Below are 57671 nucleotides of genomic sequence, written 5' to 3'. Positions count from 1 at the left end.
GCTAAAAGCCTGTCGGCTTCGCTAAAAACAAAGAACTCACCCGTTTGCAACGGGCTCAGACAGCTTTGTTTTCTTGACGCCTCACCGTCTGGCTTTCTTAACGCCAGGGTACTGAGGCGGTGTCCCCAAGTAACTCTTACATAGCCTTTTTTGTCGTTATTGCGTTTGATGAGGGCTAACGGTTGGCCGCATGGCGCTGTAGCAGATTTGCGTTGAGATTGTCCGTCCGAGAGGACGAGACTATCGAGGCGGGAATCTGCCCACCCAAAGAGAGCCGAGCCCTGCTATGCGCTATGGCGGCGTGTTGTGGCTAGTAGTTTATTTCATTTTAACTCACTATCAATGTTCACATTAAAGTTTGCATTCTATGGTCTTACCTGCTTTGACTTGGAACACTTTATATTTTCTTTCAATCGGAAATACAACATAGTATATTCCTGTATTTAAGTCATTTATTTCAGTTTGTGTATCAGTTAGTGTTCCTGTATATAAAGCATCATTGTCAGAACGAAACCAGTAAGGATCATCTGTTGTCAGGTAATATACCTCAGATACTATATAATACTTTTGATTGTCGAATTCATTGTGCTCATCGATAAGTAGAACATTTCCTGTTGTTGGCACTATTGTCTCTTCTGTACAAGAAATAAGTGCTAATGTGAAAATAATTAATGTACTTGCTATTGTTTTCATAGTCTAGGTGATTGGTTAATACTAATGTGAAAAATGAAAATATTTATTTGAATCTTGTAATTCTCTATTAGCCACAACGGCCTGCCGCATGGCGCGAAAGGCGAAATTGACCTCACCAACCTAGAAAGAGGAGGGAAGCCAAAGCGTTGCATTTGGTTTTTTCTTTCTCTATTCACAAAGCCAAATCAACGATTTGGCGCTGGTGGGCGAAGCGACAAGCCTCCGGAACCGCAGTGATCGCCTTATGCGCTATGGCGGTTTGTTGGGCGCTGCGATTTAATTTACTTTTCCGTTCTCTGAATCAAAAATGGGTTGAAAATCTTTACGTTATTCATCTTTTTTCCGTCTAAACAGCTTTGCATTTTAGGTTTTGGCGCGCCTTAGTCCGTATGCGTTATTCCGAAGTCCGGCTACACTTAAATCACGCGGGAACCATAGTCCGTGAACAGCTGTCCGAGAGTCCCGCTGCGAATCCGAAATCCGGCTGCTTGGCTGAAAAAGTGCCGGCCGGGATAAGTCCGCCGTGTCCGTTTGGTTTGCAAGTCCTGCTACGTTTTGTTTACGAGTCCGGGAATGCGCGCCTTGGTTTTAAATTGCTTTGACCTTAAACCACTTTTTCCGATTTTACGCATTTGCGTCCCGTTTTTGTTTTTCATAATCGAAGCGCTCCGTTCAAGTTCGTTGCGCCCAACGGCCTGCCGCATGGCGGCGTAAGGCGAATGTTGACCTCACCAACCTTCCAAAAAGGAGGGAAGCCAAAGCGTTGTATTTGGTTTTATCTTTTTCCTTATATCTAGCCAAATCAACGATTTGGCGGAGCTGACCGAAGCGGCAAGCCTCCGGAACCGCAGTGATCGCCTTATGCGCTATGGCGGTTTGTTGGGCGCTGCGATTTAATTTACTTTTCGGTTATGTGCATCAAAAACGGGCTGAAAATCTTTACGTAATTCAGCTTTTTTCCGTCTAATAAGCATTGATTTATAAGTTTTGGCGCGCCTTAGTCCGTATGCGTTATCTTGAAGTCCGGCTACACTTAAACAACGCGGGAACCTGAGTCCGTATACAGATGCTCCAAAGTTTCGCTGCAAATCGGAAATCCGGTTGCCTGGCTGAAAAAATGCCGGCCGGGATTAGTCCGCCGTGTCCGTTTGGTTTGCAAGTCCCGCTACGTTTTGATTTAGAGTCCAGAAAAGCGCGCCTTGGTTTTAAATTGCCTTTACTTTAAACCACTTTGTCAGGTTTTACGGATTTGCGTCCCGTTTTTGTTTTTCATAATCGAAGCGTTCCGTTCAAGCTCGTTGCGCCCAACGGCCTGCCGCATGGCGACGTAAGGCGAATATTGACCTCACCAACCTTCCAAAAAGGAGGGAAGCCAAAGCGTTGTATTTGGTTTTATCTTTTTCCTTGTGTTTAGCCAAATCAACGATTTGGCGGAGCTGACCGAAGCGGTGAACCTTCGGAACCGCAGTGATCGCCTTATGCGCTATGGCGGTTTGTTGGGCGCTGCGATTTATAATTTCCTCCGTGCTGCACTTCAAAAACGGGCTGAAAATCTTTGTGTTATCAATTTTTTTCTTGTCTAATCAGCTTTGTATTCTAGGTTTTGGCGCGCCTTAGTCCGTACGCGTTATTTTGAAGTCCGGTTACACTTAAACCACGCGGGAACCTAAGTCCGAATAGAGTTGCCCGAAAGTCCCGCTGCAAATCGGAAGTCCGGCTGCCTGGCTGAAAAGATGCCGGCCGGGATAAGTCCGCCGTGTCCGTTTGGTTTGCAAGTCCTGCTACGTTTTGTTTGGGAGTCCGGAAATGCGCGCCTTGGTTTTATAAATCACTTGTCTTAAACCACTTTTCTCGATTTTACGATTTTGCGTCCCGTTTTTGTTTTTCATAATCGAAGCGCCCTGTTCGAGCTCGTTGCGCCCAACGGCCTGCCGCATGGCGGCGTAAGGCGAATATTGACCTCACCAACCTCCCAAAAAGGAGGGAAGCCAAAGCGTTGTATTTGGTTTTAACTTTTTCCTTATGTCTAGCCAAATCAACGATTTGGCGGAGCTGACCGAAGAGACAAGCCTCCGGAGCCGCAGTAATCGCCTTATGCGCTATGGCGGTTTGTTGGGCGCTGCGATTTAATTTATTTTTTCCGTTCTGTGCATCAAAAACGGACTGAAAATCTTTGTGTCATCAATTTTTTCCGTGTCTAAACAGTTTTGCATTCTATGTTTTGGCGCGCCTTAGTCCGTATGTGTTATTTTGAAGTCCGGCTACACTTAAACCGCCCCGGGAACCAGAGTCCGAATAGAGCTGCTTGAAAGTCCCGCTGCAAATCGGAAGTCCGGCTGTGACTGAAAAAGTGCCGGCCGGGATAAGTCCACCGTGTCCGTTTGGTTTGCAAGTCCCACTACGTTTTGTTTGCGAGTCCAGAAATGCGCGCCTTGGTTTTAAATTGCTTTGACATTAAACCACTTTTCCCCATTTTACGGTTTTGCGTCCCGTTTTTGTTTTTCATAATCGAAGCGCTCCATTCGAGTTCGTTGCGCCCAACGGTAAATTGTATGGTTAGCTGTGGTTTTCCGGGCGGTTTCTTTTCCGCATACACACCCCTTTGAGGCGTGTGTAGGACGCTGAAACTACCACTGCGCCCACAGTTAACTATACAAAATGTTGTGTGTAGTTGTTTATTTCTACCCTTTACAATCCCATACTATCAATTTTCTTCAAAATCGGTGATGAATATTTGTGTACTTAATCCGCCAACATACCCATTGGGATAATAACCAGTACAGATAATCTTAGCAGGAAAATAATAACTCGCATCGTACTCAACTTCTATTTTAGCTCCATTCATTTGGTTGTCAGAGGAATTTATTTGCTCATTACAACTCTCAACAGTACTATTTATATAATCATATACGTCATCTATCGTTTCATAGTGTACAAGATATTTAACTGAATCCCCAGATTCATTGGTCTGAATATAAATTGTATCTAACTCGCCATTTTTCACAACAGTAATTAATTTGGGTTGTCCACCATTGTAAGTTGCCGATTGTTCTTGTGTGAAGGAATAATCTAATTTCCCACTATTTTCCCACAATTCGCGATTGGAGTTATATGAATCCTGATTGAAAAGCAGTCCAATAGAATCATCTGTATCACCGCATGAAACGATTACGAACGACAGTAAAAATAAAAAGATATTTTTCATAATAACTCATTTTATTGGTTGCTTTATTCTTTTTTCAATTTAATCATTAGTTTCTTTAATCTTGCTATTTTTAGTAATAAATGCGAATAGAATGGTTACTGCAGTTACTCTATTTGATTCATTCTATTCATTTTATTTATCGCAATTCAGTTACGTGTATAATAACCATTAGTTTTCATTTAAATAGCTTGTTGTCAAACCGGCTCTCTCTTGTCTTCAATTGTATATAACGAATTGCGCCCAAAAGCCCCATTTTTGTTGAATTGGCACAATAAATTTTTAACCCGACTCTTTGATAAAAGTTGGGATTTTTAAATGACTGGAACGGGGACATTCTTTTGGAATTATGATAATATTGTATCCGGGGTAGCTTTTGCTCCGCCAATTAGTCTTTCACAATGTCCCTATCTCTAGAATTCTGATGGGGTTGATGTCTAGCACCTTTAACGCCATTTTAAAAATCGAGCTTTGATCCAGCTTATGAAGCTTAACGTATTAAGCCAATTAAAATTACAACAATTTTTAGGCTCCCCGTTATCAGCCTAGTCTATTTTGTCATCAAAAATGGGGAATTCTGACTAACGTAAAAATAAACGTCAGTAATTCAGTGATTTACAATTCTGTGCTTTTCTTCACTTTTCATCTGCTTTGATGTCCCCATTTTACGTTAGCATAAGAAATCCATAAACCTTAAAAAGTATTGATTACCTTGATTTTAAATCAATACTACAGGTTTATAGGGGGAATTACACACAACGGCCTGCCGCATAAACCATCGCTGTATTTTTATTTATTACCTTTTGCTTTCATTTATTTAGTTATCAACAATTTGAGAGGATTGTGATTTTTATATGCTACCTCATTTTTCTACATTTGGAATACAAAAGTATGGCAAACTTTATGGTACATGTTTTGGCGAACTTACCACAAAAATCTGCCATACGAAATTAGAGTATAACCAAAAACAAATTTCAGTTATGTCAGCTAAAGTTAGTACAGCGATTGTGCTTTTCAAAAAAAGGTTGAAGAAAAATGGTAAGTATCCGGCTAAGCTCCGTTTAACTCACAATCGAAAACAGATGTATTACACCATTGATACCAAGAACCGGGTGTATGACTTTACCGAGGATGAGTTTGAAAAGATTATTGCCCCAAAGCCCCGTGGCGAATACAAAGAAATCCAACTTGAGTTCTCACTGATTGAGGAGAAGGCCAATAAGATTATAAAGGAGTTAAGCAACTTTTCATTTGACCAGTTTAAAACCCACTTTGGTATTACGGGCGGTAATATGAGAAGCATATTTCACTACCTGGATATTAAAATCAACGCTTATAAAAAGAACGGGTATGGCGATAAAACAGCAAAGCCTGCCAAGCTGGCCTTGCAGAAGTTCTTTAATCGTGAAGTCAATTTAGAATTCAAGGAGATAACCATAGCAAAGCTTCGGGACTTTGAGCACTATATGAAAGCCCGGGGCATCAAACCCACAACCTACAGCAGGTATGTGAACTCCATAAAAAGTGCCTTCATCATGGCATTGAAGGATAAAACAATTCCACAGGATTTATATCCCTTTGGCAGAGATAAATATTATGTGCCCCGGTGTGTTACCATTAAACGGGCGTTAAAGATTAACGAAATAGAGAAGATTTATAAGTATCAGCCTGAGCCATTCAGCCACGAGGATGAAGCCCGGGATTTATGGCTATTTTCCTATTTGTGTAATGGCATTAATATGACGGATCTGTTCCACCTAAAATACAAGGACATCAGCTCTGAGTTCATCACTTTTATTCGCAAAAAAACGGAACACTCGTCAGGTACACAAAGACCGATACTAATACCGATAAGCAAGGATATCCAAAAGATAATTGACAAAAGAGGTAATCCCGATCGGTCGCCTAATAATTATGTGTTTCCACTGATTTCAGATGGTCTAAGTCCCCACCAGAAGATTCATAAGATAGCCTGGCGAGTACGAAAGACGAACATTCACATGCAGCGAATCGGTAAGAAACTGGGTATTGAAAAGCACATTACCACCTATACAGCCCGACATAGCTTTGCAACAATACTAAAACGCTCCGGGGTATCAACGGAATTTATTAGCGAAAGCCTGGGGCATAGTGACGTGAAAATGACGGAAACCTACCTCGATAGCTTTGAAAGCGATCACAAAAAAGAAGTGGCCAAATACCTGACAGCTTTTTGAAAAAAATAAGAGGCTTCCAAAATGAAGAATTGGGAGCCTTTTTATTTACAGTATGATGCTGTTTTGAGCTTTTTTAGAATAGTTATCTACCTTGAAAATAGTTATTAACAAAGGTTGTTTTTGAGATCTTTATCATTTAAAAAATGTGGATTTAGGCCTATACTCATAAGCTGAAATACTTAACTATAAAATGAATATATAAGCTTATGAATGAGAATCAACTTACATCAGATAACCTTGAAAAGGATAGCCTTGCCGCTTTTGAAAAGCTGCTGCAAGGCTATAAAAAGGCCAAACAATCGTACGCCTGGGAATCGGACATGGAGGGCTTGATCGACAAGCTTACCCATCTGCCTACCGATCCCTTCTCTGTTCAATTAATGAAATTGTTCGACTACCATTATCTTGTATTATCCGAGGATATTAATGCTCTTATTGATAAGGCCTTGCAGATGCGGGCTTTTATGGAGGATAATCAGCGCTTTGTAAGAATTGAAGAGCAGTACTTTTCTTTGCCGTTTATGCGCAAAAATCGTTATTTAAAACGACTGAAAGTGTTTAATCATGAAGGGGAGTTGTGTTATCACGTTGAAGGTAAGCTCTATCTTCAGTTTGGCAGGCTATTGCACTACTTTATGCCGGTAAAGACTGACCAATCCTTTCGTGATGTCATTACCATTAAGCAAACAACACTGCTTAGCAAGCGTTTGGAAATTTACTACTATTCGCCCTTTCTTGATTTGACCACTACCAACCGGCAGTGTTATTACGATTTCTTTTGTGATTACTATGGCAAGACTCAATTTATCAAATACTTCAGCTCCAAAGAAGTGGCCAGTCTATCGCCTGAAAACATGCTGCTTAATGCTCCAAAGGCGTTAGAGGCTATTCTTAAGCTTACCAGCTCACAGCAGGTGTTGTGGGCCTATTTTCTGTTCCGGCTGATGGGTATGAAGCTGCGCGATAATATTGATGCGGCCATGATGACCCGTTTTTTGCTGATCGTTAACCGGAATGACCTCGAAGATTACCGTAAAACCTATTTCTACAAACTCGTATCCAGGGCTCCATTTGTTAAGGAGGATAAGAACTTGCTGGTTGATCTGGAAATGGTTCGTTTGCATTTCCAAAACAGTAATTTGCCCACTGGCGATATTGAAAAAGAGATATTGAATCTGATAACCAATTAGACCATACGCAAGGCAATTACCATTTAGTGCTATTTTATGTCGTTTTCATTGTCTGACAGATTTCGTGAAAAACGGATTTGCGGTCAATTTGCGCCTTTGCATCTAATAGGCAGTTAGTGGGTTATGATTTTTATTTAAAATATCAGACAGTCTGACGGCGGTTTTTGGTGCTTTGCTGACTTAACATTGTCCAGCAAATTGATTTTCAAAAACAGCATCAAATATGGACGAAAAACAGAGCATCAATGCAGCGACTTTAAAAAGCCTTGAGCAGCTGAATAAGCAGGTAGCTGAAATTCTGCAAGTGCAGCGTAAAGCTATTTCGGGTTACGATTACCTGAATGCGAATGAACTGGCTGGGTTGCTAGGTGAGAGTATCAAAACAATCTATGCCAGGGTGCATAACAGGCAAATCCCATTCTATAAGCCAGGTGGAAAGGTATTGCTTTTCAAGCTGGATGAGATTCAGGAATGGATAAAGGCCGGCCGTTATGCCACCATGGACGAGCTGCGTCAAAATGTGTAATTGCGCATGGTAATAACATATAATCGAAGTTTATGAAAGACGTGCAGCGTACTTCTGGGGAGAAAAAAGGTAAGCAAATAGTGCGATTTTCTCAGCTAAAGGTTTTTATGAAAAAGCGAACCCACATTCAGATAATTCCGGAAACCAAGTTTTGCCGGTTTCTTAATCTTACAAAATAACAATCTATGGCAACAATCTATATCTGTGGGGTTGATACCTTGGAACAGGCAGAGCAGGATGCGGTGGATGCCTAACGAATAACGGATCGTCTCAAGTCCTTGAAATGTGCCGTTATCAATCCTGCCGAAACGGTTTTTCCCAGGATGAGTTGGTCGGATAAACTGGACAGCCGACTCGAATTACTTAAAAGGAGTCAGGCCGTTTATGTACTGCCCAATTGGAAAGAAAGCATCATGTCACGCATTGAGTTGACATTGGCTATGGACATGAAGCTTCATACACTCTTTCATCCAATCAGCCATGCAGAACTCCGAAAATTGATAACCACCCTTGACAGCTAGATGGTTCAGGAGGAGTTGAACAAGGGCAGCTCCTCCTTTAACAGGATAAAACCAGCATTATGAAAACAGTAGAATATCTATACAATAACCAGCGCATTGAGTTCCTTCAGGGTGATAGCAATATTATGGTGAATGCCACTCAAATGGCAAAAGTGTTCAATAAGAGGATCGACTTCTTTTTGAAATCTGATAATACAAAAGCATTTATTCAGGAACTTAAATTTCCTCCATTTGGAGGAAATTTAGAACCCCTGGATGATGATAAGATTATAAAAACCAGAGGCAGGTCAGGCACATTTATGCACCGGATTCTTGCTTTGAAATTTGCAGCATGGCTAAGTCCTAAGTTTGAATTGTGGGTCTTCTTTACCATCGACAGGATGATCTATGCACAATACAAAAACATAACCGAGGCCACAAAGGAGAAACTGCTAATTGAAAAAGAACGGGATACAATGCGTGAAGAGTTGTTGCGCAAGCATCCCGATGATTTTTACAAGTTCATGGAGTTGGAGGGCAAGCTGACCAGGGCCGACCGAAAAAGGCTAAAGGCCATCCGGGATTCCACCAAGGAGCTAAAGCTGAATCTATTCCCGGAAGACATCGCAAAATATAGAAAGACAGACTGGTAAAACATGGATGTAAACAAGATAATCGAGCACATTAACGGTGATATTCTTACTGTTGTCTCTAACTTCATCGAACTCACAAAGTCAGGGAGTAGCTTTACCGCTTGTTGTCCCTTCCACACGGAAAAAACGCCTTCCTTTCGGGTGAACCCGGCCAAGGGTATCTACAAGTGCTTTGGTTGTGGTAAGGGCGGCAATGCCATTGAGTTTATTAAGGAGCACGAAGGCGTTGGTTTTAAAGAAGCCGTTGAGATTGGAGCGAAAAAGCTAAGCCTGGACTTTGAATGGAAGAAGAGTGCCAATTTCGATCAGGTTAAATACAGGCATACAGAAAGTCTGCATATTGCCTGCAATGTGGTGGAGCGATTCTTCGTAGAGAATCTCCATCACCGGGAAGCACAAAACTTCATCAGGGAGCGTAACTTCATCGTACCTGAAACCGATAGTTTTAGTATCGGCTATGCACCGGGAGGCAATGCGCTCCTGGCCTATGCCCGGAAGAATGGTCTTAAAACCGAAATACTGGAAGAAATTGGTCTGCTAAAAAGCAATGAAAATGGTTTGTACGACTTCTTTCGGCATCGCTTCATCTTTCCCTTGTGCAATGCCAGGGGGCAAACCATCGCCTTTGCCGGACGTGATTTAAACCCGAACCCCAAAGTAAAATACCTGAACACACCGGAGAGTGCTATTTATGTTAAGGGCAATGAGCTTTACGGTCTTAATGCTGCCAGGTTTGCCATTAAGAGCGAAGAACGAGCCTACTTGGTGGAAGGCTATTCCGATGTACTTCGTATGCACGCCATCGGTATCACCAACACGGTGGCATCCGGTGGAACGGCTTTGACCATGGCGCAAGCACAACTACTAAAACGTTACACCAACAAGGCCACTTTGATTTACGACGGTGATGCTGCCGGGCTAAGGGCGACCGATAGAAATGCGGAGATACTCATTAAAAACCAGTTTCATGTGTCGGTGATTATCCTGCCCGAAAAGCAAGACCCGGATAGCCAATTTACCACCAAAGAGGTGTTTCTGAAATTCAATGAGCGGCAAACGGATTACATCGTTTTTAAAACGGCTCAATATGCCGAGAAATCAAGTGCTGATCCGGTTTATAAATCGGAAGCCATAAAACGGATGGCTAAGTTTATAGCCAGCTACGACAAAACCAAGCAAGAGGTTTATATCGAGTTTGTTGCCGAACACATAAAGCCTAAGAAAGCCTGGCAGGATGCCCTTAAGGAACTGACCAAAGACGAACCTAAAAACACCCATCGCTACACCGTTCCAAAGGATGTTAGTCTCAATGAATTTAACCGATGGGGTTTCTATGTGGAGAATAATTGTTACGTGTTCCGAAATAAGAAGGGGGATGACTTTGTGAAGCATTCTAATTTTGTAATGTCACCGCTTTTTCACATCGAAAGTACCATGAACGCCAAACGTTTGTACGAAATCAAGAATTGTCACAACCTGGTTAAAATCATAGAGCTGCCACAAAGAGATTTGGTGAGTATTACGGCCTTTAAATTACAGATCGAATCGCTGGGTAACTTTCTGTGGACGGGTGGCGAAAGTGAACTCAATAAACTCAAAGCCTGGTTGTATGAAAAGACCAAGAGCTGTAAGGAAGTAAGCCAACTGGGATGGCAGCGTGAAGGTTTCTTTTGCTGGGGAAACGGCATCTTTAATGGTGATGAATTTATCAAAGCCGACCGCTATGGCATCGTTAAACACCGGGAGCGCTATTTTTATATTCCGGCCTGTTCCGAAATCTACGCCAGCGATGAAACCCTCTTTGAATTTGAGCGCCATTTTATTCATAACGAAGGGAATATTACCCTTTACGAGTATTCAATCAAATACTATGGTGTATTTGGCCTAAATGGCATTATCACCTTGTCGTTTTACTTTGCCTGCTTGTTTATGGACATCATCGCCAGGCGCTTCGATAAATTCCCCATCCTCAATATGTATGGTCAGAAAGGTTCCGGCAAAAATACCTGTGCCGAAAGTATTCTGTACATGTTTGGGCGCAAAGGGAAAGTGCCCAACCTGCACAACTCCAGTAAGCCATCCATTGCCGACCATGTGGCAACCAGTGCCAATGCGGTTTGTGTATTGGATGAGTACCGGAACGACCTGGAGATGGAGAAACGTGAGCTGTTGAAAGGTTTTTGGGATAAGACTGGGCGGACACGCATGAACATGGATAAGGACAAGAAAAAGGAAACTTCCAAGGTTAACCAGGGCATCATTGTCTGTGGCCAGCAAATTGCAACGGCTGATATTGCTTTGTTTAGCCGTTTTATCGCCTTGGGCTTTTCAAAAACCACCTTTTCTTTTGAAGAGAAAAGACTGTTTGAGGAACTGGAGTACATCAATAAAAATGGGCTGACGCAGATAACCCATCAATTGCTTAAACACCGGGAAACCTTTGCCAGAAATTACAGCAAAACCGTTGATGCCGTTAGCGAAGCGTTTCGCCAGCAACTGGGCACAACCACCATTGAAACCCGTATCTTCAATAACTGGCTCACCATCGCATCGGCTTATGCGACAGTGGCCAATATGGTGGACTTACCTTTTGTACAGGATGAAGTGCTTGAGCTGTTTACTCAGATGATGGTGACACAAAACCAGGAAACAGCCCGTAACGATGATTTGGGTATCTTCTGGAAAACCGTTCAATACCTAATCAGCTCCAACATGCTGTTTGATGGTGGCGATTACAAGGTGGTGTATGCCGATAAGGTAACCAGGACTTACAAGGAGAACCGGGACTGGAAGAAAAGTGAAATCACCTTTCCGGAACCCAGGGATTTACTCTACCTTTCCGTTAGCCGTGTGTTTGGCTTATACAAGTCGCAGGCCTTACGTGAGGGCGACAAGCCCCTGCCTGATGCCACGGTGGAATACTACCTTAGAAACTGTCCGGCTTTTATCTGCGATACCAAGAAAGTGAGTTTTAAGAAGATGGATGCCAAAAGCGGTATGCAGGAATATGACGATAATGGGAGCCGAAAATTTACCAGCACCACCGCCTTTGTGTTTTACCTCGACCAGCTGAACCTATGTATAGACAATGCCCGGCGAGAAGCGTGAAGATCCAAACACCCAGCATCCACCTAACGAGAGTTTCAATAAAAGAGGCTCTCGTTTTTTTGGCAGAAAATAGAAGGAAAACAAAAGGAGTTAGATATTTCCACTCAAAACCTAAAAAAACTCTGGTGATTTTGGTTACTTAGGGTACTTAGCTTACTTAGAGTAATATAAATAATAGTATATCAACTTATTAAGCCTGTTTTACTTTAAGATAATGGGTACTTGGGGTTACTTAGTCTTACTTAGTTTTTAGCAGTTTTTACCTTAGGGTACTTAGGATGAGGGTGGGTACTTAGTTGCTTACTTAGCTAAGTGATGTATTATTACTCACACTATCAACTCCTTAAGTCTGACTAAGTACCCTAAGTACCCTTGGTACCCCAATAGTAGCTTGTAACAATCAATAAAATCCAAAAAAGAGGTTTATGAATTAATTGGATATATCTATCTTAGCAACTCTAGCTGTCAAGGGTATAATTGATTTATTATGCCCAAAAGATGTGAATATACGTTACCAATAGGCCTTACTCCGGGGCTTATCCTTGCTTGTACCCATGCAGTAGCTCAAATAAGCTTTCGTTATGGTCTTCAAAAATGGGGTTTCATTAAAAAGCCCTTCGATTATGCACATGAAGTACCCATAAGCACTTGCGATGCGCTAAAAAGTATTCAAAAGACCTCAAAAGCTATTGAGATATACTCTACATGGCTACTATTCTCAATACTTCAGGTGCGTTATGGCTCACTTTTTAACCCAAATCCTACGCTATGATAGTACGCAGAACAATATTAAAGCAGGATTTGGTTAAAAAGCTTTACCCGGATAGTATTTCAATAAAATCGGCAATGCAGCAGCTAAGAAACGAAATTGATGTTTGCCCGGCACTCAAGCAGCAAATTGAACTGGCAGGAAATACCAAACGCCACTATTACAACAAACAACAACTCCTTTTAATCCTGGAACACTTTTGTATAACACTTGAAGAATTTGAACAGCTATGAAACGTCCATTCAATTTTTATTCAGAAGTTCTTCAATCAGAATAAATAATTGAATGGTAAGTTCCATAAGACCAATAAAAATAAACATTTATTTATGAAGTATTTCTTAGGCATAACCGATATTGACCAAGCCAAACTACGTTACCGAAAATTAGCAAAGCAACTACACCCCGATGCCGGAGGAACTGCCGTTGAATTTCAAAATATGCGGAAGGAATACCAGTCCTTGCTTTTAAAGCTCCAACAAAGTGGCAATACACCGAATGCACCAAAACAAGTATCTCTTGAAAAAGAGTTAATAAGCGAATTAGGTCAGCTTGCCAAAGTCCTGATAAAAAAGCAAGTACCTCAGAATTATTTGAAGCAAAAAATTCAATCAACACAGTCTCCGCTAAAGAAAAGTTTGTTCGGCAATTTGGTCGATTTATTGGATAGCCTTAAATAAAACTCATATTATTTATTATTGCCTTTTATTACCATTTAGTGCTATATTTTTTTAATTTTGACACTACTTGACAAATGAATATTGCATTTTTGTTTGTCAATTAAAGGAATATGAAAAAAACAGTAAACCCGTTAGGAACCTTTTTAGTTGAAAGAAAGGAAAAACCTGTTGAATTTGTCTGCGATAGATGTTTAGAGAATAAAAAATCTAAGAATGTTGTGGAGTGGCAAACCATTGAGCAGGAAACGAAAAGGATATGCAATGGTTGCTATGGTTACTTGATATCAACATTAAAAAAGAATAAATAACCTATGAGCCAAAACGTGTTCTCAATACTACCGGACGGATACACTAAAGAGTGTAATTACCTGTATAATTTCCTTAGTTCGGTAGAAGATTTGCCTTACGTGGGCAAAGACGAAGATGATAATTTAGAAGCCTTGCTATATGAAACGGCTTTTGCCTTATTATGCGAGGAATACCTGAATCAAGTTGCAGAAATGCCTAAGCATGACGATTTCGAGTATTTAATAGAAGAAATTGGCTTTGCAGAAGAAGAGGAAGAAATGGATTGGTTCTTTGAAAAACATTTGGAAGAAAAAAGTAGCGAAGGTTTTGAGGAAAAAATGTTCTTGCTACTTGAAGAATACAAAAAGAAAATTGCCACAAGCATTTTCAACTTTTTTGGTTCGGAAGATAAAGTGAAATTATTCTTCGCTTCAATCTTTACTATGGATAGACAAGGACACGTTCCTCACGGATTTGATGCTGCAGTAAGCAGTAATGGTTTTGTTAGTGATTTAAAATTGATGGTCAAATAATATGGCAAAGAAGAAGAACAGTAACGGAGCTGAAGAAACGCTCGAAAAGAAGTTGTGGACTACCGCAGACAAATTGCGTAAAAATATTGATGCAGCCGAGTACAAACATGTTGTGCTTGGCTTAATCTTTTTAAAGTATATATCTGATGCGTTTGAAGAGCATTACGCTAAGCTCGTAGCCGGAGAAGGCGAATATGCAGGAGCTGACCCCGAAGATAAAGATGAGTACGGAGCGGAAAATGTGTTTTTTGTACCTGAGAATGCACGTTGGGCATATATTCAGTCACAAGCTAAGATGCCTAACATTGGTAAGCTGATTGATGATGCAATGGACTTGATTGAAGCGGATAATGCTACGCTTAAAGGCATACTTCCTAAAACCTTCGGACGTTCAAACCTAGACCCTCAAACTTTGGGTGGCTTAATTGATACCATTGGAACAATTGCTTTGGGCGATGAGAAAGCAAAATCTCAGGATGTATTAGGTCGGGTTTATGAATATTTCTTAGGTCAGTTTGCTTTGGCAGAAGGTCAGAAAGGTGGACAGTTCTATACACCGGAGAGTATTGTAAAGCTTTTGGTTGAAATGTTAGAGCCATACAAAGGAAGAGTGTATGACCCATGTTGTGGTTCCGGTGGAATGTTTGTGCAATCAGAGAAGTTTATTGAAAGCCACCAGGGGCGATTGGATGATATTTCGGTTTACGGACAGGAAAGTAATCAAACTACTTACCGTTTATGCCGAATGAACTTGGCTATACGAGGTATTGATGGCTCTAATATTAAATGGAATACCGAAGGTTCATTCCTGAATAATGCACATAAAGATTTAAAAGCCGATTATATTATAGCCAATCCACCATTTAATGTGAGCGATTGGAGTGGTGAATTATTACGTGATGATGCTCGCTGGCAATATGGTGTTCCACCAACAGGCAATGCCAACTTTGGTTGGGTGCAACACTTCTTGTATCACCTAAAACCCGATGGCGGACATGCCGGGTTTGTATTAGCAAATGGCTCGTTAAGCTCTAATACAGGTGGTGAAGGTGCTATACGTCAAAAGTTAGTAGAAAACGATTTGGTAGAGTGTATTGTAATGCTACCTAAAGCCCTATTCTTTAATACAGGTATTCCGGCATGTTTGTGGTTTTTACGCAGAGGCAAAAAGCAACGCAATGGCGAAACACTCTTTATTGATGCTTCTGAGTTAGGCGTTATGATTAACCGTAAAAACCGGGTGCTGGAAGCTGATGATATTAGTAAAGTTGCAAATACATATCATTCATGGCTCAATCAAGAGGTAACAGGTAATGAAGAAGAGGTAAAAAGTGAAAGGGAAAAGGTAAAAGACGAAACCCTTTCACCTTCTACCTCTAACCTTTTACCTTATGAGGATGTAAAAGGTTTCTGTAAATCAGCTACCATTCAAGATATTCAGAAACATAAGTTTGTATTAACTCCCGGACGTTATGTGGGTATTCCTGATGAAGAAGACGATGGTATTCCATTTCAGGAAAAAGTAGATACACTTACAGCTCGATTACGTGAACAAATGAACCAGACTCAGGAATTAGACAAGGAAATAACTGTGCAGCTTGCAAAAATTGGGATTAAGTTATGAGTGAAAGAATAGAATCTGAATTTGGTCTGATTCCAATAGACTGGGAAATTGCAAAATTTGAAGATGTGGCTGAATTAAGACATGGCTATCAATTTCGTAATTACGACTTTACAGAAGATGGAATTAAAATTGTAAAAATAACCCAAATTAAAGGAGATGGACATATTGATATTTCAAATTGTTCTTTTATCGATAAAAATAGAATTGAAAGCTTTAAAAAGTTTATAATTGAAAAGGGAGATATTTTATTAGCACTTACTGGTGCTACCATTGGGAAATTTGCTAGATATAAGGAAGATGAAATAGTCTTACAAAACTATCGTGTTGGTAATTTCTTTCCGCTCGATTATAATGTTTTGAGTAAAGATTACTTGTATTATTATTTGAGTTCAGATTTTTTTTATTTTCAAATCATAGCAAGGCAAACTCAATCAGCCCAACAAAATATAGGTAAAGATGAGATTAATAATATGTCCATCATTTTACCAAAATTTGAAGAACAAAAAGAAATAGCCAAAACCCTTTCAAACCTCGACAAAAAAATCACTCTCCTTCGCCAACAAAACCAAGACTTAGAAGAGTTAGCACAAATCCTTTTTAAACGTTGGTTTGTGGAGTTTGAGTTTCCCAATGAAAATGGAGAGCCATATAAAAGTTCTGGTGGTAATATGATTGAGAGTGAGTTGGGTGAGATTCCTGAGGGGTGGCGAGTTACTCAGCTAAAGAAACTTGCAGATAAAATTTCTAAAGGTACAACACCTAGAAAAAATGAAGTTGATGGTTTAGAATTAGACGTTCCCTTTATTAAGGTAAAAGATATTACTGATGATGGTCAGATTAAGTTTGGTGATATTGAAAGTATTCCTAACTCAGTTCATAATGGTAGTCTAAAAAGGTCTATACTTAATCGTAACGACATTCTTTTTTCAATTGCCGGAACAATAGGAAGAGTAACAATCGTTCCCGAGGATTTAAACAATTCAAATTGTAATCAAGCAGTTGCATTTATTAGGTTAAAAGAGATTCAACACCTTGAGTTAATTCATCAATGGTTTAAATCTCAAAGTGTACAGAATGAGATAAATGCAAGTATAGTTCAAGGAGTTCAGGCAAATGTAAGTTTAGGCGTGCTTGGAAACTTATTGTTTAACATACCGAATGACGAATTTATTGAAAAATGGAATGCAGTTATAAAACCGATTTATGAAAAATGCAATAATTGCAGTAATGAAATTCAAACTCTTACCCAATTACGAGACACTTTGTTGCCAAAGTTAATGAGTGGGGAATTAAAAGTAAAAGCATAAAAAAGAACTATGGATATGAACCAACAATTTAAAACGATAAAATTAGAGCGCACCATGTGTTATGGTACGTGTCTGGTTTATTTGGTTAGTATCCATTACTCAGGTCGGGTAACATACACAGGCAAAGATTGGGTTAAAAAAACAGGAAGGCATATTTGGAAGCTCGATAGCAAGTCAATTGATAAACTATCAAAAGCTCTGTTAAAGAGTGACTACTTCAACCTCAAAAAAGAAGAAGGGATGGTTTGGTGTACCGATATGCCTTTCTGCATTACCACCATTGAAATGATGGATGGTACAAAGCGTAAAATAGAGCATTATTTGCAAGAACCGGATGAGTGGCCTAAAGCATTGCTGAGGTTTGAAAAGCAAATAGATAAAATTATAGGAGTTAAAAATTACGTGGGTGATGAAAATGTATTAGAATAAATACTCTCTCACAACCAGACAGATAATATCGAACATGAACGAAATAGATAATAACTTATCGGCAGACGAAGAAGTTGAAACTTTTGAGCATGTACCCAACGAGGTGTTCAACTTACTAAGTGACTTCTTTTACCAGTTAAAAGAAAAAGCAGATAGCTATGTTAGTTTAAAGAATAAAGCTTCTAAACTTTTACAAAAGCAGAAAGGTGAAGAGGTAACAAGTGATTCATCGGATAGTGTTTCTTATAACAAAATTGACGAAGCAATTACTTGCTTAAACAGTCACCCTAACCCACCGGAGAAAGATACCTGTATTAGTTTTCAGGTGGATGACACAAGCTTTTCGGTAATTTACACAAGCTATAAAATTGAGTTGTCCGACTATATCTCAGAGCATGGCGATTGGGGTTCAGACCACTACCAACGCTTTAATTTCCGATACGAGATTGAAGGCTATTCAGAACAAGAAGGCGATTTAGATGAGTTCAGGTCGTTGTTGTTTAGCTGCCTTAGTGAAGTTAAATTAAGCGACATATGCATTAGTGAGGAAGAGTAAAGTAAAATCTGAGGTGATTATATCCTACCCTGGACAGCTTATTTAATCAAAGGCGAGTGGAGTATGCAGAAAAAGCTAAGAGAATATGAGAGCTATAAAAAAGCAGAAGCCGCTAAGTAAACTCAACGGCTTCGTTTCTCTTTCAACGCTAATACCTTACGGATGGTTGGTGAGATATTTTAAATACTATTATCGATCATATTTGATACAAATATAAGGCAAAAAGTTGCATAAAATTAAATTAATATGACCAAAATAACTGAAAACAATATAGAGTTTAATCAATCTGATTCAAAATGATAATAGCAATAAATAATGGAAAAGCCAGCCAGAATTTTAAAGGTGCTGATATAGACTGGAAAGACTTGTTTAGGAAGTCTGAAGATTCATTAACAGCCTCTATCTTTGGAAGGCTGTTTTATCTCCCTGTTGATTTGTTGATGCAGATTTTATCAGAATCATGCTATGACAAAATTTTAGATAGTGATTGTGGTGGGATAGTAAAAACGGAATTCTGGCCAAAGTGGAATGCAGAAGAAACAACAAATACAAAGTACATCGAGCCTGATATTCATATCCAGTTGAAAAAATTCGATTTACTTATTGAAGCCAAAAGAGGCAATGACAATAAGCAAACAGAAGAACAATGGCAAAATCAAATTACAGCATATCGTAATGAATATGGTGATAAAAAGCTATATTTAATTGCATTGGATGGATTAAAATCGGATAAATCGGAAAAGCTGGGAAATGTTCATATCATAAAATGTACTTGGGCTAGACTTTTAAAAGCAATCCAAACTGAGCTAAAAGAACTAGAAACAAAAGAACTGTTAGCGCAGGATGTTGCTATTAAAAATATATTAAATGATTTGATAATTGCATTTGATGTGCATGGCTATTTTACAGGTCAATGGTTTGAATCTATACCATATGAAGACCTAAAAATAGAATGCCCCAATAATATTCTTATTTACGGATTGCCTAATTTTAACTAAATACTTATTAAAATGACTACTGTACAAAAAGATGTAGATGAGGTATTTTTAAATGTACGCAAGGCATACAGATTGCTATACCATTATCAGAGAAGAGTATTGGATATTGTTCAGTTAATATGTTCTGAGTTACATTTCGAATATGAAAATGGAGATCCTCATGAGACGAAATCCATAAATCATGACAAAAAAAATCTTAATAGATCTGCTTGGGATTTCTTGCCTTTATATATTTATAAGATTCAAATGAAACCACGTAAGGTGGGACGAAAAACTGTTAGTCTTTTGATCTTCTTACAAAGTGATTCTGGCCCATATAAAACAGATAAGTCACTAGATGAGTTATCTGCTTTTGAATCAGTTGAGAAGTCGAAATCTCGAATACATTTCTTACTCTGCAATAAGCATCTTGACTCTGCAGATTATGATGAATTTTTCGACGATAAAGATATTCCAAGTAAATCGAACAATTATAACTCCCTGGAATATAAAGGTGGCATTGCTTTAATAAAGGCATTTGATCTATGTGACTTCATTAATGAAGAAAGCGCAAAAGAAAGTTTAAAAAAATTAGCTATTAGGTTTCAAAAGGAATCAGGAGTAAAGCTTCCTAACATATAAATAAACCATGACCAAAATAACTGAAAACGATATAGAACTTTGGGCCATTGAGGAATTGGAGAACCTTGGTTGGAACTATATGCATGGTGCTGTTATTGCACCTGATGGTGAAGAACCGGAACGAAACTCTTTTAGCGATGTCATATTAAAAGGTCGTTTACAGGAAGCCATTGCCCGAAATAACCCGAACATCCCTTACGAGGCACAACAGGAAGCCGTAAAAGCTATTGAGCGGATAGCTTCTCCGGAACTCATGGTTAATAATCAGAGCTTCCATGAGCTATTAACAGAAGGAGTTCCTGTGGAATATCGTAAAGATGGTATTCAGCGTGGCGACCGGGTTCAGTTGGTCAATTTTAGGTTTCCAAAGCAAAACGATTTCTTGGTGGTTAATCAGTTTACCATCATTGAGAATAACAATAACAAACGTCCTGACCTGATTCTGTTTGTGAATGGTTTGCCCCTGGTCATATTTGAATTAAAAAATGCTGTTGATGAAAATGCAACTTTGCATTCAGCATTTAAGCAGATTCAAACCTATAAAGACACTATACCAAGCCTGTTTACATTCAATACTTTTTGTGTACTATCAGACGGTGCAGATGCAAAAGCAGGTTCATTATCGGCTGGTTATTCCCGTTATTTAGCATGGAAAACAAGTGATGGTATTCAGGAAGCATCTACCCTAACAAGCCAGTTAGAAGTACTAATAAAAGGTTTAACCAATCCTGATACATTATTAGATTACATACGCCACTTTATTGTTTTTGAAGAAGACAAACATATTGATGCAAAAGGAATTGCTACTATTAAGACAATAAAAAAGGTAGCTGCCTATCATCAATACTATGCAGTTAACAAAGCTATTGAATCCGTAAAGAAAGCGTCAGCTGACAATGGTGACAGAAAAGGTGGTGTAGTTTGGCATACCCAAGGCAGTGGTAAGTCGCTCTCAATGGTGTTTTTTAGTGGTAAGTTGGTTTTACAGCTTAATAATCCAACCATTCTAGTAATTACCGACCGTAATGATTTAGACGACCAATTGTTTGATACTTTTGGTTCATCGAAGCAATTGTTGCGTCAAGTTCCAATCCAGGCAGAAAGCAGGGAGCATTTAAAAGAGTTGCTAAAAGTAGCCTCCGGAGGAATTGTATTTGCTACCATACAAAAATTCCAACCCGAAGATGGATCTAATGTGTACGAGCAACTTTCTGACCGTACTAATATTGTAGTGGTGGCTGACGAAGCCCACCGTACACAATATGGTTTTAAACCAAAAACTATTGATGTAAAAGACGATAATGGTAATGTAATTGGTCAGCGTTTGGTTTATGGTTTTGCCAAGTATATGCGTGATGCTTTGCCCAATGCAACCTATTTAGGATTTACAGGAACGCCTGTTGAATCTACCGATGCAAATACCCCTGCCGTTTTTGGTAACTATGTTGATATTTACGATATAGCACAAGCCGTTGAAGATGGTGCTACCGTTCCTATTTATTACGAAAGCCGTTTGGTGAAAATCAATCTTTCAGAAGAGGGAAAACAGCTTATCGAGGAGCTTGATGAAGAATTGGCGCAGGATGAATTAACGGAAACCCAAAAGGCAAAAGCCAAGTGGACTAAGGTTGAAGCAATTATTGGTAGTGAGACAAGATTAAAGAAGGTAGCAGAAGATATTGTTTTTCACTATGAGGAACGCACCAATAGCGGTATCGAAGGTAAAGCAATGATTGTTACCATGAGCCGACAAATAGCTGCTGACTTGTGTAAGGAAATCATTAAAATACGTCCCCATTGGCATGATGATGAATTGGATAAAGGAGTGCTAAAAGTAGTGATGACTGCTTCTTCATCCGATGGTCCAGAGCTAATGAAACATCATACATCAAAAGACCAACGAAGAGCATTAGCCGACCGAATGAAAGATACCACCGACCCGATGAAATTGGTAATTGTTCGGGATATGTGGTTGACTGGATTTGATGCACCTAGTATGCACACTTTGTATATAGACAAACCAATGAAAGGTCATAACCTGATGCAAGCAATAGCAAGGGTTAACCGGGTATATAAAGATAAGCCGGGCGGCTTGGTGGTTGATTATTTTGGTATTGCCTCTGATTTAAAAAAGGCATTATCCTTTTATTCTGATAGCGGTGGAAAAGGCGACCCGGCAGAAGCACAGGAAAAGGCAGTTCAGTTAATGTTGGAAAAGCTGGAAGTTGTTTCTCAAATGTTTTCAGAAAATCCTAGCGTACAACATGCTGATTACGCAATGGCAGCAGAACCTAAAGTACCTTATGGTGATGGTTTTGCTTATGAGAATTATTTCGATGCTCCAATAAAAGAGAAGTTGGAGATTATAATTTCTGCGGTTGAGCATGTGCTTAGTTTGGATGATGGTAAAAACAGATATGTAAGAGAAGTAACTGCTCTCTCAAAAGCCTTTGCTATTGCTTTGCCTCACGATGAAGCTATGGATGCCAAAGACGAAATTGCATTCTTTCAAGCAGTCAAAGCCAGAATCCAAAAGCTAGATATGGGTGAAGTTTCAGGTGGTAAAACCGATTACGAAATTGAAACCGCAATTAAACAAGTCATTGATGAAGCCATAGTTTCGGAACAAGTAGTAGATATTTTTGATGCAGCAGGAATTAAAAAACCGGAATTATCTGTATTGGATGATGATTTTCTTGAGGAAATGAAAGACATGAAGCATAAAAACCTTGCTTTGGAAGTCCTCAAAAAACTACTCAACGATGAGATTAAAGTAAGAGCCAAACACAATATTGTACAGAGCCGTACCCTAATGGAGATGTTAGAATCATCCATTAAGCGCTATCAGAATAACTTAATCACCGCTGCCGAAATCATTCAGGAAATGATTGACCTGGCCAAGGAAATAAAAGAAGCCGATAAGCGTGGTGAAAAAATGGGTTTATCAAAAGATGAGCTTGCTTTCTACGATGCTGTATCTTCAAATGAAAGTGCCAAAGATATGCTTGGTGATGAAGTGCTGCTTAAACTTGCAAGGGTACTTGTTGAACGTGTTAAAGCCAATGCCACCATCGACTGGACGGTGAAGGAATCGGTTAAAAAGAAGCTGAAAGTAATCGTTAAGCGAACACTTCGCCAATATGGTTACCCACCGGATTTACAAAAATTGGCAACAGAAACAGTATTAAGCCAGGCTGAGATGCTGGCTGAGTTTTGGAATTAGTGAACGATAATATGGAAGTAAAAAAGGTGTTAACAAAGCGAGACTTGCGTATTATTCGGGGGGCTATTAATTCTACCATAGAACAATTAAAGAGTACTATTTTAAAAAATGAACGTATTCCAGCATCAGGAGAATTATACGGAAAATTTGTAGCAAAACTTCCTTTTTTATTAGAAAATGACAGGCCAAGCAAGCATTATATCAATTCAACCAACAGAACTACCTTCTTAAATGAAGTAGAAAGGTCTGGAATCTATCAGGTTATATTTTATTTCAACGGTAAAATAATGTATGTATCTGTCCTATATAAGGACTATAGCTACCGGAGTAATAAAGACCTTGGGTTTTCTTACGATATAACGTTTTTAGACGAGCTAGATTCGGATATAGATGGCGAAGATTATCTTTTAGAATCAATTATTGAAGGATGCCAAATTGAAGATGTTGGCATTCAGAATAAAAGACTTGATTAATAATGGCAGACCAGGCAAAGTTTCAAAAGATGTTAGAGATTCTGCTTATACTTGATTGTAAGTATGGCAGAACCATTCAGGAAATTTCAGACCGTTTTGATGTTTCCTCAAGGACTGTCTATCGCTACTTTGACACATTCAAACAAGTAGGGTTTGTAATTGAGAACAATAACGGCTACTTCAAAATTGATAAGGAAGAATCCACTTCACAGGATATTAGTCAATTACTACACTTCACCGAAGAAGAGGCTTTTATTTTGGGAAAAGCTATACATTCTATTGAAGATGGTTCAGAATTAAAAGACAAATTAGCAAGAAAGCTATACAGCCTCTATGATTTTGACCGTGTAATTTATGCCATTTCTAAAAAAGAGGAAACCGATAATATTTTTAACCTGATACAAGCCATTAAGCAACAAAAGCAAGTTGTTTTAAAGGAGTATAAATCCGGGCATGGTAAAGATATTCGTGATAGGTTGGTTGAACCCATTGATTTTACCGTAAACTACTTGGGGATTTGGTGTTATGATACAGACGACCAAAGTAACAAGATATTTAAAACGGCCAGGATTAAAGAAGTTGTTGTCACAAATGAATGTTGGCACTACAAACCGCAACATCATAAAGGCATTACCGATATTTTCAGAATGCAAAGCTATGAGCCAACTGCGATACAATTAAGGCTTTCAATGTTGGCTTATAACCTTCTTATTGAAGAATTTCCATTGAGTGAAAAGTATATCAAAAAGGAAGGGGATGATAATTACTTGCTTACTACCGAGGTTGGTAATTATTTAGGTGTAGGTAGATTTGTTTTAGGACTACCAGATGAAATTGAGGTGGTATATCCGCAATCCTTTAAGGACTATTTGAATGAAAAAATGGAAAAAAACAGCTTTAAATAGAATATTGACGCTAGTTGACAAACTCTTATGGTTTCTTTGTTTTAAAACTTTTAAAAAATAGACAAAATGAAGAAACTTTTTTACCTATTGGCAATCGTTATTTTGGCATCATGTTCTTCTCCAATGAATAATACATATAGTGATGCAACTTTAGAAAGCGACCTCAAAGCAATCCGTGAAGCAAACGCTCTTGATAGCACCGAAATGAACCTATTAGCAATGTATTTTGTAAGAGCTAAGTTACTCAACGAAAGTATTGATGGTAAAAGTTATAATGAGATATTGGCAGAAGCCAAAGTAGCAAAGCAAAAACAAGAAGAGGAAGAACGTATTCAGAGAGAATTAGCGGAAAAGGCTAAAAAGGAAGAAGAAGCCAGGATAGCACGATTGAAAAATGCTTTAACCGTAACTATCTTTGATAAAGGATATGCTGAATATGACTATCAGGAATATATTACTTACAAGTTCGCATTTGAGAATAAAACAGATAAAGAAATAACTGCATTTACAGGTCAGATAATGTTTACCGACTTGTTTGATAAAGAAATCAAATCTTTAAATCTAACTTATGATGATGGGGTGGCTGCAAGTTCAATCAAAAATTATAGTGCTACTACCGATTACAATCAGTTTATGAATGAAGACCAATTGTTAAAATCAAAAAACTTGAAGCAAATTAAGTTGGTTTGGAAGCCTGAAAAAATTCTATTTGCCGATGGCTCAACCCTTGAATAATCTGTTTTGTTTATGGGACATGATGTTAGTACAATAGGAAATCATAAGTTGGATATACGAAATGTAAAATCATTGGCTATAGACCTTTCAAAAAGGTTTAAAGCCAATGTTGATTATGGGTATTATCAACAATTTTGGGTTGATATTGATGGCAATGAATTCGAACCTTCTTACGAGAATGTAATCTTAGGAACTATCCCTTATCCCAACTCAAAAAAAACTATTTGGCTTAGTGATGAGTTCTATCAGGTGCATGAAATACTCAAAAAGCATGGCGATAATTACATAAAGCTTCCCTGTTTTTCAAATGGTAGTTCGATAGCTTCTGAATTTGAATTTGCAAAAAAAGGCGTTGGCTATGAATTTCGCGATATTCAGAACGAAATTGATTATGGAACTATTGATAACGATACATTTCATAATTGGCATAGTAACTATAATAGTCGTTGGTGGTATTTTTGCAGGAACTTTATGGAACCGGATGGATATTTAGAAGGCAACTTAGATTCTCTCCATGAATATCGCAAAGAGGTTTTTGACCTTCATACTTTAATCGGAGGAACAGCAGTCGTACATCTCGATGACCAGGGCGAAACTCAGCATCTAACATACGGAGAGCAAACATGGCAGGAGATTATTAATGAACTTAATACAAATTTCAAAGATACCACTATTAATATCTCCGAATTTATGAAGCATAAAATACTGTTACCTAAAGACAAGTATCCATTAGCATTTAATGACGATTTTGAAGATTTAAAATCATAGGATTCCTAACATTATAGAAACTAGTCAAATAGGAAAGTCGGCACACTACCGACTTTTTGTACCCTCCGCAAAAAAATAACCAAAACCAACCTATTCGGGCTGTGCAAAACATAGCCAAATACAACTAACTCCACACTGGCTTTATATTAACTCCATAAGCGGAATTCTGTAATTAAGGCCAAATTTACACTATGTTGGTATTTATCCAAACGAACTATTAGGACTACTTCTTCGGGATTAACCTGAAAAAAGCTGATAATAGTTCCAAGGCTATAATGGCCAGGCCTTCTAAAAGCTTGATGTTTCTCGCAGCTTTTTCAACCAAGGTTTGGACGAGGTGAGATTTGAACTCATCCATATATGCTATTGAGTTCTATATAGATGTGCCTTAGAGATGTTGGAAAATGAAATGTTATTAAATTAAGCTTGGAAATTACCAATCTGATTGTTGAATTTATTACTTTTGACAAAAAGATACAATAATTCTATTTTAACAATAAAAGTAAAAATAATCAAGGCCTTCATCCAAGCTATGGTTATTACTTATATTACTCAGAGTGGAGTCCAGGAACCACTTAAAAAACGGGGTGAATCTGAAAAACCTTAAGAGTAGGAAAAATTAAAAAATAAAAGAATGAGTACTAATAAGAAAGTATTATTAGGTGTATTTAGTCAATTAGCATCACGACGTAATGTCAATCCTTTGACTTTGAGAATAGTATTTGTAATTGTAGGGATAGTGATTCCGTTTGTCATTCCGGTATACTTTATTATGGCTGCTATAAATACTGATGTAACGAAAAAGGTAATTTATGCAATTTATGGGGCTATTCTAGGAATTCCCTTAAGCTACTATTTTCAACCAGAAATAGTCAGAGCTAAAGTCGGTGGAATTGGAGGTTATTTGCAAAATTTTGATAAGATTTTCCAGAACGGCGATTTAATTGTTAATGTTTTTATAAGTGTTGTAGTTTTTGCAATTGTTGGGGGATTTATTGGTTACTCCATTGAAAAGAATGAAGCAAAGAAGGCAAGTTAAACTATTCGGGTTTTGTTTTTTACTCAGTATTCTATTTTATTTTACAGGCAGAAGTGAGAAAATAAATGTTAATGAAATAGATATAAACAAAATTGAGGATTTCGACCTAATTATCTCAAAAGGACAGTCTGCGCAAAGTAAGCTAATTAGATTACTTAATTTCTCAATAGATGACTATTCACATGTTGGCATTTTAATGAAAGACAATGAGCAATTGTATGTTTTACATGCAACGCCGGATGGATCAAAGATCAACGGGATTAGATACGATGACTTACAAACATTTATTGATTTAAGTAATGTAAGTGAATGTACTGTTATTAGATGTAATGCACTATCTGATGAATCTTATATTAAACTTAAATCGGAATTCGAGACGTACAAAAATAGTCAAGTACCATTTGATTATGACTTTGATAATTTCGATGATAAGAATATTTATTGTTCGGAGCTGATCAGTATTATTTTTAATAATTCAGGCTTGTCCATTTTTTCAGAAATTGATATGACAAAACCAATATATCCAAAATATTTTCTGAAAACTAAATGTTTTTTTGTGGTTGAATAGGTTGTTGGGATTAATAAAGTAAAACCAGCAAATTTCCTTATCGAGCTCGAGTAGTGTTGGGGCTTGGCGTAGATTGTATCTATGTCTTATGAAAAGTAAGTTTGCAAATAGTAATTTTTAAAGGGGCGACATCTAAAATTCATAAAAAGGAAACAGAAAGAATTTTGGTTGAGATGATGAGTAAGATTTTTGGTATTGGAAGGAGTCGTTATTACGATTCTGACAAACAATAAGAAAAACGCCTCTCATTTTGGCTCGATCCTAAAACAAAAGCAGATTATGCTTTTTCCTTTTTTGAATATACCAGGTTAAAACCAATTGGATTATTACTATCGTGTGTCATCTCAAAGAAGAAGACAGTTTATCGTTAAAAAATCTTTTAAAAGTATATTTGAAGTACGCTGTATTTTTATAAAAACCAAATACCCTTGTTAAATAAAATTTGTGGAAGTTTATAGACAGCAAATTCTGGCTTAGAAATAACTTCTGGAACATATATTTTTAACCAAAACATATAGATATGAAATGTTATTTTAATTTTTTTGCAAATGCAGTATTAGTTTTATTTTTCATTAGTTGCAGTAATCATGGTAATATAATCTACGTAAAACAGGATGGTGGAGGCACTAAGGATGGTAGTAGTTGGTCAAATGCTTATGATGACATTCAAAATGCAATTAATGTTGCTCAAGATGGTGATTCTATTTTTATTGCCAATGGAACCTATAGTCCAAGTAGTATTAACGGGTATAAGTTGACAAAAAATATATTTATCATCGGGGGCTTTAAAGGTTTTGAACAATCTAGTGATGAACGAGAGTTTTATATACATGAAAGTGGACTCAAAAAGATTAAAAATGTCACAATAATATCTGGTGATATCAACCAAGATGATGATTTTTCAAAGTTTGATCGTAAGTTTTGGGAAGATGTAAATTCTTCAAGTCACCCATGGAGTTTGTGCAATACAGAGGATAATGCTAATAATCTTTTTAGTAGCGAAGAAAAAATAAGTGTAGATATATATTTGGATGGTTTAGTACTCGAAAATAGCGTTGCAGATGGGGATAATCAAAATGGAGGTGCTATTTGTGGAAATAATAACTTACAATTATATTATTGCACAATAAGTAGATGCTTTGCTGTTAATCAGGGAGGTGCAATATTTTTGGGAAATAACTCTAATAAAAATATTATTATAAAGCACAATTATTTTCATGATTGCATGGCTAAGGATGGAGGAGCTTTTTCATCATTGCAAAAATGTTATAGTAATTTAACTATTGAAGATAACTTTTTTGATTTTTGTAGTTCTTTGTCTTCAGGAGGTGGCTTAAATATATTTTGTAAGCATGAATTTGACAATGATGCAGGTTCCTATAAGGTGCATATCATGAATAATCGCTTCTGGAAATGCCAAGCTTGGAAATCAAATAAACCTTCAGTAGGGGGTGGGATATGTTTTAATTTAGATAACGGGACTAATAAGTTAGATGGTAGTGTTCTGATACAAAATAATAAATTCGCATACTGCTCAGTCAGCACAGTAAAGAGTAATCGATGTGTTAATAATGGAGGTGGTTTATATGCACAAGGTGGCTTATATAGTAATTGTCCTATTATTGTTAAAGATAATGTCTTTGAAGGTTGTTCGGCATATGGATATAATTCACAAGGAGGAGGTGTATGGTCTGGAAATAGTGTAATACTAGATCATAATTTCTTTAATTTATGTTTCGCAAAGGATATAAATGAAAATAACCAAGCTTATGGTGGATCCGTTTATTTATGCGGTGAGATGAAGAATTCCTACATACTTTCAAGTCATGCAGATCAAGGAGGAGGTGTTTATATTCAGAATGGGAAAATAGTTGGTAGTAAGATAGTAAACTGCTATTCGAGAAGTAATGGAGCAGGAGTGAATATGTCAGCTAACTCCACGTTACATGATTGTATCGTTGCAAATTGCACTTCTGCTATTAGCGGAGGAGGTGTATTTATTAATTCAGCCAAAGATGTTAAGATTAGTAATTTAACATGTGTGAATAATTTTGCTGATCATAAAGCAGGAGGAGTATTTTGTGATGGGAAAATGAAGATTAGCAATAGTATACTTTTAGGTAATAGGATTACACAGAAGCCATTTCCTGTTATTGCACGTCAGTTAAGCAAGGAAGCTGGACAAGAGATCGATTATGGTTTGAATAATCACTATGTAAAAGTCGAAAATTGTGCTATCCCGGGTATTTTTAGTGATGGAGGTAATATTGCGATTTCGCAAAAAAATAAGCCCTATGAAAATAGTAAAGAGTTGCATGCTAATTTTAAAAAATTACATGAATATTGCGGATTTATTGATGTGTTTGGAGGAGATAAAAATCAAAAAGAACAAAATCAAAGTATCCTAAATAGAATAACTGACATGGATGTTTCTTTATCTAGTGAAAGTAGCATTTATAATTTTAAATGTAGTAAGGAAGTTATTGCAATGAATCAAAATGAATGGGCTACGAAATAAACGTTTAATGGATTAATTTGTAATGTCAAAATCCTTTCGGTTTTATTTATAATAAAGAAAGTCGGCACACTGCCGACTTTTTTTGTACCCTTCGCAAAAAATAACCAAATCCAACCAATCGCGACAAACCCTAACCAAATACAACCAACTCCCCACCATAAGCCTCCTCTATGTTTGCTACTGTTATGGAAGCAGGCACAAAGAAAATATTAGGCACATTAGCAGCAGTTGCAGCCGTTGGTGGTGGTTTCTACCTGATTAAAAAAGGCAAAAAGCTTCTTGCCGGGGCAAAAATGAATTTTGCTCTTTTAGGTTTCCGCATCCACAAGCTGAATTTACAGGAAGTTCAGTTTGCGGTCAAACTTCGTTGCTACAACCCCACCAACGCACCCATCACCTTAGCGGTCAACCAGGTTATTGCCAACTACAAAGGTTCGGCAATCGCTTATTCCACGCCCCACATCAAAGGTCTAACCATTGGCGCTGGCTCAACATACGAGCCTGAAATCACCTTTCAGGTGCCTTACCTGAATCTACTGGGAAAAGGCTTGTCATTGGCCATGCTCCAAAACACCGCACAATTAAAAGCCGATTTGAGCTTTACGCTTTCGCTCAGCCTCAATGGCGAAAGCATCACCACCACACAAAATTTAACAAGCGGCACAGCCGGTTTTGAAACAGGCAGCAGTGTGTCTAGGCAGGCGTTCAGCCTGCCGGTTCAGTCTCCTTTATCAATTAAAAGCACTACTAATATGAACGGATTAGCATTGAGCGCTTTGGGCATTGTATCCGGCCCACGAAACACACAGGATGGCCGTCAATACAACCACCTGATAAAAAGAGCATCCGGCAAAGATGTATTTGTAAAGAACGGCAACGTGCTGGAAACCGTTGAAAGCTGCATCGACCTGATTGCAGAACACTACCGGGAAGTGGAAGACCTGGCGCAGATGTTAAAAGTTGGTGAGGCTACTGAACCTGCCGAAGTAAAAGATACCTGTCGTAATATTTTCAACTTCGCCTATCATTACCTGCAATATCATAAGGACGAAGACGGTACCGAACAGCTTCGTACCCCAGCACGTTCCTGGCTCGATGGGCAAATCAAGTTCAAACAACTAGGCATGGCCTCAGCAGGCATTGACTGTGATGATTACAGCATTTTTGTGGGTTCCATCCTTAAATGCCTGGGCATTCCCTTTAAGCTGCGCATCACCAAGTACGATGGCCGCCCCAACTTTCAGCACATCTATGTGTTTGTGCCGGCCATGGGCGATAGCGAGGACGAGATCATCATCGACCCGGTACTTTCTAAGTTTGATTACCAGAAGCCTTACAGCTTTGAACGGTCAGATTTTAATATGTCACCCCTGCAAATGGTCAGTGCTATCCAAGGCATTGATGGCGTATTGGGTACCACCTCATTGGGCTTACCCATTTATGCCTTGTCCGGTTTAGACCTGGCAGGTGGAACCACCGCCCATAAGGAAGACATGGAGTTAATGGCCATTGTTTCAGGCCTTGATTTTGAGGATGCCGTCAATGGCTTGGGCAGTGCCGAAGAGGCCACTTACCGCTATCTGGTTCGCACCCGTGATTTCCTGCTTCGGAATAAGGCGAATAAAAATAAGATGGCACACATCCAGAACCCGGATCAGTTCATCAGCATGATTGACCAGGCTATAAAGTTCTGGCACACGCCCCAAAGGGAAAAGGTACTAGCGAAACTGGCTGAAATTGAGGATAAACTTTCAGCCAACGGTCTGATTAAGTATGATGCCGATGCCATGGAAGGCCTTGCGGAGCTGGATGATTTGGATGCAGAAATTGATGGACTGGAAGGACAAAGAGGTCTGGGGGGTTTCTTTAAATCCCTAAAGCGAATCGGTAAAAAGATAGGCAAAGGCATCAAAAAAGGCGCTAAGGCCGTGGGCAAGGCGGCCAAGAAAGTGGCCAAGGCCATCGTGCGTTTTAATCCGCTTTCCATCGCCGTTCGTAACGGCCTGTTGGCCGCCCTGCGATTAAATATGTTTGGCATAGCCAAGAAGTTGCAATATGCTTATCTGCCCGATGCCTTAGCAGCTAAATACAGTATTGATGCCGGAAAGCTAAAAGACTTAAAGAAACGCCACAACCGGGTTCGTAAGCTCTTTAAAGGCTTGCAGGGCAAAGAAAAGAACCTGAGAAAAGCCATTCTAAAGGGCGCCAGACAAAAGAGTAAGGACTTCTCCTTAAAAGGCATGGATGGCTTGCTGGCCGATTTAAAAGGCTTGGCATCCATGGGCGGACTGGCAGAACTAGGGCAGTTGGGAGCAGCGGCCACAGCAGCATCAGTGGGTGCCGCATCGGGTGTGCTGGCCAAAATCAAAAACTGGCTGAAACCTGTTACGAATATCTTCAAAAAAGTCAAGGGAAAAGCAGTCGTCAGGAAAGTGGCTAAACTGACCGCCCAGGGCAAAGCAGTCAGCCAGGCCTTGCAGGAAAGAGCGCGGCAGTATGAGCAGCAATTCACGCCCCATCCGGAAAGCTACGTTCCAGATGAACAGGAGCTTCCGTCATCTACCAGCGTTCAGCCGGTCATCCAAAAGTCGGGTACTGATGCAGCTACCAATCTCCCTGTGAGCGTTTCTCAAACTCTTTCGCCAACTAAAAAAGGCATGAGTAAAGGCGCCAAGGTGGGCATTGGCCTTGGTGTGGCCGCCTTGATTGGTACCGGAGCCTATTTTCTGTTTCGCCAGGATGATAAGCCCAAAGCCTCCACAGGCAAAAAGACTAAAAAGCAATCACTGGGAAGCATCGTGCTTCAATAAGAATAAGCATTTCAATAATTAAATTTTAAACAGATGGCAGTAAGAAAAACATCTTCACAGCCCCGTTCCAGATCAACGGGCACCAAGATTGACTTTATGAAAGCTACCAATAACATTGGCAAACCCATAGCTGCCGTAGCGGGGTTTGCGATTGGTAAGTATGCATTGAACAAACTTCAAAAAAGCCCCACCGTCAGCGGTCTTTTGGGTACCGACCTGAAAGGCTACATCGTTCCGGCGGCCATCACCATGGGTGGCCTGGTAGGCCAGCAGTTCACCCGGAATGAATACATCAAAATGGGCTTGTATGGGATGGCCGGCGCAGGTGTTGAAGCCACCATTAAGAAAGCCACCGGCAAAACCATCTTACAGGGCCTATCGGGCTTGTTAGGCGATGGCGATATTGAAGACGTTGATTACGAGGAAGTAAACGGACTCCAGGCCTTGAATCCAATTACCCAGGTGCTTCCGGCAGCCGACATCGACATCGAACGGGAAATCCAGGCTTCTGTATCGGGCGCAGCCGAAGATTACAGCATGAGCGATGACCCCATGGGAAATGCAGCCAGCGACTATGCCATGTCGGATGAGCCGATTGGTGCGGATGATGATGAGGTGGGTAAGATCACCAACCTTGACCCGGACAGCATGGATTACGACATTTTTTCGGGGGATATGATGGAATCCTAATCCATCCCACTAAGTAACCACAAACAACAATTCAAATATTTAATAACGCAAAAAGAGAAAAATCATGGCAGAAATAAGCGAGCAAAATGATTTGTACCCTTCAATGGAAGAGATTGAAGGTTTGGAAGAAGCCATCCTTAACAAGGAGGAAGATGCCCTGGAAAAAGAAGAAGACCATGACGATGCGGTGGAAGGCATCGGTGATTTAGGTCGTTCACGCCGAAAAAGCCGACGCAGAACACGCCGGGTAAAGCGTGCCAGCAGCCGTAAGCGTGCGGTTCGCCGCTCGTACAATGCCGGGGCAAAAAGCGTGGCGGTAAAAACCGGGTTAACGAAAGACCTGACCTCCAAAGGTCAGTTTGAGCTGCGCAGACAGCAGTTACCGGCGGAGGTTCAGAAAGCATTGAAAGATGCCCGTATGCAAACCGTTGATGCGGCCATCTACACGGTGAAGAGCATCAAGGACAAGTCCGATATTGATTTGATGGAAGCATCAGACGATAAGAAGTCGGGACGTACCAACCTGAACCGTGCCCAGTTGGATAGCGGTAAATACCTGCTTTTAACCGATGTGGTGCTTGAGTATGCCCATGGTTCATCCGAGGAGGATAACGACCCGGCAGATTTTGCCTTCGGTCAGTTTGCCTTACCGCCTCAAATCCTGAACGGTACCTTTGAGATGACCCTGGGCACCAAGGTGATTATCCCTGAAATATCCTGTGCCGTGTTCGACGATACCGACAGCACCAAGCGTAAGTTCCAGTACAAGCTGGCCAATCCCAAGTGGTTGAAGCCATCCATGGACATCACGCCAAAGCTGAACATGCCAAAGGCCATCAACAATGGCGACAAGGTGTTTAACCCGGCTGTTAAGGTAACACTGATGGGCACCATCACAGAGAAAGCCTAATAGCGTAGTGAGTACAGAGTGGTGAGTGGATGGATGCCCATCGCTCACTACTCATCTTTCATCACTCACTGCTCATTATACAGTCTCACATCTTAACTCTCACTACACAAAACAAAAAAATGGAAGCTCAAGAGCATATTAAGAAACTACAAGTGGTAAAGTTTGAAGTCAGCAAAGGTCAGACCTACGAGTTCAATGGCAACACCAAGACGGAGCACGACCGTATCAAGGGCATTTTCCTAAGGCTGTCGAACCAGCAAGCCTTACCGGGCGCAACGCTAAGGGTATGGATTGATGATACCGAGATTATACCGGATGATACCGAGGTGGCCTTGCTGCACCACAACGATGATATGAGCATTAAGGACGTTACGTTTCCGGTGGATGAAAAGGCCAAGAACAGCCCCGTTCGCATCATCTACAAAGACAATAGCGAGAACCTGGCTGTTGCCGACAGCTACCACGTCAGGGTGTATCTGCTTGCCGAAGTCCTTAAGAAATAAAACTCAGACAAAGGTATCAAGACATAAGACGATGCATCCTGTAAGTCATCTTGATACTGACATCTTACTACTTGATACTGATTAGGATGAAACGATATTTTGTAATAACACATCACTCCGAGGATAACAGTCACATCAACGAGCAGGATTTACTCCCGGCCTCCTGTATGCTGATTACCGGTTTAGCCGTTGTGGCAACCGTTAAGAGAGAATCCGAGCTGATGGATGTGGTGGAAAGCCTGGCCTATCCGCAGGTGTTGATAACCAAGCTGCTCAACGATGAGCGCATCACGGATTTGTTCTACTCTTACCTCAGAACCCGTGCCAATGAAGCCGATAGCCGTGCCTTCTTTGAGAGCGACATCCTACCGGAAATCATCCGGGTATTGGGCGATGGTATTGTCTATGCCTGCCTGGAGGAAGAGGAACAGATGGCGCTGCGTGACAACATCAGTCGGATGTTCCGGGAGCACTTTGTCCGTTTTATCTATGATGAAGCAGGCCTGTATTCCAAAGGCCGGGGCATGACCAACCTTGATTTCTCCGATTTCATTGCCCAACAAACCCTGGTGTTTACCTATCAGCACAAGGAAGCACTGTTTAAGCGAACGGTGAAAGCCTACAAACAGCCCGAACCTTACGAGTGTGGTAACATCAGCCTCTTGGTTAACGGCAACAGCTTTTTGCTGCGTGATTACATGCTCATGGCCAACCGTAAGGTGAAGCACCTTAGCAAAGAGGTCATTCCCTTTCATGAGCCGCTGGAAGTCAACAGTAACCTCCATACCGTTTTCAAGAGCAATAAAAACAGTGGCAATCAAACACTAACCATCAGAATCTACATCGAATATGAACACGAGTGAGTTATTACACACCATTGCCAAAGACCGTGTGGCCGGAATGCGCACCATTGACAGTTACCAGTTAAAACCAACGGTGGTAAAGGTAACGAAGGCCACCATGTCCCTCGATTTGAAAAACGACATGTGGATTTTGAATACCAAAGGCCTTCCGGCAGCTATTCAGGAGCTGGAAATGATTAGCAGCGATAACGTGTTTACCGCCAGCCCTGAAGAATATGATTTGATGGATGAGTTCCGTTACCAGGTATTTACTGATTACATCGACATTCATACCCAAGCGGATGCGTTTACGCCCTTCCGTCTGGAGTTTGTAAAGATTATTCCGCACCGAAACCCACAGAAGAAAGACTGATAAGCGGAAAAATGGGCACCGCAATGCCCTTGCTATAGAATACTCACTATTTGATACTAAAAAACGATGCTTGACTTTAGAGATACCATACAAAGCTGCTACGAATTTATTAAGCGTTCGCAGGAGCAGCAAAAATACCCTTATGCTTACGAGATATACCTGTTGACAGGCGCTCAGGAAACTGCCTTAACCTCCAGGACATCGGGCACCAACACCTTTAACCAGGACATAGAAAGTGCCGTTGAAAAAGCCAAACAAGCACATGGCACCTTACGGGTGGATGTTTTTGGGGGCAAAAGTCCCAATGCCCGTAGCCTAAATACCTACACCATTAACGTGAGTGGCCTGTTGAACCCGCCACAGAAACCCATGGAGAAGGCCGAGATAGTCACCATTGTTAAAGAGGAAATGAAGCAGCTGCAACCCCAGGGCAACACCAACGGACTGGGTGAGATTGATGGATTGCTGGGTTTGTTTACCGGTGAAAATGAGCAAGCCAGGGCCAAGGTAGAAGGCCTGTTTGGTCTGTTCAATGCACTCTCGGGCAACAGCAAGGAGGTGGAGCGCATCAATTACCAGAAGCAGCTGGATGATTTTAAGTTTGAGACACGCTTTACCAACCTGCAAGAACGTTGCGAAAAGCTGCGTGAAGAAAATGCAGAGCTGCGGGTGGAAAAAGAGCAGTTCTACACCGAGAATAAGGAGCTGAAAAAGGACAAATCAGAGCTGGAAAACCGCCTGGCAGGTTATGCGCCCAACGAATTAATGAAACGTGTGGCCGTGGGTGTTATCTCCGGCATTGGCGGACGCTTACTGAGCAACAGTCCCAAGACGGCAGAGCTGTTGGGCTTATCACCGGAGGAGCTGAAAGGCGCATTGGGTATTGTGGATGACTTCCAGGCTAGCAGCCGTGAGGCCGCACAGACCATACCGGATGCCGATGTGGAGATTAGCGAGGTGGGTGCGCCTCAGTCGCCGGAGGACAAGAAAAAAGCAGCCATCATCCAAAACCTGTCGGATGCCCTGATGACCTGGGAGCTGGAGGACGTGGCCAAGATAGCCAACATCGTGGGCTTGTGCCTAGATCAGGCCGGACTCATCAACAAAACACTCTTGTTCCTGAATCAATCCATGCAAGGTATTGAGGATGACCATCAGCAAGAGGTGCAATAAGATTTTCATCACTTATCAAAAACAGACGATTATGAGAACATTCAAAATAGGCATCACCATCGAGGCTGAAACGCCTGAAAGAGTAAAGGAAGTGGGCAACCTGATACAGCATGCCGTCAACAAGGTAGAGCAGGAAGATATGCTTAGGCTGTTGACCAAGGTGGTTAAGAATCCCGGCATCGTGAAGAAAGCCTTAAAATTCATCTAAAACATTAATACCGTGCATTTAGAAAAGGTAAATAAAGCATCCCTGCTTAGTGCAGGCATCAGCATTGGCGTGCCGGTGTTGGCCATCGGTTTGGGCTTTTACGCCCTGCGCAAGCTGTTAAGGCGCAACCCGGATGGCACATCATCAACGGTTGCACCCGCCTTAAAGGACATGGTGCTGCAAAGGGAGAACCTCACCATCACGCCCTCCGATGCCGCTTTGTATGCCAATACGCTGTACGGTGCCATGCTGGATTTTGGCACGGATGAACAGACCATTTACAGCACCATTGATAAAATACAGACCAAGGATGACATGCTTTTGGTGATAAAAGCTTTTGGTATGAAGATGTACCTGTGGGGAGGCCGTGCCGCCTTCCTGGGGCAGAACTACAACCTGATTGGTTGGCTGCGCTTTGAGCTTGGTGATAAGGAGATTGCCACTATCAAACCCAAATTCGATAGCTGGGGTATTCCTCTCTAACAGGCAATGCCTGATATAATTAAAACAGCAATAAGCTACTACATTAACTAGCTGGGGTTATGAACAAGAAGATCGCATATATTTCGGGAGGGGTGTTAACCACCGGGGCAATAGTAACAGGCGTATTACTTCTTCGCAGAAGAAACAAACGTAAACGTGGACTATTGCCCCCGGGTGGTTCCGATACACGTCCGGCCAATATACTCACTACTAACAATAATACATTGCCGGCCAACTTTCAAAACTGGAATGGCGGCACTGGCTACCTGGCCACTGTCCCCAGGGGCATCCGCAATAATAATCCGGGCAACCTGATTTACACCAACATCAAGTGGAACGGTAAGCTGCCCAAAGCGCAGAACAAAGACCGGCGTTTTGAGATGTTTATTGCACCGGTGTATGGGGTGCGAGCCATGATAAAAGACCTCAAAAACGATATTGAGAAGGGCAAGAACACGGTGCCGGCACTGATCGAGGAATACGCACCCAAATTCGAGAACAACACAGCCGCTTACATCAACACGGTATGCAAGGATTTAAAGGTGAGTAAAACAGCCAGGCTGTTACCAACCAAAAATACCCTTCGCCTCTTGGTGCTGTCCATATCCAGGGTGGAAAATGGAGGTAATTACATCAGCAACGACCTGTTTGACAGGGCTTATTTAATGATTTGATTTAAAGACACAAGTATCAAGATATAAGACACAAGACTAAGCATCATGTAAATCATCTTGATACTCAAATCTTAATACTTGATACTAAAAAAATATGGGAACAATCAAGATGTTTAGGGGAAACACCCCACCGTTATTGAAAAAGGGCGAATGGGCTTCGGATGGCCACTACGCTTATCTGGGCATGGAACACGGCCAATACAAAGTGTTTCAGGGCGTATTTGACATGAGCAAAGACCAGGAAGTAACAGGCTTTGAGTACGACCTGGGGCATAAAGCCATTATCATTCCCTCCGGCACACCCTTCTCCAAATTACAGCTTTTGTTTGATACGCTTCCCAAGGCCTTGAAATACCATACCAATGAGAAAGCCAGTATCGACATCATGTTTGAGGATGGTACTTACATCAACGACCTGGGCACCTTCCTGGTACTGCGTGATTTCTCCTATCAAATCAATGTTAAATCCCTTAGCAATAAGGTGGATGGCCTCTTGGGAACCTATGTAAAGCCGGTTGTTTTTCAGAGTGATAAGGCCATAGAGATATACAACAGTGCCATTAACTTCTCCGATATTCGTTTTGAATATGCTGATATGGGCCATGGCGCGATTGCCTATCTGAACAGCACCACCAACATAGATGACTGCTGCTTTGAGGCCAAAGTGAACCAGGCCTGTGTCTTTGACCGGGGCTATAACAAGATCGTATTCTCGGATACCTACTTCAAGATGAACCGGGATGTGGAAGATGCCATCCTGGATAAGGCATCGGTAGGCTCCTTCATTAACATCGCCCGAAGCAAGTCCGCACCGGAGTTCCGCCCCAAAACCATAGTGAAGTCATTGAGCGGTGGGATGATTATAGCCGGGAATGTGGAAGATTTATTGATTTCCGAAAAGAGTCCGGTGTATATGCCCAACGGAGGCGTGGAGATTCATGGCGGATTTGTTACCCGTCCCGATGGAAACATCGACATAGCCGTGCCAACCAAGCTGTCGCAGTTGGAAAATGACATGAACCTGACGGGTGATTTTGAGCAGCTGGAGAATAAGCCAACGACCATCACAGCCGAACAGGCCACGGCCATCGAAGCCGGTAAACGCAAGAACTCCTATCCAAAGGAAGATGCAGCCAAACTGGCCGGCATTGAGGAAAACGCCACATTGGGAGCCGACTGGGAAAGCAATGTGCAGAATAAGCCGGTAACCATCACAGCGGAGCAATCGGCAGCCATTGAAGCCAACACCCAAAAGCGCAGCTACCCACAGGTAGATGCCGATAAGCTGGCCGGCATTGAAGAAAACGCCACCGTAGGAGCCGATTGGGAAACCAATGTGCAGAACAAACCGGTAACCATTTCGTCACAGCAGGCAGCCGATATTGAGGCTAACAACAATAAGCGCAGTTACCCACAGGCGGATGAAGAGAAACTGGCCGGTATTGAGACCAACGCCACCTTGGGAGCTGACTGGGAAACCAATGTGCAGAACAAACCGGTAACCATTTCAGCGGAACAGGCAGCCGCCATTGAGGCCAACAACAATAAGCGTAGCTACCCACAGGCGGATGAAGAGAAACTGGCCGGTATTGAGGCCAACGCCACCTTGGGAGCTGACTGGGAAACCAACGTGCAGAACAAGCCCGTCACCATTTCGCCCGAACAGGCAGCCGCCATTGAGGCCAACAGTCAAAAAGTAAGCTACCCACAGGTGGATGCCCATAAGCTGGCCGGCATTGAAGAAAACGCCACGCTTGGAGCCGATTGGGAAAGCAATGTGCAGAATAAACCCGTTACCATTTCGCCCGAACAGGCAGCCGCCATCGAAACCAACAGCCAAAAGGTAAGTTACCCACAGGCAGATGCCGATAAGTTGGCCGGTATCGAGGCGAACGCTACTGTTGGAGCCGACTGGGACACTAATGTGCAGAATAAGCCGGTAACCATTTCACCGGAACAGGCAGCGGCCATTGAAACCAACAGCCAAAAGGTGAGCTATCCACAGGTAGATGCCGATAAGCTGGCCGGTATCGAGGCGAACGCCACCGTCGGAGCCGATTGGGAAACCAACGTGCAGAACAAACCCGTCACCATTTCGCCCGAACAGGCAGCGGCTATCGAGGCCAACAGTCAAAAAGTAAGTTACCCACAGGTGGATGCCCATAAGCTGGCCGGCATTGAAGAGAATGCCACCGTAGGCGCAGATTGGGAAAGCAATGTGCAGAACAAGCCGGTAACCATTTCAGCGGAGCAGGCAGCCGCCATCAAGGCCAACAACCAAAAGGTGAGCTACCCACAGGCGGATGCCGATAAGCTGGCGGGTATCGAAGAAAACGCTACGCTTGGAGCCGATTGGGACACCAACCTTCAAAACATACCGGACTTCCTGAAAAAGTTCCTGCAAGTGTATGCCGCTTCCGGCCTTTTCTCCGGGGAGGATTGGGAGGTGAAGCTGACTGAAATCCTAAACTTCCAAATCAACTTCATGAAAAACTTCGTGGAGGCCGATGTGGAAAGTCTCTCGGTTGATGTGGCCGGAAACAACCTGAAGCTAAGATTCAAAGATGAAAGGGATAAGACCATCACGCTTCAATAAACCATAGATGAATAAAACAGGCTACATATCAAGGATTCGTAAGGAATTACAGGATGGGCGTAAGCACTCTAAAACCACCATTGAGCGCATTGCCAAAGGCTACGGCATCACCAACAAGAATTTGGTGAAGGAATACACTGAGCTGGCAATCGTCCTGAACGCACGAGAGGTAGCGCACAATCATTCGTTGAGCACTTATGAGAAATACCTTGATATTGTAGCCCTTTATCAATCGCAGGTTAACCTGTCCATGCGCACCAGCATGAGCGTGCTGATGCAGCAATACTCAACGCCAGCACCCATTTCGTTTTTGGCATCCACTTATGTGCGAAGCACCAAGGAAGAGGCTTTGTATTTGGAGCCATCGGCAGGAAACGGCCTATTGACCGTTGCTTTGCCCTATCAACAAACCCACGTTAACGAGCTGGATGATGTACGGCTTAGCAACCTTAAGGAACAGCCCTTTGCCAAAGTAAGCTCCTGGGATGCTTTAAAGCCACCGGCAGCCTATGACAAGGCCTTTGACGGTGTGGTGACAAATCCGCCTTTCGGCAACCTGGCAGAGCCGATGCCATTTGGTAATTTTAAGATTAAGCGACTGGAACATGCCATGGCCTTAAAGGCCTTACGTTGCATGAAAGATGATGGTAAGGCCGCCATTATCATAGGAGGCCATACCTCATGGGATAAGCATGGTCGGGTATCTGCCGGACAAAACAGAATCTTCCTGAACTACCTGTATCACTTTTACCATGTGGAAGATATTATTCCCATCAATGGCAAGAAGCTCTATTCTCGCCAGGGTACTTCATTTAATACCCGGCTAATCCTGATTGATGGCGCAAAGGCAGTACCCCAAGGCGCTGCCCCCCTAAAAAACATGCTACACAGCACCATGGTCAACAGTCACGAAGCGCTTTGGGACAGGGTTTGGTTGGAAGATCCTACAAGCAATACAAATAACAAACAATTGAGCTTAGTGAAGTTGAGAGCTAAAGCCATACTTCTAAAACAAAAGCAGCATGAAGTCCGAAATTAAATTCCAGAAAAAAAGCATAACGATAAAGTTCAGTAGAAAACCACAGGAACATATTGTCTCTCGGTTAATTGAACTGGGCTTTTCAACCAATGATAACAAAAGCTTTATCCGCACTCAAAAATTGGCTCAAAACGAACACGAGTACCTGCAAGGAATGTTGGGTATTCAGGGCTTGGGCATGGCCTATATCCCGGCAGCCGAGAAAGGTTTTATCCTGGACACCACGGTGCCGGATTCCATGGGGCATGAGATGCACATTGCCATTCGTAAAGTCAAGAAAAGCATTGCTATGCCTTTGTTTGACTATGTGGCCGAAAAGCTGGATTATCAGAACGATGAATTGGTAAAGGCATTATCCTGCGAACAGATTGATGCGGTGGCCTTGGCCATCTATAATATCGAGAAGCGCAAGGAAGGCATTATCGTTGGCGACCAGACCGGTATCGGCAAAGGACGAACAGCTGCCGCCCTGATTCGCTATGGCGTGAAAAATGGCTTGCAGCCCATCTTCCTGTCCGAAAAGCCCAACCTGTTTACCGACCTGTACCGTGACCTGTCGGATATTGGCAGCTCCGGCCTGGTGCCTTTTATCGTGAACACCAAAGAAAGCAAGACCAATATCAAGGATAAAAGTGGTGAGGTGGTTTACAGCGCCCCGGAAAAACCCACCCAGGAGCGCATTATCAAAAGCCAGCAAATACCCGGCAACTACAATTTTTTGTGTGCCACCTATTCCCAGTTCAACCAGCCCAAGAAACCTGCCAAGCAGCAGTTTCTAATGGCCGTGGCCGGGAACAACATCATCATCATGGATGAGGCGCACAATGCTTCGGGCAGCTCCAATACGGGTGAGTTTATGCAGGATGTGTTGCGCCAGACCAAAGGCGTGTGTTTCCTGTCGGCCACCTTTGCCAAACGACCCGATAACATGCCCATTTATGCCCAAAAGACGTCCATGAGCGATGCCAATATGCCCAAGGAAGACCTGGTGGAAGCCATCTCCAAAGGTGGTGTGGCCTTGCAGGAAGTGCTGGCCGCACAGCTGGTTTCCGAAGGACAGATGATCCGGCGTGAGCGTTCCTTTGAGGGTGTGGAAGTCAACTACATTGAGCTGAAAGAAAAGGCCAAAGAACAGGCCGCCATAGCCGATAAGATAACCGCCATTATCCGAGATATAATAGGCTTTCAGGAGAAGTACATCAACAAACAGGTGAAGGAGCTGGATAAAATAGCGGCAGCCGAAAGCAAGGAAGTGGAAAGCCGCAAGGGAACCGAGAAAGCCGGGGTTGATAACATACCCTACTTCTCCAAGGTGTTTAATGTTATCAATCAACTGCTGTTCAGTCTGAACGCTGCCGATGTGGCCGACCATGCCATTCAGCGATTGAAAGAAGGCAAAAAACCCATTATCGCCTTTGCCTCTACCATGGGAAGTTTCCTGGAGGGCATGGCCAAGGCAGATGATGTGATAAACGGTGATTTTTCAAGTGTATTGGAAAAGGGATTGGATTCAGTTCTTCGCTATACAGAGAAGGATATTGATGGACAATCGGAAGGTAAACAATTCAATATTGCAGACCTATCAGAAGATGCTCAATTGGCTTACTACGATATTATCAGGAGAATTGAACAGGCATCCACAGGAATAACCATCAGTCCGCTTGATTTGATTATCCAGAAGATTAAGGAAGCCGGGTATAGCGTGGGTGAAGTGACCGGACGTAAGCTTTGTGTGCAGTACAACTCCACCAGGGCAAAGAATACCACCGCCCTGGTGATGAGCCGAAAAAAGGAAAATACGGCTGACCTGTTCAGACGATTTAATGACAATGAGATTGATTGCCTGCTCATTAACCAGAGTGGTTCCACCGGAGCTTCGGCTCATGCCATCGTCACCGATAAGGTAGCAGCCGGACAGGTGAAGCAGCGTGTGATGGTGATACTCCAACCGGAGCTGAACATCAATACCGAGATTCAAAAGCGTGGGCGTATCAACCGCACCGGGCAGATCATGAAACCGATTTACGACTACATTATCTCGTCCATACCGGCACAGAAGCGCTTTATGATGATGCTTAAAAAGAAGCTGAAATCATTGGATGCCAACACCACCTCCAACCAAAAGAGCAGTAAGTCACAACTGGAGTCCGATGACTTCCTGAATAAATACGGTAATAAAGTGGTTCGCCAATACATGCTGGAGAACCCTGAACTCAACAAAGCCTTGGATAATCCCCTGAAATTTGAAAGTAAGGAAAGCGATGAGACACCCACCGAAGGTGATGCCTCAAAAGTTACCGGGCGTGTGGCCGTGTTGTCAGTTAAGGAACAGGAGAAGTTTTACCAGGAAGTCATTGAGCGCTATAACGATTACGTGGAATACCTTAAGCAGGCCGATGAGTATGACTTGGAGGTGGAAATCCTGGATTTAAAAGCCGTATCCCTTGATAAAAACGTGGTGATTGCCGGGAAAGGCGGTCGCTCTGTTTTTGGGAATGATACCTTTTTGGAAAAATGTGAATGCAACGTGCTCAAGAAACCTTACGGCAAGGCGGAGCTGGAGAAGCTGATTAAAAAGCACCGGGACGGCAAAGACCCGGACAGCCAGGCCGAAGTAATTATGGCCGCCCACGAAAAGCATGTGGAAAGCAAGCTGGCCGATGACTTAAAAGACCTTGAAAGCAAGTACAAAGACTTGCTGAATGGCATTAGCGAAGAAAAAGGCTATCAGAAGATTCCCGTGTTTGAGAAGCAAGAGCGGATGCGCTACATTGCCGAGCGTGAAGATGAAATATTGGAAGCCCAAGGGCTGGATGAGAGCCGCATTAAAACGCAAAGCCAAAACCGCAAGAGCTACCTGAATAACTTCTTCAGGTTCTTTAGAGTTGGCCATGGCTATTTCTATCCGGCCTTGAGTTTTGAAAGCGATAGCAGCGATAATTCATACTGCATATTCTTAGGCTTTGATATTAACTCCAAACGTAAGAACCCCTATGCCCCATCAGCTGTTAAGCTGCGTTTTGCCATTGCCGACAGTCGCAAATACATAGTGCTGCCTGCATCGGGCGATACCGCCAAAGAAATTGAGCGCATCCAGGCACGTAGCTTCCAGCTAACTACCACACAAAAGGAAAGCCTGATTGATAAGTGGGATGAAGCCATTAAGGATTTTACCCTGGATAGGCAAATCCGCTACATCGTAACGGGGAATATCCTACAAGGATCGGCTGACTTCTCCGGTAAGCTGGTGAGTTTTACCACCAAAGGCAAAGGTGTGCAGAAAGGCATTTTAATGAGTGAAGCCTGGTCGCCCGATAACAACGACAACAAGGCAAACAGCTATGTGGTGGCACCCATTGCCAAGCTTCAAAAGCACATCATGAGCCTGCGCAGTGGCGCAAGCATCACCACCGAAAACAAGATTACCATTGCCCGGCATTATGATGATACTTTCAAAATCATCATGACCAAAACCAAGAGCCATATTCCCATTTATACCGATAAGGAGGTGGTGAAGCTACTGGTGAATCATCGGGATGGTTTCGAGATGGTATCGGGCAATATGAAAGCCTCGGTGAGCACCGATAAAATGGCCAGGCTATTGTGTTTATTGGGGGAGCGATTCAGCTTATCCGTGAAGATACCACGCTATTACTACGATGAATTTCTGGATAAGGGAACGAAACCCGGCCACCCAAGCGATAGCCTGACCAGGGAGGCCATGGAACTGTTTGAGCAGGATAAAAAGGCCTTTCCCAAGCGCCTGGCTCAGCAAAAGCAGAGCGCACCCAAAGGTAAAACGGTGAGCATTGAAAAGGGCAAACAACTAAAGCTTGTAAAGTTGCGTGCCAAGGCCATCATGATTAAGCAAAAGCAGCTAAAAGCCGTGGCCGGATTGGGTGTTCATTCAAAAATAAAAATCCTGGTATGAGCAAAGCCATAGAGTTAAGAATCGACCATTTTCCTGAATTAGGAGGGCTGGATGATGAAGTGGAAAAAGCCTTGCAGGAGAAACAAAAGAACCGGCAGTTTAAGGACGCAGGCAAGCGGGTGCATGGCTCCCGGAAGGAACAGGCCATGTACAACAAGCTCATAAGCAGCAGCGATTTAAACAGCATCGAACAGGACGAGGCCACCGCCATCGAACTCATAAAAAAGGACAAAGTATTCCCAAAGATTGACCCACAGGCCGAAAAGGAAAACGGCACGGATGCCGGTTGTGCTTTTTTGAAAGTTAAGATTCGCCAGGCCTTCCCGGCCAAGCCGCATACCAACAGCAAAGTGGCCAGGGAGCAATATGTACTTATGGCGGAGGCCTTTGTTAGCGCGCTCAACGATGCCATCAGCATCACGGACTTACAAAAGCTCGATACCATTGCCAGTAATGGTGAAATCGTTGGGAAGCATGATTTTGGTTTGGTATTCGGCAAGGCGCTTCGCAATATTGTCTTTACCATAAGGGGCTACCGCACGAGTAGTGCGGTCAGGGAAACCTATCTGAAAGCCCTTGAGTATTCAGGCATCACCGAAGAACAGGCAGCGCCCCATGCACAGCGGCTGAAAGATCACAGCGATAATCGGATCAAACGTCAGCAGGACTGTATTGATTCGGCCAGGCAAATTATTTCTGTGGCCGACATGAGGCGGCACAAGCAAAACGACCTGAGCTTTAAAGGCGGTATGCTGAATAGCATCAGAACCGTGGAGGACTACGTGCGCTATGTAACCCAGGTGTGCACCCGCTTTATCAATGACGCAAAGCGTGAATACGACCATAAAAAGGAGCTATATCCTTACAAGGCATCTAAGCCGGATTGGAGCTGGGCAGAAACCAAGAAAACAAGCAAGTCTCAAAGCAGCAGTAAGCCAAAGATAGAAGCCGTACCGTTAACCTACATCAAGCGGACAGGTGGCTTGTTGATAGAGGAAGCGGATGAAAATACGGTTATCCATAAGCTGCATTTTAAATCGCTCACCCTGGGTAACTATGTGAAAGATGATGAAGCCGGTGAGCATATTCGTCATTTTGTTGCCGCCATTGTTGACCTGTGCGAGGTGCTTGACATCAACCTCTCCATCAACGAAGCCCTGGCCATCGCCTTTGGGGCTTTCGGTCGTGGTGGCAAGGCAATGGCCACCTATTACCCAACACGTCAGCTCATCAACCTGACCAAACGCAATGGTGATGGCACAGTCGCCCATGAGTGGGGCCATTACTTCGACCATTTTCTGAATGGCCTAAAGTTGTCAACTAAACCCTTGAGTTCAGAAAACTATCTGAATACCATTATTAACAGCTTAGGGCATCGCAAAAAGTATTTTATCGGAGGAAAGTCATCGCCAACACAGGATTGGTTTAAGTCAATTTTAAAAGTGGCTTTGGAGGATCATATACCCCAAACAATGCTTCAACAGAGCATTGCCCGGTTAATTGTGATGTTGCGATTTGGTTATTACGGTGCAGAAGGCGGTGTCTGTGTGAGCTATGATAATTTTAATTCAGACGGCTCAAAAAAGCGCCCCACAGACAGCTACCTTTATCACTATTCCAAACTTCAGGGGGATTATTGGAAAGATATTGCGGAGCTGTTTGCCCGAAGCTTCGAGTGCTATGTGTACGACAAGCTAAAGGAAAAGAACCGGGTGAATAACTACCTGGTGTCCGGTGCCATGTTTTCCCACCCTGTCTATCCACAGGGTAAGGAACGCCTTTACATCAACAAGTGCTTCGATAACCTGATTTATGCCATCAAGGCGCATTTATCCATTAAACCCTTTGAGGCATTCACCGATAAGCGTGCCGATGAATACATCGACTTCACCAAAGAGGGAGCTGTGAACAAAGGCGTGATCGTAGGCAAAGAGCGCAAGCTGAAACTGGCCAAAGTCAGGGCTAAAGCCATTCGCATCATGCAAAAACAAGCCCTTGTGAAGGGCAGCGACTCCTGACGGGGAGAACGAGATATACCGACTTGAAAAGTGAAAAGTATAACATATAACAATATTAGTATGAAACTGACAATCAAAAACTACAAGGAAGCCACCAGGAATATCGACTTCAAAAAGTTGCCGGAAGCAGCACAGGAAGCCCATAAGGAGTTTGATTCATTTGCCGATTTCTACAACGAGGATAAGGACATCAAAGAGATGTTGGATAATCATTTCAAAATCGTTGAACCCTACCTACAGGATTCGGGAAAGAAAAGTCCTGCATCGAAGAAAGCACCGAAGAAAGCCGCTGCCAAAAAATCAGGCGCATCCACCAAGGGCGACAGGAAAAAGAAGCCCGCTAAAACAAGTGCCGGGAAGAAAACAGCCGCACGCAAAGCGGCCAGGCGGAAGCCCCATGAAGTAGATGTGATGCCCCTGGAGATAAAGATTATCCGCCGGTACATCAATATGCACGGTAAGAAAGTCAACGAACGGCAGGTGTCCTTGCTCTATAAGGTGATTCAAAAGGCCGCCACCGAAAAGACCATCCGTAAAAGCAGCAAGTATGCCGATGAAATTAAGAAGATAGGCAATGACCTGATCAGTACCTATAAGCAAATGGATGGTACCTGTACCTTTGATGTGCCCCAGGCCTTATTCAACAAGTTGAAAGGTATTGTTGATGGCTATGGTGTTACGCCGGCTATTGCGCTGATTAAGCGCTTTATCAACCTCTATGGTAATATCACCAAAACCAAGGCACAACGCCTGCTCACGAGTGTTAGCAATTCCCTTAAAAACGGTAAAGTGTCCAAGGCTGATAAGGAATACGAGCAAATCAAAAACGTTCAAAAGCATCTGCACGATTACCTGGAGAGTGATAAGCTATTGGTGACCAATATTCAGCTGAACGGACTAAAGGGACTTGCCGGCTTGGAAAAGTAAGCGCCACTACTTCACAGCCCAAAAGTGGTGGCACAATTAAGCGGGCAGCAGTGCAAGGTATTACGACAACAGCAAGTGTAGCACCTAATCAGGTGGTATCTGCCAATCAGCTGGCCAAGATGAAATTTTCAACACTTTCGCTGACCGGGAAGTTCGGTAAATTACTTGGGAAGCCTTACAAACCGTTCTTCCTGATGATTTACGGACAGCGCTTTCATGGTAAAAGTTCGGTGGCTTTATTGTTTGCCAATGTGCTGGCAAAAGGTGGCTTGAAGGTGCTCTATGTCTCCAACGAGGAAGGTGTAAAGGGGTCGCTCCAGGAGAAGCTGTTGCGATTGAAGATCAGCCACCCCATTGACTTTGTGGAGAACTACGACACCGGGCAATTCAAGGGCTACAATGCGGTATTCCTGGATAGTACACAAACGGTTGGTATGAAACCGGATGCGTTTAAGGCACTCAAGCAACGCTATCCCAATACATCATTTATCCTGGTGTTTAAAGCCAATCGTGATGGCTCGTCCAAGGGTGGAACGGACTGGGAACATGATGTGGATGCCATCATGCATATCGAAAATCAAAGTGCTACCATGGAGAAGAACCGTTTTCCGGGCGGTAGCACCGAAACCATTAAAATCTTTTAGGCATGGAGGAAATGACAATAAAATTCTATTGGGTGGTGATAGCCGGCTTAAGCTCATTAATGGTGGGTGTGGTTTCGTTTGTGATACGCAATGCCATCTCAAAAAACGCCACCAAGGAAACGGTGGAAGCGAAAACCGATTTGCTGGAGAAGGATATTCAGCATTTAAGCAAGGTGATGGAAAGTGCGGAGAACAAGTTTGCCATCCTGCATAAGCGCATATCCGATTTACGGGACAGCTCCAAGGAGATTTACGTGAGTAAGGAACTGTTTCACCAGACCATTAAGCAGCTCAATGATAAGCTGGATACCATCCTAAAATTTGTAGAACGATGATAGGCAAGGCCTGATTTAATATACAATAAATGAGACTATTTAGAAAACTAGCCAATGCAGGCACAGCTGAAACACTCAAAATAGGCACAAAGCTCATTGATGAGATATTTACCACGCAGGAAGAAAAGCTCCAGGGAAAAATGGAGCTTTTTAAAATGGCGGTTGCCGACCGGGATTCAGCTCGACGTATGTACGCTCAGGATAGCTGGCTGCAAAAGACCTTTGCCATCTTCTTTCTGTTAGCCTGGTGCCTTCTGACCTTCGTGATGCTTAACTACTTTGTTTTCCAGACCATTGAATTAAAGGATTGGCAGATCGCTTTTGTGAGCAGTATCAACGGGGGTATCTCCACCAAACTCAGCACCATTATTGACTTTCTGTTCGGGGGTGCCATTTCCGGGATTAACCATGTAAACCTTAAAACTAAACGTAAAGATGCAAAGGACTTTTGATGAACTTTTTGATGGCGTGATAAAGCACGAAGGCTATTATGCCAATGTAAGCGGGGATAAAGGCGGTGAAACCTACATGGGTATCGCCCGAAACTTACACCCGGATTGGGAAGGCTGGCCATTGATTGATGCCTATAAACAGAAAGTGGGAACCATCAGGCACAATGCCCGGATAGATATTGAAGGTTTAACAAACCAGGTAAAGGAATTTTATAGACATACTTTTTACCAAACCTATCGCATCGAGGCCATTAATAACGGGGCTTTGCAGGAAATCATTTTCGACTGGTGCGTCAATAGTGGCTACTGGGGGAGCTGTGGCGTGCAGAAAGTCCTGAACCGCCTCTTTGACTGCGACCTTAAACTGGATGGCATCATCGGTAATCAGACCATTGCGGCCATCAACGCCTGCCATCCGCAGCAACTCTTTAATGCCATCAAATCGGCACGCATCCACTATTACCATGTCATCGCCAAAAAGGGGCAGAATGCTAAGTTTTTGAAAGGGTGGTTGAGGAGGGTGGAAGATTTTAGGTTTTTTGTGGATAGTATCTAGTTATTTAGAATAAATTTAAATTGAACAAGAAATATAGCAATATATAGCTGTTTAGACGAGGTGATATAGTAATTTAATAATCAATTCGGAATCAATAATTGTATTAATTATATTTAATATATAAATTCGAGTCGCTGAATAACCTGTAGTTAGACTCATCTTTTATACTAGTATTGATGGAGCTAAAATTTATAAAACTTATGATGGTGAGTATAGCTGGGAACAAATTACTGCGTTCACTAATTTACACAGTGTCCAATTATTTAGTGATAATAAAGTAATGATTTTAGGTTTGAAGAATTGCCTTTAAACAGGCGTTACAGATAATTATATTTAGTAATCCCGACTTTAGTTGGATAATAGTGATAATCTTATGAAGATCTTTTTGTTAGAACATTTGTATTTAATGATTTTTGTAGTAACTGTTGTTGTTTTTGTTGTTTTATATAGTCTTTATGGACAACGTAAAATAAAGACAATATTGAGAAGTTTAATAACAATCATAAGTGGCGTAGCCATTATATATTTTTACATCGTAACAAGTGGAGATTTAATTAATATTAAATCATTTGATTCATTGATGATGTCTTTTTTGATGGTAATCTTTGTTTTAGCTTTAGGTATTTTTAAATTTTATTCGATTAACAATGTTTATAAGGATAATTTTTCATTTTTATTTCCGATAGTTATTGCAGGAATAATTTTACCTATCATCTCAGCAATTTTTAGGATTGATAACTATGTAAATTATATGCTTATTTTTGGTTTATCACTATGGCCTCTTGTATCTAGAATTAAACAAAATAGAATTGATCTCTTTGAAATAATCTATTTAATAGAAATTCCCGTTCTGCTTTATGCTTCATTTTGTTTGGGACGCTCTTATTTGCCTTTACCAATAATTGCTATTTTAGGGTCAGGGCTTTTTCTCCTTTCAAAAGAAGGAGAACCAAAAAAACATACAATTGAAGAAGCGGCAGTGAGATTTGCACGTTGGTGTGATAGATTTAGGTATATAAATTCAGATACGCAGTTTAAATATCAATGTTCTTGTTCTGATTCTGGTAAATGTTGTTTTTTTCAGTCCGCTCCCAATGGCATAAGTGTAGATAATTACAGAAAGAGTATATGTCCCTGCTATGAAGAAATCGATGAGAAGTTGTTTTATGCGGTCAATAAGGTAAGCAAACAAGAATATTATAGTAGTTCTAATAATAACATGTCGAAAGATTCTTTTTCAAGTAGAGAATACTCTGATAATCGCACTAAAAAGATTGACCCATACACTTTGGATCTTTCAGAAATAATATTTCGTATAGGTTCTAACGATGCTTCTAACGATGCAAAATTTTGTGAGTATAATTACAGTGGAGAATGTAGTATCATTCATGATGATTGTGCTATGCAAAGTTCTAGTGGAGCAAGTTGTGGCAATCCAGATGCGTATAAAGAAGCTTTGATTGAAAGGAATAGACATTTACTTGAACACAAATAATTCTGATGTAATTACTTTGTCTTTTATCATTGTTGTTTGGTAAACTGGAATGGTTTTAATATTATAAGTGCTTGATTTGAAAATCGGGCACTTAAAGTTTACAAAAGTAGGCTTCCTAAAATTTCAGGGGATAGCTTAATGTCTGATTAAGTCGTAACTATTACAATTTAGGTGTAAAATTTCCCAGTTTGTAATGTAACATTCAAAAATTGGACTGTATCTAAAGAGTAATTATAAAAGTTATCAACACTTCTTTCTGCTATTTATTTTTGGTTTTTACCATTGAATGTATGCCAATTTGTATGTCCGTAAATTTTTAGAAGGATAGGTGAGCGGTATGTAAGTTCTTCATTGTTAACTAATTGAAGAGGTTGTGATTCGTGGTGTTACGGTTGGCCGCATGAAGCTGTAGCAGAGTCGCGGTGATTGTCCGTCCGCAGGACGACTAGACAATCTGCGGGAGTCTGCACGACCAAAACCGCACTGCCGCCTGCTATGCTTTATTGCGGTTTGTTAGCGGTTGTTATTTCTTATCAGTTTTTCTAGTGTGTCGTAAACCTTATTACTTTGTCCTATGCGGACGTTAATCTTAAGTCTTTCTGATTCATTTTCTTTGTTTATAAAGTCAATTTGGTCATAACAAATATATTCTTTATGCCAATGTCCTGAATAACGAGAGCTAAATGACCAGTAGTTCAGTCTTACGTCAATTTTGTTTTTGTCTGTCAGATTGATTTCCGTGTTAGGAATCCAAAATGCTATATATTCAACAACTATTTTGTCTGAAAATATTTTGAGTCTACATGCATAATGGCTAATTGTAAAAAACCAAAATCCGAATATTATTGTAGGATAGATTAAAGAGTCTGGGAATTCAACTTTTATTATAAAAAACACATAGCAAACCACCGAAATTAATGACCCAATAACAAAAGAAATAGGTGTTTTACTTGTATAAATTGGCTTATTACTCATTTGTTCTATCTTGTTTTTTTAATAACCGCTAACGGCCTGCCGCATGGAGCGTAAAGAAATTTAACCAGACTAACTTTCCCAATTGAGCAGAGCCAAAGCGTTGATTTGTTTTTATCTTTTCATTTTTAAAGCCAAATCAGCGATTTGGCGTTGGTTGCCGAAGCGACGAAACGCCCAAGATGCTCTTGCTCCTTTATGCTCTATTGCGGTTTGTTGCCAACCGTTTTTTCTATTTTTCTAATAAGTTCAATATTATATTTCTCTATATCTGAAAGCGTACGAAAAATTGAATCAGAGTTGTTTGTAAATGGTTTGTACCAATTGTTTTTCGCGTAATACTCCTTTAGGTCTTTTGAATTAAACTTGTACCCTTTATAAGCAAAAATTTCATTTCGAATTATTCTTAATTCGTTCTTTGAATAGTTTTCAAGGTAGTCATTGTTTAATTTTACTAATGATACAATTCCATATTCCCTATTATAAAGTGAACTTTCTAGTTCTTTACTTATTAACAGATCTTTGTTAAATCTATTAATATGAACTAATGTTGCATTATAAATGTCAATATGTTCTTCGACCATTGGGACAATTAAATTTGCTTTCTGTGTCATTGCTGAATCGACATTCATTTTTTCATTAAGAGTTCTGTATTCTTTTGGTGCAATACTCATAAAATAATATGGAGCTTCTTCAATCCCAAATCCACCATAATCTTCACTTAACCATTGTCTACCGATTACATATCTTTTCCCATTAATAACTCTAATGTCTTCAACTTCAAATTCCCTGTTAAATACCTCTTTTATAGAATCTCCTGTATATTCTAGAATTGATGTTGTATTAAGGCAACAACCATATTGAAATCCTGTTAGCCATAAAAACACTCTTTTATTCTCGAAAAAAATTCCCAAATGGTTTGCTATTTGCTTATCTGATTTCTGATATAAATCAGGCTTAGTTACCCAGACATCATCATTTACAAACGAAATAGAATCAGTTCCTTTTATAATTGTAATTTTAGTAAATTGTGTTTTTTCAAATTCTTCTTCACTTAGGTCATAAAACATGATTTCTTCAGTTGTTCCGTCTCTATTAATGTCACACTGAACTTTATAATTTGGTTCTTGACTATATACGGTTGATTGAAGTATAAATAAGAAGATAAAAAGTTGAAAAAGGTGTTTCATGTACTATTTTTAAATGGTTGGCAACGGTTGGGCCATATGAAGTGGCCCGAGGGGCGTGTGGTATATCCGCTTTCTTATTTGTGCTAAAGCTGGCGCGGGAGCTGAACTCCCAAATCCCGCCAAAGCCAGGGCTACTTTATGATGGCTTGTTAGGCACAGGATTTTATTGTTTTAACAAAAAATATTTCCTTTTCTTCATATAAGTACTTCCCCAAAAGAAGTATCTCTTTCTTTTACTTATTGCTTGAGCTTTTCTACTAATTTTTCCGTTTTCATTGACGATAAATAGTTTTTGATTTTTTATTGCAAAAACCATTGAATCTACTTTTATGTCAGACCAATCTACAATTTCTAAATTGTCAAGAAAGTCTAACTGATTAATGTCTGGTTCTTTTTGTTTCAGTAAGTGATTGCTTATACTGTCTAGAGCCCAAGAAGTAATCTTTCCTACAGAAATCAAGCTATCTAAATCACCATAGTCATCTTTTGTAAATTGAATTGTCAATCGTCCATTGTTAATTCTGAAAGTACCTTTCCCATATTGGTGAAACATATCACCGCCTTTATAATAATTAAATGTAGAGTCGTTTTTTAGGACTAATTCTTCTACGAAGAACCCTATTTGAGCCACATTACTCTTGTAAATTCCACAAATGTTCTCTTGGGCATACATTTGCATGCTTAATGTGAGATTTAGTATATTTATAATCGGAACTCTCATCTTATTCTTCTGACTAACGTAAAAACTAGACTCTATATTTCAATGACTTACAAAGTCCTACTATTACACAATGTAGTTATGCAAATTCTACTACGTTAGCTTCAGAAATCAATAAACTTAAAATGTATTGATTACCTTGTTTTAAAATCAATTCCATGGGTTTATAGAGGGAATTGTGCCTAACGGCCTGCCGCATGGTGTTGTAAGGCGATTTAACCAAGCTAACTTTTCTAATTGAGCTGAGCCAAAGCACTGTATTTGTTTTTAACTTTTTATGTCTAAAGCCAAATCAGTGATTTGGCGTTGTTTGCCGAAGTTACTAGCCTTCCAAAATAAAGCAACACGCCTTATACACTATTGCGGTTTGTTAGCGGCTGGCATTATTTCATTGTCTGCTTATCATCCCTTTATGCCTTAGACATACGTCTCAATACTTCTATTTTTTCTTGTCATTGTAAGTCCAGTAAATAACAAGAATACTCCAAAAATCAACATTGAGATTGCTTGTAATAATTCCGAGCTAGTTGTTCCAATAAAATAAATCGCCATTAGAATTAAAACGAATGAACCTAATGACAAAATCACTGATAAAACAATGGATAGAGTTCTATTTTTCCAGTATAGTTGTCCGATTAAACATACAAACAATGGTAGAATAAAAGAAAGAAGGGCGATATCCCAAACATCAATTGAGTTCTGAATCAGGTTAAATTTTGCAATTTCAAATAGTATTAATCCAATTGAAATTATAAATACAATTTCTTGCCAATACCTTAATAGTGTCTTTTGTGCTTTGGTTTTCATATTCATTCGTATTTAATCATTCGTATTTAAATTGCTGATTTATTTAACTTTCTCATTCGTATAAACGTTTAACTACGTCATTCTATTTTAATTATGTAGTGATGTTTTTTGCTTGCCGCTAACGGTTAGTATATGGCAAGTAGGCGATTGCGGGCTTCAAACTTATCAAACCGAGATGAAATTGAAACGGGCTACAACCCATGAATTTAGTACTTTCACGCCTATTTGCTATATACATTGTTGTAGGCAGTTTTTATTTTCCTCGCATTAATAATCATTCTTAGTCCTTGTATATAAACCGAAAATTGTATTACAAATAAAACCAACACGCTTGGGTAAGCCCAAAAGTCACTCCAATAGTTTTGTAAACTATCATTTTTATGCCGTAAATAAATCGGTAAATCAATTATAATAAATGTAAGAGGATGTCCTAATTTCCATACTCCATCTCCTAATTCTCTTGAATCCAAAACAGCACTTGGTGTATCATTCCAACTGTCAGACCAAAACATTGTCGCGATTAATATGAAAAACAATGAAGTCAGAAATCCAATTTTTATAGTCTTTGATAATCTTAAAGTTTGAAATATAGGCTGAAAAAATCTATGTGAAATTAATAGAATTGGGATTGAGATTAGTCCAGTCAATAAAGTCATTATTGGATTGACATTTCCCCAGTTTCCTTTTTCTAATAAATCGTCAGTAATTAAGTCAGTATATCTTGCAATAATCCAATATATTGAAATCAAACTAACAATAGTAGTCAAGATTATTAGAATTTTAATTATTGTTTTCATTAGTAATTAATTTTCGCAGTCGCTTCGTTCAAATTCTGACTAACGTCAAATTTTATAATTTACATTCCCTTGAAAGTTTGCACGTTAGCAAAAGAAATAAATAAACCTAAAAGGTATTGATTACATTGTCTTAAAATCAATTCCATCGGTTTATAGGGAGAATTGCCTACAACGGTCAGGCTATGAAGCGTAAGTGAGATTTTAACCGTGCTAACTTTCGAAACTCACGAAGCCAAAACGTTGTATTTGTCTATACCTTTTTCATTTTAAAAGCCAAATCAACGATTTGGCGCTGCTAGCCGAAGCTACGAACCAACCAAAACCAGTCGGCTCACTTATATACTCTATTTAAAAACAAGTTTTTAAGCCACTTTTTCCGTGGAGCCGTTAATATTTTTACCTCTTGGAT

At 40.9% G+C, this 57671-nt stretch carries 52 protein-coding genes; 45 read left to right on the top strand and 7 right to left on the bottom strand.

The window, feature by feature from the left end:
- Positions 1 to 351: 351 nt before the first annotated feature.
- Positions 352 to 693, bottom strand: coding sequence for a hypothetical protein (locus ACRD7A_RS13480; protein WP_430811605.1), 342 nt, complete (start codon positions 691 to 693; stop codon positions 352 to 354).
- A 2704-nt stretch (positions 694 to 3397) separates the two neighbouring features.
- Entirely contained in the window at positions 3398 to 3898 is a 501-nt protein-coding gene (locus tag ACRD7A_RS13475; protein ID WP_430811606.1) for a DUF6174 domain-containing protein, read from the bottom strand.
- A gap of 977 nt (positions 3899 to 4875) precedes the next feature.
- Here ACRD7A_RS13475 and ACRD7A_RS13470 point away from each other — a divergent pair.
- From ACRD7A_RS13470 to ACRD7A_RS13250, 45 genes are all read left to right on the top strand, one after another.
- Entirely contained in the window at positions 4876 to 6111 is a 1236-nt protein-coding gene (locus ACRD7A_RS13470; RefSeq protein WP_430811607.1) for a tyrosine-type recombinase/integrase, read from the top strand.
- Between the two features lie 206 nt (positions 6112 to 6317).
- Positions 6318 to 7301: a hypothetical protein gene (locus ACRD7A_RS13465; RefSeq protein ID WP_430811608.1), complete on the top strand. Its 984-nt coding sequence runs from the start codon at positions 6318 to 6320 to the stop codon at positions 7299 to 7301.
- 223 nt (positions 7302 to 7524) lie between these two features.
- Positions 7525 to 7827, top strand: coding sequence for a helix-turn-helix transcriptional regulator (locus ACRD7A_RS13460; protein ID WP_430811609.1), 303 nt, complete (start codon positions 7525 to 7527; stop codon positions 7825 to 7827).
- A 257-nt stretch (positions 7828 to 8084) separates the two neighbouring features.
- Positions 8085 to 8348 carry a DUF4406 domain-containing protein gene (locus ACRD7A_RS13455; RefSeq protein WP_430811656.1) on the top strand — a complete coding sequence of 88 codons (264 nt, stop codon included), beginning with the start codon at positions 8085 to 8087 and terminating at the stop codon, positions 8346 to 8348.
- 59 nt (positions 8349 to 8407) lie between these two features.
- Positions 8408 to 8980 carry a KilA-N domain-containing protein gene (locus tag ACRD7A_RS13450; RefSeq protein WP_430811610.1) on the top strand — a complete coding sequence of 191 codons (573 nt, stop codon included), beginning with the start codon at positions 8408 to 8410 and terminating at the stop codon, positions 8978 to 8980.
- A gap of 3 nt (positions 8981 to 8983) precedes the next feature.
- Complete coding sequence (gene dnaG / locus ACRD7A_RS13445; RefSeq protein WP_430811611.1) at positions 8984 to 12088, top strand: DNA primase; 3105 nt, start codon at positions 8984 to 8986, stop codon at positions 12086 to 12088.
- 487 nt (positions 12089 to 12575) lie between these two features.
- On the top strand, positions 12576 to 12860 hold the full coding sequence (locus tag ACRD7A_RS13440) for a hypothetical protein (RefSeq protein WP_430811612.1): 285 nt from the start codon (positions 12576 to 12578) through the stop codon (positions 12858 to 12860).
- The gene (locus tag ACRD7A_RS13435) at positions 12857 to 13090 is read left to right on the top strand and encodes a DUF4248 domain-containing protein (protein ID WP_430811613.1); all 234 of its coding nucleotides are present in this window, start codon (positions 12857 to 12859) and stop codon (positions 13088 to 13090) included. Before ACRD7A_RS13440 ends, ACRD7A_RS13435 begins: the two co-directional genes overlap by 4 nt.
- A 93-nt stretch (positions 13091 to 13183) precedes the next feature.
- Positions 13184 to 13534 (top strand): hypothetical protein, encoded by a 351-nt coding sequence (locus ACRD7A_RS13430; RefSeq protein ID WP_430811614.1) that lies wholly within the window; start codon positions 13184 to 13186, stop codon positions 13532 to 13534.
- Positions 13535 to 13644: 110 nt separating this feature from the next.
- Positions 13645 to 13842, top strand: coding sequence for a hypothetical protein (locus ACRD7A_RS13425; RefSeq protein WP_430811615.1), 198 nt, complete (start codon positions 13645 to 13647; stop codon positions 13840 to 13842).
- 3 nt (positions 13843 to 13845) lie between these two features.
- Positions 13846 to 14355: a hypothetical protein gene (locus ACRD7A_RS13420; protein ID WP_430811616.1), complete on the top strand. Its 510-nt coding sequence runs from the start codon at positions 13846 to 13848 to the stop codon at positions 14353 to 14355.
- Between the two features lies 1 nt (position 14356).
- Entirely contained in the window at positions 14357 to 15979 is a 1623-nt protein-coding gene (locus tag ACRD7A_RS13415) for a type I restriction-modification system subunit M (RefSeq protein ID WP_430811617.1), read from the top strand.
- On the top strand, positions 15976 to 17286 hold the full coding sequence (locus tag ACRD7A_RS13410) for a restriction endonuclease subunit S (protein ID WP_430811618.1): 1311 nt from the start codon (positions 15976 to 15978) through the stop codon (positions 17284 to 17286). The genes ACRD7A_RS13415 and ACRD7A_RS13410 overlap by 4 nt, the downstream gene beginning before the upstream one ends.
- Positions 17287 to 17295: 9 nt before the next feature.
- Positions 17296 to 17715, top strand: a complete 420-nt coding sequence (locus ACRD7A_RS13405; RefSeq protein WP_430811619.1) for a DUF6438 domain-containing protein — start codon at positions 17296 to 17298, stop codon at positions 17713 to 17715.
- A gap of 34 nt (positions 17716 to 17749) precedes the next feature.
- A complete protein-coding gene (locus ACRD7A_RS13400; RefSeq protein WP_430811620.1) occupies positions 17750 to 18271 on the top strand; it encodes a hypothetical protein in 522 nt (173 codons plus the stop codon).
- Positions 18272 to 18567: 296 nt separating this feature from the next.
- Positions 18568 to 19269 carry a hypothetical protein gene (locus ACRD7A_RS13395; protein WP_430811621.1) on the top strand — a complete coding sequence of 234 codons (702 nt, stop codon included), beginning with the start codon at positions 18568 to 18570 and terminating at the stop codon, positions 19267 to 19269.
- Positions 19270 to 19281: 12 nt separating this feature from the next.
- Positions 19282 to 19890, top strand: coding sequence for a hypothetical protein (locus ACRD7A_RS13390; RefSeq protein ID WP_430811622.1), 609 nt, complete (start codon positions 19282 to 19284; stop codon positions 19888 to 19890).
- A 7-nt stretch (positions 19891 to 19897) separates the two neighbouring features.
- The gene (locus ACRD7A_RS13385; protein ID WP_430811623.1) at positions 19898 to 23113 is read left to right on the top strand and encodes an HsdR family type I site-specific deoxyribonuclease; all 3216 of its coding nucleotides are present in this window, start codon (positions 19898 to 19900) and stop codon (positions 23111 to 23113) included.
- Positions 23114 to 23124: 11 nt separating this feature from the next.
- Entirely contained in the window at positions 23125 to 23586 is a 462-nt protein-coding gene (locus ACRD7A_RS13380) for a hypothetical protein (RefSeq protein ID WP_430811624.1), read from the top strand.
- A 2-nt stretch (positions 23587 to 23588) separates the two neighbouring features.
- Complete coding sequence (locus tag ACRD7A_RS13375) at positions 23589 to 24491, top strand: helix-turn-helix transcriptional regulator (protein ID WP_430811625.1); 903 nt, start codon at positions 23589 to 23591, stop codon at positions 24489 to 24491.
- Between the two features lie 66 nt (positions 24492 to 24557).
- Positions 24558 to 25226 carry a hypothetical protein gene (locus ACRD7A_RS13370; protein WP_430811626.1) on the top strand — a complete coding sequence of 223 codons (669 nt, stop codon included), beginning with the start codon at positions 24558 to 24560 and terminating at the stop codon, positions 25224 to 25226.
- 12 nt (positions 25227 to 25238) lie between these two features.
- Entirely contained in the window at positions 25239 to 25994 is a 756-nt protein-coding gene (locus ACRD7A_RS13365) for a hypothetical protein (RefSeq protein ID WP_430811627.1), read from the top strand.
- Positions 25995 to 26628: 634 nt separating this feature from the next.
- Positions 26629 to 27033: a PspC domain-containing protein gene (locus ACRD7A_RS13360; protein ID WP_430811628.1), complete on the top strand. Its 405-nt coding sequence runs from the start codon at positions 26629 to 26631 to the stop codon at positions 27031 to 27033.
- Entirely contained in the window at positions 27011 to 27601 is a 591-nt protein-coding gene (locus tag ACRD7A_RS13355; protein ID WP_430811629.1) for a YiiX/YebB-like N1pC/P60 family cysteine hydrolase, read from the top strand. The genes ACRD7A_RS13360 and ACRD7A_RS13355 overlap by 23 nt, the downstream gene beginning before the upstream one ends.
- Before the next feature lie 520 nt (positions 27602 to 28121).
- Positions 28122 to 30119 (top strand): hypothetical protein, encoded by a 1998-nt coding sequence (locus ACRD7A_RS13350; protein WP_430811630.1) that lies wholly within the window; start codon positions 28122 to 28124, stop codon positions 30117 to 30119.
- Positions 30120 to 30289: 170 nt separating this feature from the next.
- Positions 30290 to 32929, top strand: coding sequence for a hypothetical protein (locus ACRD7A_RS13345; RefSeq protein ID WP_430811631.1), 2640 nt, complete (start codon positions 30290 to 30292; stop codon positions 32927 to 32929).
- A 33-nt stretch (positions 32930 to 32962) separates the two neighbouring features.
- Positions 32963 to 33619 (top strand): hypothetical protein, encoded by a 657-nt coding sequence (locus ACRD7A_RS13340; RefSeq protein ID WP_430811632.1) that lies wholly within the window; start codon positions 32963 to 32965, stop codon positions 33617 to 33619.
- A gap of 64 nt (positions 33620 to 33683) precedes the next feature.
- Positions 33684 to 34529, top strand: a complete 846-nt coding sequence (locus tag ACRD7A_RS13335) for a hypothetical protein (RefSeq protein WP_430811633.1) — start codon at positions 33684 to 33686, stop codon at positions 34527 to 34529.
- 119 nt (positions 34530 to 34648) lie between these two features.
- Complete coding sequence (locus ACRD7A_RS13330; protein WP_430811634.1) at positions 34649 to 35032, top strand: hypothetical protein; 384 nt, start codon at positions 34649 to 34651, stop codon at positions 35030 to 35032.
- Between the two features lie 86 nt (positions 35033 to 35118).
- Positions 35119 to 35895 (top strand): hypothetical protein, encoded by a 777-nt coding sequence (locus tag ACRD7A_RS13325; protein WP_430811635.1) that lies wholly within the window; start codon positions 35119 to 35121, stop codon positions 35893 to 35895.
- Positions 35882 to 36247 carry a hypothetical protein gene (locus ACRD7A_RS13320; protein ID WP_430811636.1) on the top strand — a complete coding sequence of 122 codons (366 nt, stop codon included), beginning with the start codon at positions 35882 to 35884 and terminating at the stop codon, positions 36245 to 36247. The genes ACRD7A_RS13325 and ACRD7A_RS13320 overlap by 14 nt, the downstream gene beginning before the upstream one ends.
- 66 nt (positions 36248 to 36313) lie before the next feature.
- A complete protein-coding gene (locus tag ACRD7A_RS13315; protein ID WP_430811637.1) occupies positions 36314 to 37420 on the top strand; it encodes a hypothetical protein in 1107 nt (368 codons plus the stop codon).
- 31 nt (positions 37421 to 37451) lie between these two features.
- A complete protein-coding gene (locus tag ACRD7A_RS13310; RefSeq protein WP_430811638.1) occupies positions 37452 to 37628 on the top strand; it encodes a hypothetical protein in 177 nt (58 codons plus the stop codon).
- A gap of 12 nt (positions 37629 to 37640) precedes the next feature.
- Entirely contained in the window at positions 37641 to 38111 is a 471-nt protein-coding gene (locus ACRD7A_RS13305; RefSeq protein WP_430811639.1) for a hypothetical protein, read from the top strand.
- A 59-nt stretch (positions 38112 to 38170) separates the two neighbouring features.
- A complete protein-coding gene (locus ACRD7A_RS13300) occupies positions 38171 to 38785 on the top strand; it encodes a hypothetical protein (RefSeq protein ID WP_430811640.1) in 615 nt (204 codons plus the stop codon).
- Between the two features lie 94 nt (positions 38786 to 38879).
- Positions 38880 to 41381 carry a hypothetical protein gene (locus ACRD7A_RS13295; protein ID WP_430811641.1) on the top strand — a complete coding sequence of 834 codons (2502 nt, stop codon included), beginning with the start codon at positions 38880 to 38882 and terminating at the stop codon, positions 41379 to 41381.
- 7 nt (positions 41382 to 41388) lie between these two features.
- Complete coding sequence (locus ACRD7A_RS13290) at positions 41389 to 42420, top strand: hypothetical protein (protein ID WP_430811642.1); 1032 nt, start codon at positions 41389 to 41391, stop codon at positions 42418 to 42420.
- On the top strand, positions 42404 to 46351 hold the full coding sequence (locus ACRD7A_RS13285) for a strawberry notch-like NTP hydrolase domain-containing protein (protein WP_430811643.1): 3948 nt from the start codon (positions 42404 to 42406) through the stop codon (positions 46349 to 46351). Before ACRD7A_RS13290 ends, ACRD7A_RS13285 begins: the two co-directional genes overlap by 17 nt.
- The gene (locus ACRD7A_RS13280; RefSeq protein WP_430811644.1) at positions 46348 to 48369 is read left to right on the top strand and encodes an LPD1 domain-containing protein; all 2022 of its coding nucleotides are present in this window, start codon (positions 46348 to 46350) and stop codon (positions 48367 to 48369) included. The genes ACRD7A_RS13285 and ACRD7A_RS13280 overlap by 4 nt, the downstream gene beginning before the upstream one ends.
- A 60-nt stretch (positions 48370 to 48429) precedes the next feature.
- Entirely contained in the window at positions 48430 to 49296 is an 867-nt protein-coding gene (locus ACRD7A_RS13275; protein ID WP_430811645.1) for a hypothetical protein, read from the top strand.
- Between the two features lie 50 nt (positions 49297 to 49346).
- The gene (locus ACRD7A_RS13270) at positions 49347 to 49940 is read left to right on the top strand and encodes a P-loop NTPase family protein (protein WP_430811646.1); all 594 of its coding nucleotides are present in this window, start codon (positions 49347 to 49349) and stop codon (positions 49938 to 49940) included.
- 2 nt (positions 49941 to 49942) lie between these two features.
- Positions 49943 to 50275 (top strand): hypothetical protein, encoded by a 333-nt coding sequence (locus ACRD7A_RS13265; RefSeq protein WP_430811647.1) that lies wholly within the window; start codon positions 49943 to 49945, stop codon positions 50273 to 50275.
- 29 nt (positions 50276 to 50304) lie between these two features.
- Complete coding sequence (locus ACRD7A_RS13260) at positions 50305 to 50727, top strand: hypothetical protein (RefSeq protein ID WP_430811648.1); 423 nt, start codon at positions 50305 to 50307, stop codon at positions 50725 to 50727.
- Positions 50711 to 51283 carry a glycoside hydrolase family 108 protein gene (locus ACRD7A_RS13255; protein WP_430811649.1) on the top strand — a complete coding sequence of 191 codons (573 nt, stop codon included), beginning with the start codon at positions 50711 to 50713 and terminating at the stop codon, positions 51281 to 51283. The genes ACRD7A_RS13260 and ACRD7A_RS13255 overlap by 17 nt, the downstream gene beginning before the upstream one ends.
- A 406-nt stretch (positions 51284 to 51689) precedes the next feature.
- Positions 51690 to 52778, top strand: coding sequence for a hypothetical protein (locus tag ACRD7A_RS13250; RefSeq protein ID WP_430817949.1), 1089 nt, complete (start codon positions 51690 to 51692; stop codon positions 52776 to 52778).
- Positions 52779 to 53291: 513 nt separating this feature from the next.
- On the opposite strand, the gene ACRD7A_RS13245 is transcribed toward ACRD7A_RS13250, so the two are convergent.
- The 5 genes from ACRD7A_RS13245 to ACRD7A_RS13225 form a co-directional block, all read right to left on the bottom strand.
- Positions 53292 to 53753, bottom strand: a complete 462-nt coding sequence (locus ACRD7A_RS13245) for a hypothetical protein (RefSeq protein ID WP_430811651.1) — start codon at positions 53751 to 53753, stop codon at positions 53292 to 53294.
- Positions 53754 to 53953: 200 nt separating this feature from the next.
- Complete coding sequence (locus tag ACRD7A_RS13240) at positions 53954 to 54940, bottom strand: YARHG domain-containing protein (protein WP_430811652.1); 987 nt, start codon at positions 54938 to 54940, stop codon at positions 53954 to 53956.
- Between the two features lie 163 nt (positions 54941 to 55103).
- Entirely contained in the window at positions 55104 to 55661 is a 558-nt protein-coding gene (locus ACRD7A_RS13235; protein ID WP_430811653.1) for a hypothetical protein, read from the bottom strand.
- 414 nt (positions 55662 to 56075) lie between these two features.
- The gene (locus ACRD7A_RS13230) at positions 56076 to 56465 is read right to left on the bottom strand and encodes a hypothetical protein (RefSeq protein WP_430811654.1); all 390 of its coding nucleotides are present in this window, start codon (positions 56463 to 56465) and stop codon (positions 56076 to 56078) included.
- Positions 56466 to 56686: 221 nt separating this feature from the next.
- Positions 56687 to 57262 carry a hypothetical protein gene (locus tag ACRD7A_RS13225; RefSeq protein ID WP_430811655.1) on the bottom strand — a complete coding sequence of 192 codons (576 nt, stop codon included), beginning with the start codon at positions 57260 to 57262 and terminating at the stop codon, positions 56687 to 56689.
- Positions 57263 to 57671 lie beyond the last annotated feature (409 nt).

The sequence above is a fragment of the Carboxylicivirga longa genome, from assembly GCF_050589825.1.
Classification (GTDB): Bacteria; Bacteroidota; Bacteroidia; order Bacteroidales; family Marinilabiliaceae; genus Carboxylicivirga; species Carboxylicivirga longa.
This window is presented reverse-complemented; position numbering and strand designations above follow the sequence as displayed.

Coding starts and splice junctions, on each gene's coding strand:
- ACRD7A_RS13315 (WP_430811637.1), top strand. CDS start 36,314: ATGCTTGACTTTAGAGATACCATACAAAGCTGCTACGAATTTATTAAG.
- ACRD7A_RS13395 (WP_430811621.1), top strand. CDS start 18,568: ATGATAATAGCAATAAATAATGGAAAAGCCAGCCAGAATTTTAAAGGT.
- ACRD7A_RS13480 (WP_430811605.1), bottom strand. CDS start 693: ATGAAAACAATAGCAAGTACATTAATTATTTTCACATTAGCACTTATT.
- ACRD7A_RS13385 (WP_430811623.1), top strand. CDS start 19,898: ATGACCAAAATAACTGAAAACGATATAGAACTTTGGGCCATTGAGGAA.
- ACRD7A_RS13290 (WP_430811642.1), top strand. CDS start 41,389: ATGAATAAAACAGGCTACATATCAAGGATTCGTAAGGAATTACAGGAT.
- ACRD7A_RS13325 (WP_430811635.1), top strand. CDS start 35,119: ATGAAACGATATTTTGTAATAACACATCACTCCGAGGATAACAGTCAC.
- ACRD7A_RS13240 (WP_430811652.1), bottom strand. CDS start 54,940: ATGAAACACCTTTTTCAACTTTTTATCTTCTTATTTATACTTCAATCA.
- ACRD7A_RS13350 (WP_430811630.1), top strand. CDS start 28,122: ATGAAATGTTATTTTAATTTTTTTGCAAATGCAGTATTAGTTTTATTT.
- ACRD7A_RS13265 (WP_430811647.1), top strand. CDS start 49,943: ATGGAGGAAATGACAATAAAATTCTATTGGGTGGTGATAGCCGGCTTA.
- ACRD7A_RS13405 (WP_430811619.1), top strand. CDS start 17,296: ATGGATATGAACCAACAATTTAAAACGATAAAATTAGAGCGCACCATG.
- ACRD7A_RS13300 (WP_430811640.1), top strand. CDS start 38,171: ATGAACAAGAAGATCGCATATATTTCGGGAGGGGTGTTAACCACCGGG.
- ACRD7A_RS13465 (WP_430811608.1), top strand. CDS start 6,318: ATGAATGAGAATCAACTTACATCAGATAACCTTGAAAAGGATAGCCTT.
- ACRD7A_RS13335 (WP_430811633.1), top strand. CDS start 33,684: ATGGCAGAAATAAGCGAGCAAAATGATTTGTACCCTTCAATGGAAGAG.
- ACRD7A_RS13245 (WP_430811651.1), bottom strand. CDS start 53,753: ATGAGTAATAAGCCAATTTATACAAGTAAAACACCTATTTCTTTTGTT.
- ACRD7A_RS13355 (WP_430811629.1), top strand. CDS start 27,011: ATGAAGCAAAGAAGGCAAGTTAAACTATTCGGGTTTTGTTTTTTACTC.
- ACRD7A_RS13330 (WP_430811634.1), top strand. CDS start 34,649: ATGGAAGCTCAAGAGCATATTAAGAAACTACAAGTGGTAAAGTTTGAA.
- ACRD7A_RS13450 (WP_430811610.1), top strand. CDS start 8,408: ATGAAAACAGTAGAATATCTATACAATAACCAGCGCATTGAGTTCCTT.
- ACRD7A_RS13280 (WP_430811644.1), top strand. CDS start 46,348: ATGAGCAAAGCCATAGAGTTAAGAATCGACCATTTTCCTGAATTAGGA.
- ACRD7A_RS13275 (WP_430811645.1), top strand. CDS start 48,430: ATGAAACTGACAATCAAAAACTACAAGGAAGCCACCAGGAATATCGAC.
- ACRD7A_RS13260 (WP_430811648.1), top strand. CDS start 50,305: ATGAGACTATTTAGAAAACTAGCCAATGCAGGCACAGCTGAAACACTC.
- ACRD7A_RS13230 (WP_430811654.1), bottom strand. CDS start 56,465: ATGAAAACCAAAGCACAAAAGACACTATTAAGGTATTGGCAAGAAATT.
- ACRD7A_RS13420 (WP_430811616.1), top strand. CDS start 13,846: ATGAGCCAAAACGTGTTCTCAATACTACCGGACGGATACACTAAAGAG.
- ACRD7A_RS13360 (WP_430811628.1), top strand. CDS start 26,629: ATGAGTACTAATAAGAAAGTATTATTAGGTGTATTTAGTCAATTAGCA.
- ACRD7A_RS13370 (WP_430811626.1), top strand. CDS start 24,558: ATGAAGAAACTTTTTTACCTATTGGCAATCGTTATTTTGGCATCATGT.
- ACRD7A_RS13345 (WP_430811631.1), top strand. CDS start 30,290: ATGTTTGCTACTGTTATGGAAGCAGGCACAAAGAAAATATTAGGCACA.
- ACRD7A_RS13460 (WP_430811609.1), top strand. CDS start 7,525: ATGGACGAAAAACAGAGCATCAATGCAGCGACTTTAAAAAGCCTTGAG.
- ACRD7A_RS13410 (WP_430811618.1), top strand. CDS start 15,976: ATGAGTGAAAGAATAGAATCTGAATTTGGTCTGATTCCAATAGACTGG.
- ACRD7A_RS13225 (WP_430811655.1), bottom strand. CDS start 57,262: ATGAAAACAATAATTAAAATTCTAATAATCTTGACTACTATTGTTAGT.
- ACRD7A_RS13425 (WP_430811615.1), top strand. CDS start 13,645: ATGAAAAAAACAGTAAACCCGTTAGGAACCTTTTTAGTTGAAAGAAAG.
- ACRD7A_RS13365 (WP_430811627.1), top strand. CDS start 25,239: ATGGGACATGATGTTAGTACAATAGGAAATCATAAGTTGGATATACGA.
- ACRD7A_RS13250 (WP_430817949.1), top strand. CDS start 51,690: ATGATTTTTGTAGTAACTGTTGTTGTTTTTGTTGTTTTATATAGTCTT.
- ACRD7A_RS13415 (WP_430811617.1), top strand. CDS start 14,357: ATGGCAAAGAAGAAGAACAGTAACGGAGCTGAAGAAACGCTCGAAAAG.
- ACRD7A_RS13255 (WP_430811649.1), top strand. CDS start 50,711: ATGCAAAGGACTTTTGATGAACTTTTTGATGGCGTGATAAAGCACGAA.
- ACRD7A_RS13435 (WP_430811613.1), top strand. CDS start 12,857: ATGATAGTACGCAGAACAATATTAAAGCAGGATTTGGTTAAAAAGCTT.
- ACRD7A_RS13295 (WP_430811641.1), top strand. CDS start 38,880: ATGGGAACAATCAAGATGTTTAGGGGAAACACCCCACCGTTATTGAAA.
- ACRD7A_RS13285 (WP_430811643.1), top strand. CDS start 42,404: ATGAAGTCCGAAATTAAATTCCAGAAAAAAAGCATAACGATAAAGTTC.
- ACRD7A_RS13375 (WP_430811625.1), top strand. CDS start 23,589: ATGGCAGACCAGGCAAAGTTTCAAAAGATGTTAGAGATTCTGCTTATA.
- ACRD7A_RS13440 (WP_430811612.1), top strand. CDS start 12,576: ATGCCCAAAAGATGTGAATATACGTTACCAATAGGCCTTACTCCGGGG.
- ACRD7A_RS13470 (WP_430811607.1), top strand. CDS start 4,876: ATGTCAGCTAAAGTTAGTACAGCGATTGTGCTTTTCAAAAAAAGGTTG.
- ACRD7A_RS13475 (WP_430811606.1), bottom strand. CDS start 3,898: ATGAAAAATATCTTTTTATTTTTACTGTCGTTCGTAATCGTTTCATGC.
- ACRD7A_RS13430 (WP_430811614.1), top strand. CDS start 13,184: ATGAAGTATTTCTTAGGCATAACCGATATTGACCAAGCCAAACTACGT.
- ACRD7A_RS13340 (WP_430811632.1), top strand. CDS start 32,963: ATGGCAGTAAGAAAAACATCTTCACAGCCCCGTTCCAGATCAACGGGC.
- ACRD7A_RS13310 (WP_430811638.1), top strand. CDS start 37,452: ATGAGAACATTCAAAATAGGCATCACCATCGAGGCTGAAACGCCTGAA.
- ACRD7A_RS13390 (WP_430811622.1), top strand. CDS start 19,282: ATGACTACTGTACAAAAAGATGTAGATGAGGTATTTTTAAATGTACGC.
- ACRD7A_RS13235 (WP_430811653.1), bottom strand. CDS start 55,661: ATGAGAGTTCCGATTATAAATATACTAAATCTCACATTAAGCATGCAA.
- dnaG (WP_430811611.1), top strand. CDS start 8,984: ATGGATGTAAACAAGATAATCGAGCACATTAACGGTGATATTCTTACT.
- ACRD7A_RS13380 (WP_430811624.1), top strand. CDS start 23,125: ATGGAAGTAAAAAAGGTGTTAACAAAGCGAGACTTGCGTATTATTCGG.
- ACRD7A_RS13400 (WP_430811620.1), top strand. CDS start 17,750: ATGAACGAAATAGATAATAACTTATCGGCAGACGAAGAAGTTGAAACT.
- ACRD7A_RS13320 (WP_430811636.1), top strand. CDS start 35,882: ATGAACACGAGTGAGTTATTACACACCATTGCCAAAGACCGTGTGGCC.